This window comes from Neptunitalea lumnitzerae, from assembly GCF_027924185.1.
GTDB classification, from domain to species: domain Bacteria; phylum Bacteroidota; class Bacteroidia; order Flavobacteriales; family Flavobacteriaceae; genus Neptunitalea; species Neptunitalea lumnitzerae.
On sequence record NZ_BRVO01000005.1, the window covers coordinates 57,672 to 115,342 of the forward strand.

General features: G+C 33.1%; 56 protein-coding genes (2 of these 56 cut by a window edge). 28 read left to right on the forward strand and 28 right to left on the reverse strand.

Features of this window, described 5'->3' with window-relative positions:
• The 15 genes from Y10_RS16265 to Y10_RS16335 all read left to right on the forward strand — a co-directional run.
• Positions 1-647, forward strand: partial view of a UDP-glycosyltransferase gene (locus tag Y10_RS16265; RefSeq protein ID WP_281766482.1) — the 3' portion only. The gene continues 745 nt to the left of window position 1, outside the view; 647 of the gene's 1,392 nt are visible here — the last part of the coding sequence; the start codon falls outside the window, past its left edge; it ends in the stop codon at positions 645-647.
• Positions 648-670: 23 nt separating this feature from the next.
• Positions 671-1,930 carry an alpha-1,2-fucosyltransferase gene (locus Y10_RS16270; RefSeq protein WP_281766483.1) on the forward strand — a complete coding sequence of 420 codons (1,260 nt, stop codon included), beginning with the start codon at positions 671-673 and terminating at the stop codon, positions 1,928-1,930.
• Between the two features lies 1 nt (position 1,931).
• Positions 1,932-3,083 carry a glycosyltransferase family 4 protein gene (locus Y10_RS16275; RefSeq protein ID WP_281766484.1) on the forward strand — a complete coding sequence of 384 codons (1,152 nt, stop codon included), beginning with the start codon at positions 1,932-1,934 and terminating at the stop codon, positions 3,081-3,083.
• A complete protein-coding gene (locus Y10_RS16280; protein WP_281766485.1) occupies positions 3,080-4,618 on the forward strand; it encodes a glycosyltransferase family 2 protein in 1,539 nt (512 codons plus the stop codon). Before Y10_RS16275 ends, Y10_RS16280 begins: the two co-directional genes overlap by 4 nt.
• Complete coding sequence (locus tag Y10_RS16285) at positions 4,608-5,603, forward strand: glycosyltransferase family 2 protein (RefSeq protein WP_281766486.1); 996 nt, start codon at positions 4,608-4,610, stop codon at positions 5,601-5,603. Before Y10_RS16280 ends, Y10_RS16285 begins: the two co-directional genes overlap by 11 nt.
• A gap of 2 nt (positions 5,604-5,605) precedes the next feature.
• Positions 5,606-6,718 (forward strand): glycosyltransferase family 4 protein, encoded by a 1,113-nt coding sequence (locus tag Y10_RS16290; protein ID WP_281766487.1) that lies wholly within the window; start codon positions 5,606-5,608, stop codon positions 6,716-6,718.
• A 10-nt stretch (positions 6,719-6,728) separates the two neighbouring features.
• Positions 6,729-7,802 (forward strand): glycosyltransferase, encoded by a 1,074-nt coding sequence (locus tag Y10_RS16295; protein WP_281766488.1) that lies wholly within the window; start codon positions 6,729-6,731, stop codon positions 7,800-7,802.
• Entirely contained in the window at positions 7,789-9,180 is a 1,392-nt protein-coding gene (locus Y10_RS16300) for an O-antigen ligase family protein (protein ID WP_281766489.1), read from the forward strand. Before Y10_RS16295 ends, Y10_RS16300 begins: the two co-directional genes overlap by 14 nt.
• Complete coding sequence (locus Y10_RS16305; protein WP_281766490.1) at positions 9,122-10,144, forward strand: glycosyltransferase family 4 protein; 1,023 nt, start codon at positions 9,122-9,124, stop codon at positions 10,142-10,144. The genes Y10_RS16300 and Y10_RS16305 overlap by 59 nt, the downstream gene beginning before the upstream one ends.
• The gene (locus tag Y10_RS16310; RefSeq protein ID WP_281766491.1) at positions 10,145-11,431 is read left to right on the forward strand and encodes a phenylacetate--CoA ligase family protein; all 1,287 of its coding nucleotides are present in this window, start codon (positions 10,145-10,147) and stop codon (positions 11,429-11,431) included. It abuts the gene before it with no gap.
• A 5-nt stretch (positions 11,432-11,436) separates the two neighbouring features.
• The gene (locus Y10_RS16315; RefSeq protein ID WP_281766492.1) at positions 11,437-12,822 is read left to right on the forward strand and encodes a sugar transferase; all 1,386 of its coding nucleotides are present in this window, start codon (positions 11,437-11,439) and stop codon (positions 12,820-12,822) included.
• 99 nt (positions 12,823-12,921) lie between these two features.
• A complete protein-coding gene (locus Y10_RS16320; RefSeq protein WP_408733627.1) occupies positions 12,922-13,983 on the forward strand; it encodes a putative type IX sorting system protein PorV2 in 1,062 nt (353 codons plus the stop codon).
• 34 nt (positions 13,984-14,017) lie between these two features.
• Positions 14,018-15,604, forward strand: coding sequence for an apolipoprotein N-acyltransferase (gene lnt, locus Y10_RS16325; RefSeq protein ID WP_281766493.1), 1,587 nt, complete (start codon positions 14,018-14,020; stop codon positions 15,602-15,604).
• A 37-nt stretch (positions 15,605-15,641) separates the two neighbouring features.
• Complete coding sequence (locus Y10_RS16330; protein ID WP_281766494.1) at positions 15,642-16,373, forward strand: CDP-alcohol phosphatidyltransferase family protein; 732 nt, start codon at positions 15,642-15,644, stop codon at positions 16,371-16,373.
• Between the two features lie 3 nt (positions 16,374-16,376).
• Positions 16,377-17,345, forward strand: a complete 969-nt coding sequence (locus Y10_RS16335; protein ID WP_281766495.1) for a glycoside hydrolase family 25 protein — start codon at positions 16,377-16,379, stop codon at positions 17,343-17,345.
• Positions 17,346-17,385: 40 nt separating this feature from the next.
• Here Y10_RS16335 and lptB read toward each other — a convergent pair whose 3' ends face one another.
• The 4 genes from lptB to Y10_RS16355 are packed head-to-tail and all read right to left on the reverse strand — an operon-like array spanning position 17,386 to position 20,317.
• Positions 17,386-18,135, reverse strand: a complete 750-nt coding sequence (gene lptB, locus Y10_RS16340) for an LPS export ABC transporter ATP-binding protein (protein ID WP_281766496.1) — start codon at positions 18,133-18,135, stop codon at positions 17,386-17,388.
• Between the two features lie 36 nt (positions 18,136-18,171).
• The gene (locus Y10_RS16345) at positions 18,172-18,522 is read right to left on the reverse strand and encodes a carboxymuconolactone decarboxylase family protein (protein WP_281766497.1); all 351 of its coding nucleotides are present in this window, start codon (positions 18,520-18,522) and stop codon (positions 18,172-18,174) included.
• Positions 18,522-19,352, reverse strand: coding sequence for a twin-arginine translocase subunit TatC (tatC, locus tag Y10_RS16350; protein WP_281766498.1), 831 nt, complete (start codon positions 19,350-19,352; stop codon positions 18,522-18,524). Before tatC ends, Y10_RS16345 begins: the two co-directional genes overlap by 1 nt.
• Positions 19,352-20,317 carry a KpsF/GutQ family sugar-phosphate isomerase gene (locus Y10_RS16355; protein ID WP_281766499.1) on the reverse strand — a complete coding sequence of 322 codons (966 nt, stop codon included), beginning with the start codon at positions 20,315-20,317 and terminating at the stop codon, positions 19,352-19,354. Before Y10_RS16355 ends, tatC begins: the two co-directional genes overlap by 1 nt.
• Positions 20,318-20,403: 86 nt before the next feature.
• Between Y10_RS16355 and recQ the strand changes: the two genes are divergently transcribed.
• Entirely contained in the window at positions 20,404-22,605 is a 2,202-nt protein-coding gene (gene recQ / locus Y10_RS16360; protein WP_281766500.1) for a DNA helicase RecQ, read from the forward strand.
• Between the two features lie 139 nt (positions 22,606-22,744).
• Here recQ and Y10_RS16365 read toward each other — a convergent pair whose 3' ends face one another.
• Together Y10_RS16365 and Y10_RS16370 are read right to left on the reverse strand one after the other, a co-directional pair.
• A complete protein-coding gene (locus Y10_RS16365; RefSeq protein ID WP_281766501.1) occupies positions 22,745-23,524 on the reverse strand; it encodes a zinc ribbon domain-containing protein in 780 nt (259 codons plus the stop codon).
• Between the two features lie 3 nt (positions 23,525-23,527).
• Complete coding sequence (locus Y10_RS16370) at positions 23,528-24,622, reverse strand: Nif3-like dinuclear metal center hexameric protein (RefSeq protein WP_281766502.1); 1,095 nt, start codon at positions 24,620-24,622, stop codon at positions 23,528-23,530.
• Positions 24,623-24,705: 83 nt separating this feature from the next.
• Between Y10_RS16370 and lpxK the strand changes: the two genes are divergently transcribed.
• Entirely contained in the window at positions 24,706-25,707 is a 1,002-nt protein-coding gene (gene lpxK, locus Y10_RS16375) for a tetraacyldisaccharide 4'-kinase (RefSeq protein WP_281766503.1), read from the forward strand.
• Here lpxK and Y10_RS16380 read toward each other — a convergent pair whose 3' ends face one another.
• The 9 genes from Y10_RS16380 to Y10_RS16420 all read right to left on the reverse strand — a co-directional run bounded on the left by Y10_RS16380 (position 25,708) and on the right by Y10_RS16420 (position 35,348).
• Positions 25,708-27,930 carry a tetratricopeptide repeat-containing hybrid sensor histidine kinase/response regulator gene (locus Y10_RS16380; protein ID WP_281766504.1) on the reverse strand — a complete coding sequence of 741 codons (2,223 nt, stop codon included), beginning with the start codon at positions 27,928-27,930 and terminating at the stop codon, positions 25,708-25,710.
• Between the two features lie 36 nt (positions 27,931-27,966).
• Positions 27,967-28,962 carry a type I glyceraldehyde-3-phosphate dehydrogenase gene (gene gap / locus Y10_RS16385; protein ID WP_281766505.1) on the reverse strand — a complete coding sequence of 332 codons (996 nt, stop codon included), beginning with the start codon at positions 28,960-28,962 and terminating at the stop codon, positions 27,967-27,969.
• 68 nt (positions 28,963-29,030) lie between these two features.
• The gene (gene lipA, locus Y10_RS16390; protein ID WP_281766506.1) at positions 29,031-29,906 is read right to left on the reverse strand and encodes a lipoyl synthase; all 876 of its coding nucleotides are present in this window, start codon (positions 29,904-29,906) and stop codon (positions 29,031-29,033) included.
• 68 nt (positions 29,907-29,974) lie between these two features.
• On the reverse strand, positions 29,975-31,189 hold the full coding sequence (locus tag Y10_RS16395) for an Nramp family divalent metal transporter (protein WP_281766507.1): 1,215 nt from the start codon (positions 31,187-31,189) through the stop codon (positions 29,975-29,977).
• 3 nt (positions 31,190-31,192) lie between these two features.
• A complete protein-coding gene (locus Y10_RS16400) occupies positions 31,193-31,756 on the reverse strand; it encodes an RNA polymerase sigma factor (protein ID WP_281766508.1) in 564 nt (187 codons plus the stop codon).
• Positions 31,747-32,856, reverse strand: coding sequence for a glycosyltransferase (locus tag Y10_RS16405; protein ID WP_281766509.1), 1,110 nt, complete (start codon positions 32,854-32,856; stop codon positions 31,747-31,749). The genes Y10_RS16400 and Y10_RS16405 overlap by 10 nt, the downstream gene beginning before the upstream one ends.
• A gap of 15 nt (positions 32,857-32,871) precedes the next feature.
• Positions 32,872-33,078, reverse strand: coding sequence for a membrane or secreted protein (locus Y10_RS16410; RefSeq protein WP_281766510.1), 207 nt, complete (start codon positions 33,076-33,078; stop codon positions 32,872-32,874).
• Between the two features lie 66 nt (positions 33,079-33,144).
• Positions 33,145-34,158 (reverse strand): UDP-N-acetylmuramate dehydrogenase, encoded by a 1,014-nt coding sequence (murB, locus tag Y10_RS16415; protein ID WP_281766511.1) that lies wholly within the window; start codon positions 34,156-34,158, stop codon positions 33,145-33,147.
• Entirely contained in the window at positions 34,155-35,348 is a 1,194-nt protein-coding gene (locus Y10_RS16420; RefSeq protein ID WP_281766512.1) for a pyridoxal phosphate-dependent aminotransferase, read from the reverse strand. The genes murB and Y10_RS16420 overlap by 4 nt, the downstream gene beginning before the upstream one ends.
• Positions 35,349-35,449: 101 nt before the next feature.
• On the opposite strand from Y10_RS16420, the gene Y10_RS16425 reads away from it, so the two are divergent.
• Positions 35,450-36,790 carry an aspartyl protease family protein gene (locus tag Y10_RS16425; RefSeq protein WP_281766513.1) on the forward strand — a complete coding sequence of 447 codons (1,341 nt, stop codon included), beginning with the start codon at positions 35,450-35,452 and terminating at the stop codon, positions 36,788-36,790.
• A gap of 14 nt (positions 36,791-36,804) precedes the next feature.
• On the opposite strand, the gene Y10_RS16430 is transcribed toward Y10_RS16425, so the two are convergent.
• Positions 36,805-37,233 carry a DUF1573 domain-containing protein gene (locus Y10_RS16430; protein ID WP_281766514.1) on the reverse strand — a complete coding sequence of 143 codons (429 nt, stop codon included), beginning with the start codon at positions 37,231-37,233 and terminating at the stop codon, positions 36,805-36,807.
• A gap of 122 nt (positions 37,234-37,355) precedes the next feature.
• Here Y10_RS16430 and Y10_RS16435 point away from each other — a divergent pair, with 122 nt between their 5' ends.
• The gene (locus Y10_RS16435) at positions 37,356-39,989 is read left to right on the forward strand and encodes a valine--tRNA ligase (RefSeq protein ID WP_281766515.1); all 2,634 of its coding nucleotides are present in this window, start codon (positions 37,356-37,358) and stop codon (positions 39,987-39,989) included.
• A gap of 53 nt (positions 39,990-40,042) precedes the next feature.
• On the opposite strand, the gene Y10_RS16440 is transcribed toward Y10_RS16435, so the two are convergent.
• The 6 genes from Y10_RS16440 to rsfS all read right to left on the reverse strand — a co-directional run bounded on the left by Y10_RS16440 (position 40,043) and on the right by rsfS (position 44,866).
• Positions 40,043-40,303 (reverse strand): acyl-CoA-binding protein, encoded by a 261-nt coding sequence (locus Y10_RS16440; protein ID WP_309297844.1) that lies wholly within the window; start codon positions 40,301-40,303, stop codon positions 40,043-40,045.
• 8 nt (positions 40,304-40,311) lie between these two features.
• Positions 40,312-40,959: a phosphatidylserine decarboxylase family protein gene (locus Y10_RS16445; protein WP_281766517.1), complete on the reverse strand. Its 648-nt coding sequence runs from the start codon at positions 40,957-40,959 to the stop codon at positions 40,312-40,314.
• Positions 40,949-41,773: a phosphatidate cytidylyltransferase gene (locus Y10_RS16450; RefSeq protein WP_281766518.1), complete on the reverse strand. Its 825-nt coding sequence runs from the start codon at positions 41,771-41,773 to the stop codon at positions 40,949-40,951. The genes Y10_RS16445 and Y10_RS16450 overlap by 11 nt, the downstream gene beginning before the upstream one ends.
• 2 nt (positions 41,774-41,775) lie before the next feature.
• On the reverse strand, positions 41,776-42,387 hold the full coding sequence (locus tag Y10_RS16455) for an LUD domain-containing protein (RefSeq protein ID WP_281766519.1): 612 nt from the start codon (positions 42,385-42,387) through the stop codon (positions 41,776-41,778).
• Between the two features lie 122 nt (positions 42,388-42,509).
• The gene (gene ftsH, locus Y10_RS16460; protein ID WP_281766520.1) at positions 42,510-44,489 is read right to left on the reverse strand and encodes an ATP-dependent zinc metalloprotease FtsH; all 1,980 of its coding nucleotides are present in this window, start codon (positions 44,487-44,489) and stop codon (positions 42,510-42,512) included.
• Positions 44,490-44,494: 5 nt separating this feature from the next.
• Positions 44,495-44,866 carry a ribosome silencing factor gene (rsfS, locus tag Y10_RS16465; RefSeq protein ID WP_281766521.1) on the reverse strand — a complete coding sequence of 124 codons (372 nt, stop codon included), beginning with the start codon at positions 44,864-44,866 and terminating at the stop codon, positions 44,495-44,497.
• A gap of 89 nt (positions 44,867-44,955) precedes the next feature.
• On the opposite strand from rsfS, the gene Y10_RS16470 reads away from it, so the two are divergent.
• The gene (locus Y10_RS16470) at positions 44,956-45,687 is read left to right on the forward strand and encodes a biotin--[acetyl-CoA-carboxylase] ligase (protein ID WP_281766522.1); all 732 of its coding nucleotides are present in this window, start codon (positions 44,956-44,958) and stop codon (positions 45,685-45,687) included.
• Between the two features lie 61 nt (positions 45,688-45,748).
• Here Y10_RS16470 and Y10_RS16475 read toward each other — a convergent pair whose 3' ends face one another.
• Both Y10_RS16475 and pyrE read right to left on the reverse strand, forming a co-directional pair.
• A complete protein-coding gene (locus Y10_RS16475) occupies positions 45,749-46,141 on the reverse strand; it encodes an SRPBCC family protein (RefSeq protein WP_281766523.1) in 393 nt (130 codons plus the stop codon).
• A 13-nt stretch (positions 46,142-46,154) separates the two neighbouring features.
• Positions 46,155-46,796 (reverse strand): orotate phosphoribosyltransferase, encoded by a 642-nt coding sequence (pyrE, locus tag Y10_RS16480; protein WP_281766524.1) that lies wholly within the window; start codon positions 46,794-46,796, stop codon positions 46,155-46,157.
• Between the two features lie 7 nt (positions 46,797-46,803).
• Here pyrE and Y10_RS16485 point away from each other — a divergent pair, with 7 nt between their 5' ends.
• Positions 46,804-47,409, forward strand: coding sequence for an NUDIX hydrolase (locus Y10_RS16485; protein WP_281766525.1), 606 nt, complete (start codon positions 46,804-46,806; stop codon positions 47,407-47,409).
• On the opposite strand, the gene Y10_RS16490 is transcribed toward Y10_RS16485, so the two are convergent.
• Genes Y10_RS16490 through Y10_RS16500 form a run of 3 tightly spaced genes read right to left on the reverse strand, consistent with a single transcriptional unit; the run spans position 47,410 to position 50,659 of the window.
• Complete coding sequence (locus Y10_RS16490) at positions 47,410-49,170, reverse strand: M14 family metallopeptidase (RefSeq protein ID WP_281766526.1); 1,761 nt, start codon at positions 49,168-49,170, stop codon at positions 47,410-47,412. It lies immediately after the preceding gene.
• Between the two features lie 35 nt (positions 49,171-49,205).
• Positions 49,206-49,676 (reverse strand): pantetheine-phosphate adenylyltransferase, encoded by a 471-nt coding sequence (gene coaD, locus Y10_RS16495; protein WP_281766527.1) that lies wholly within the window; start codon positions 49,674-49,676, stop codon positions 49,206-49,208.
• 11 nt (positions 49,677-49,687) lie between these two features.
• Positions 49,688-50,659, reverse strand: a complete 972-nt coding sequence (locus Y10_RS16500) for a D-alanine--D-alanine ligase (protein WP_281766528.1) — start codon at positions 50,657-50,659, stop codon at positions 49,688-49,690.
• 115 nt (positions 50,660-50,774) lie between these two features.
• Here Y10_RS16500 and Y10_RS16505 point away from each other — a divergent pair, with 115 nt between their 5' ends.
• The 6 genes from Y10_RS16505 (at position 50,775) to Y10_RS16530 (ending at position 55,634) form a co-directional block, all read left to right on the forward strand.
• Entirely contained in the window at positions 50,775-51,398 is a 624-nt protein-coding gene (locus tag Y10_RS16505; RefSeq protein WP_281766529.1) for a PASTA domain-containing protein, read from the forward strand.
• Positions 51,391-52,425: an RluA family pseudouridine synthase gene (locus Y10_RS16510; RefSeq protein ID WP_281766530.1), complete on the forward strand. Its 1,035-nt coding sequence runs from the start codon at positions 51,391-51,393 to the stop codon at positions 52,423-52,425. Before Y10_RS16505 ends, Y10_RS16510 begins: the two co-directional genes overlap by 8 nt.
• 96 nt (positions 52,426-52,521) lie before the next feature.
• Positions 52,522-53,283 carry a peroxide stress protein YaaA gene (gene yaaA / locus Y10_RS16515; RefSeq protein ID WP_281766531.1) on the forward strand — a complete coding sequence of 254 codons (762 nt, stop codon included), beginning with the start codon at positions 52,522-52,524 and terminating at the stop codon, positions 53,281-53,283.
• Between the two features lie 43 nt (positions 53,284-53,326).
• Positions 53,327-54,046 carry a hypothetical protein gene (locus Y10_RS16520; protein WP_281766532.1) on the forward strand — a complete coding sequence of 240 codons (720 nt, stop codon included), beginning with the start codon at positions 53,327-53,329 and terminating at the stop codon, positions 54,044-54,046.
• A 9-nt stretch (positions 54,047-54,055) separates the two neighbouring features.
• Positions 54,056-54,715: a uracil-DNA glycosylase family protein gene (locus tag Y10_RS16525; RefSeq protein ID WP_281766533.1), complete on the forward strand. Its 660-nt coding sequence runs from the start codon at positions 54,056-54,058 to the stop codon at positions 54,713-54,715.
• A gap of 196 nt (positions 54,716-54,911) precedes the next feature.
• On the forward strand, positions 54,912-55,634 hold the full coding sequence (locus Y10_RS16530; protein ID WP_281766534.1) for a hypothetical protein: 723 nt from the start codon (positions 54,912-54,914) through the stop codon (positions 55,632-55,634).
• Between the two features lie 2 nt (positions 55,635-55,636).
• Here the strand turns inward: Y10_RS16530 and Y10_RS16535 are convergent, their stop codons facing one another.
• On the reverse strand, positions 55,637-57,145 hold the full coding sequence (locus Y10_RS16535; protein ID WP_281766535.1) for a hypothetical protein: 1,509 nt from the start codon (positions 57,143-57,145) through the stop codon (positions 55,637-55,639).
• 274 nt (positions 57,146-57,419) lie between these two features.
• Here Y10_RS16535 and Y10_RS16540 point away from each other — a divergent pair, with 274 nt between their 5' ends.
• Positions 57,420-57,671 carry the 5' portion of a hypothetical protein gene (locus tag Y10_RS16540; RefSeq protein ID WP_281766536.1) on the forward strand. The gene runs 219 nt beyond the window's last position, so 252 of the gene's 471 nt are visible here — the first part of the coding sequence; it begins with the start codon at positions 57,420-57,422; its stop codon lies beyond the right edge, outside the window.

The window sequence follows — 57,671 nt, forward strand, 5'->3', positions numbered from 1 at the left end:
AACATGGGTTAGATACTGAGAAAAGATATATTTGTTTTTCTGGCGATGATGAAACTACCTCTCCTTTAGATCAATATTATCTAGAAGATTTAGCTAAATCGGTACGTAGTCTAAATGACGATGGGTATAATTTAGGTATTATTTATAGAAAATGTCCTGTAGACTTTACTGATAGATATAAAAAAGTTCTTGATACATATTCTGACGTAGTAGTTAATATAGAACCTATATGGGAACAGATTGGTAAGAACTGGAATGAAATAGCACCATCAAAAGAAGATTTTGGTATGTTAGTAAATGTATGTAAGCATACAGAACTAGTAACTAATGTATGTTCTTCTACAGTATTTGATTTTGTGGCCCATGACAAGCCTTGTATTTATTATAATTATGAGCAACCACAGCTAAAAGAGGGAATAAGAGATATTGGGCAAAATTATCATTATGTACATTTTAGATCAATGCCTTCAGAAGATGCTGTAGTTTGGGCTCTAAATAAGGAAGAATTAAAAGATAAAGTAAAAGCTCTTATAGACAATAAAGTAAATCCGGTTCCAGTTACCAAAGATTGGTTTCGTATTATTGTGGGCGATACTCCCACTAAGGCATGTGAGAATATTTGGAGGTCTATCAAAAGTATTATATAATTTGATTTTTTAAGATATAGCTTATGCTAACCTTTAGTAAGATAGGAAGAAAGGGAAATTTAGGAAATCAGTTGTTTCAAATAGCTTCTACTATTGGTATAGCATCTGAGCATAAGGTATCTTATGGTTTTTCTGCATGGAAATATCAAGAATATTTTGAATATGAATTGCCCGCTATAGATATTGAGAACGAGACTTTTGAGCATAGAACAGAAAAGTTATATGAATACCATGATTGGGAGCTTAATGAGGCTACAAATTATGATTTAGAAGGATGGTTGCAAACAGAAAAGTATTTTGATGTAGCAAAAACCAAACATTATTTTACTTTTAAAAAGGGGTTTATTACTAAAATACAGAGCTTATATGCACAGGCTTTTGAAAAGGAAACTATTTTAATATCTATTAGGCGAGGTGATTTTGTAAATCATGCTGATTATTATCAAACACCTATCCAATATTTTATAAGCAGTTTACATACGTATTTTCCAGATTGGTTGCGTACCAAAAATTTAATTGTGTTAAGTGACGATTTGGATTACTGTAAATATCACTTTTCATTTTTAGAGAATGCCTTTTTTGCAGATAGTTTGAATGCAGTTGAACAATTATGTTTAGGAAGTTTATGTGATGATTTTATCATTAGTAATTCAACTTTTTCATGGTGGTCTGCTTGGTTAGGAGAAAAGGAAACTTCTAAAGTGATTACACCTATTAAGAACTTTAGAGGAGCAAAAGCTCAGGAATTAAATGATAAAGATTATTTTCCTGAGAGATGGATTAAGCATGATTTTTTAAGCGCAAAAGTAGCGTTAAACTCTATAAAGGTTAGATCAGGAATAAATACAGTTGAACTTTCTGAATATATCAATGCATTTTATGATTTGAGTAATGCTAAATCTGAGATTACAGTAGAGTTATTAAAAGCATATGTACTACCTCCATTAGTGTATTATATGCTTAATTTTAAAAAATCGGTTTCAGGAAACATATATAGTAATCATGCTATAGTGAAAATTTCGAAACCTTATAATTATGAGGAGTTCATATATAACTCGTATGATTTTGGTTTCTTTTCATCCGTTTTCAACTTTGAGAGTAACAAAGAAGTTCTTATAGGTACAATTAAAAATAAAGAATATTCAAATATTACAGTGCTTGCTTTAAAAAGTATGGTGGGGTTATTTGTTAATGTAGGAGGTTATACTTTTAGTTATAAAAGGTACCTTAAGAAGAAGGAAATACAACTTAAAAAAACAGTAAAAAAAATAATATACAGATAAAATGGCAGCGCTATCACATGTAGGTTATATTGTATCTCATTATCCGCATAAGGCTTTTGGCCATGATGGTGGCTTGGGTACTAGTGTGTATAATTTAGTAGAAAATTTAAGTGAAAAAATAAAGGTTTCTGTTTTTGTGTATGGGCAGCAGAAAGATTTTGTTATAACTGAGGGTAATCAGACTTTATATAGTATTAAAAGTCCTGCTACTAAGTTGGGATTTTATTATAACAGAAAGCATATAGAGCAATTTGTAAATGATAAAATTAAGAAAGATCATATACAACTAATAGAGGCACCAGATTGGACAGGAATTACAGCTTTGATGAATTTTCCAGTTCCATTGGTAATTCGCTTTCATGGTAGTGATGCATATTTTTGTCATATTGAAGGTAGAAAGCAAAAGTTTAAAAATAAATTATTTGAAAGTTTAGCAGTAAAAAATGCACATAGCTATATAGCACCAACAACCTTTGCGGGGGAGGTGTCTAAAGAGTTATTTAAAATAAAGGATAAAGAAGTTAGAACTATCCATTACGGACTTGAGTTGGAGAAGTTTCATAATCCAAGTCCAGATGATTTTGAGGAAGGGTTAGTCTTGTATATGGGAACTTTAATACGAAAAAAAGGAGTACTAGAGTTACCTGAAATAATGCAAAAAGTTGTAAAAGAGTATCCAAATGCCAAATTATTAATGGCTGGTAGTGATGCACCTGATATTAGAACGGGAGCAAACTCAACTTGGCAATTGATGCAAGATAAAATGAGTGAAGAAGTGAAGGGATGCGTTACTTATTTAGGTAGAGTACCTTATACAGAAATAAGTGAATTGGTTAAAAAAGCTCATGTTTGTGTTTTTCCCACATATGCTGAAACCTTGGGCATGGTAACTATAGAGTCAATGGTTATGCAAAAACCGGTTGTAAATAGTAATATAGGTTGGGCGCAGGAACTAATGGAAGATGGAAAAAGTGGTTACTTAGTGCATCCTTCTAACCATGATTTGTATGCAGAGCGTATTGTAGCCTTATTGAAAGATAAGGAGCTTTGCAAGCAAATGGGAGTAGAGGCTAAAAAGTACGTAACTGAAAAATTTGATATTAAAAAACAAGTAGACAAGAACATAGCATACTACGAAGAAATTTTATCATGATTATAGTATACCATTTACATACAGCGGTAACAACTATAGCATATAAAGATGGCGCTATTAATGGTTACTCAGGGAAATCTATAGTGCAAACGTTGAAGAGCGTGGCCTCTCAATTTCCTGAGGAGCTAGTAGTATGGTGCAGCGAAAAAGTAAAGGATGTATTAGATGTAGACAACATATCTAATTTGGTACATCATAATTCCATGTTTGTTTCCTATCAGCCTAATGGTAATTATCTAGGTAGTAAAATAGGTTATGTTGATGAATCGCCTTTTATAAATGTGAATAAGGAGGTTGTTTACCCAACCTGGCAAATGAGTAGTTTGGTAGGTGCAACTTCTGCTTCGGTTCTTAATCAAATAGATGATGCTTTTTATCAAGAACACGATTTTGATTATTTCTTAAATTCTGTAGCTAAAACCTATATGCCTTTAGGGTTATTATGCTATTCAGAACCAAAGTTGCTAAAAGAAGCGGTAAGTGTAAGTTCAACATTTGCATCTCATAAAACTTTATTCAGATTTGTAAAGACACATTATAAAAATGTTTGGATAGGCTTTCTATTGTTAAATACCTTCATGTATGAAAAACAATTTTTATTGTTTTCTTTTTTAAATGCTTTATTTGTTAGTAAACCAGGTCATAAGAATTTAAAGTTAAGTGTATCAGTAGCGTCTAGCAAAAGCATTATTACTAATAAAACTATAGACGTTATTATTCCAACTTTAGGAAGAAAAAAATACTTGTATGATGTTTTATTAGATTTAAAAAAACAGACCCATTTACCAAAAAAAGTAATTATTGTAGAGCAAAACCCACTACCTGATAGTGTTTCAGACTTAGATTATATAACAAAGGAAGAATGGCCATTTGAAATAGACCATACTTTTACACATGTTACAGGTGCCTGCAATGCTAGAAATTTGGCTTTAAGTAAGGTAACCAGTGAATGGGTATTTTTAAATGATGATGATAACAGGTTTGAAGCTAATTTATTAGAAGAGGCTTTTAATCGCATAAAGCAATACAGCACCAAGGTGTTAATGGCATCATATGTTAAGCCTCATGAAGAAAAAGTGTATCAGGTAAATTTTCAGGCTCCTTTTTTTGGTTCAGGAAATAGTTTTATGAAGTGTGAACTTTTAAAGAAAGTAAAGTTTAATAAGGCGTTGGAGTTTGGGTATGGAGAAGATACAGAATTTGGCTTACAACTTAGGAATATAGGAGAAGACGCTATCTACTTTGCAGATTTAGATATCATCCATTTGAATGCGCCTTCAGGTGGGTTTAGAACTAAGTTTGTCCATGAATGGGATGCAGACCAATTGCAACCTAAACCGTCACCTACAGTAATGTATGTTAGAAAAAAGTATAGTACTCAAGAGCAGTTAAACTCTTATAAAACAACCTTACTATTAAAGTATTATAAAGATCAGTCTATAAAAAATGTGATTACGTATTATAAGACATTTCAAAAAATGTGGGAACGTAGTATATTTTGGGCGCAACAATTAGATAAGCGAAATGAAGTTTAGTTTAATTATTTGCACATATAAAAGGAGAGAAGCTATTGCTCACTTAATGCAATCTGTAGTAATCCAAACAGTATATCCTGATGAGGTATTGATTATAGATGGTTCTCCTGATGATGATACCAACGAGTATTTTAGTACAACTTCATTTAAAAATTTAAAGTACTATAAAGTACCAGCAGATCAAAGAGGACTTACTAAGCAAAGAAATTTTGGTATAGCTAAGATAGATAAGGATATTGAAGCAGTTTGCTTTTTAGATGACGATACAGTTTTAGAACCTGATTATTTTAGTGAAGTAATTAAAGTATTCAACAACAACCCTGATGTTACTGGTGTTGGTGGTGTAGCTATTAATGAAAATAGGTGGGAAGAGAAAAAGGAAGGTGTGTTTTACGATTCTAAAAAGTATTATGAGTTTGAAGGGTATGTTTGTAAAGAGGGTACTAGAAATGTGGCAAGAAACTATTTAGGGTTGTCATCACATTTGCCTCCAGGTCAAATGCCTGAGTATTCTCATGGTAGAACTATGGGGTACCCTTTAACAGATAAATTTTATGAGGTAGATTTGCTTGTAGGTATGTCAATGGCGTATAGAGTTAATGTTTTAAAAAACATTAAGTTCTCTACCTATTTTGAAGGATACGGACTATACGAAGATGCTGATTTTAGTTTGAGAGCTTTGACCTTTGGTAAAAATGTTATTGCCACTAGTGCAAAGCTCAACCATTATCATAATGCGGCAGGCAGACCAAACAAATACAAATACGGTAAAATGGTAACCATTAATGGTTGGTATGTTTGGCGTATAAAGTACCCTAAACCGTCGGTTAAGGCAAAATTAAAGTGGTTTGCAATTACTTGGGTGCTTATCATGGTAAGAGCTACAAATATTATAACCACTTCTAAAAGAAAAGAAGCGTTTACTGAAACTATGGGTAGAGTTGCAGGGTGTATTAGTTTATTAATTAACAAACCAACACACTAAATATGAAATTTCTAATTGTAACCCATGTAGAGCATGTGTATAAAGACGGAAAGTATTATGGGTATGCTCCGTACGTAAGAGAAATGAATATTTGGTTAAAACATGTAGATGAGGTGCTTATTGTGGCACCACTTTCTAAACGTGCTATTACAGCTATAGAAATACCTTATGAACATAGCCATATAGACTTTAAAGCTGTACCTGCATTTTCTCTAACTTCGGGTAAAGAAATAATTAAAACATTATTTAATTTACCCATGTTGTTATGGACAATTTTTAGGTATATGAGAAAAACTGATCATATACATTTAAGATGTCCAGGTAATATGGGACTGCTTGGTTGTATAGTTCAAATATGCTTTCCTAAGAAAACTAAAACAGCCAAATATGCAGGTAATTGGGACCCTAATAGTAATCAGCCTGCATCATATAGATTACAAAAGAAAATTTTAAAAAGTACCTTGCTAACCAAGAACATGAATACTCTGGTATATGGTGATTGGCCAAATAGTACAAAGAATATAAAGTCTTTTTTTACAGCAACTTACTATGAGAAAGATAAACAACCTCTAAAGGCGAAACTGTATACAAACCATATAAAGTTTTTGTTTGTAGGTACACTATCTGTGGGTAAGCAACCAAAATATGTAATACAGTTAGTGCAAGGGCTCAAAAAAAAAGGATATGATGTTAGTTTAGATGTTTTTGGAGATGGAGTACTTCGTAATGAATTGGAAACATTTATAGCGGCAGAGCAAATAGCCTCTTATATTACGTTGCATGGTAATAAAACCAAGACAGAAATTGAAAATGCTTATAAAGAAAGCCATTTTATGGTATTGCCCTCTAAAAGTGAGGGGTGGCCAAAAGTTGTTGCAGAAGCAATGTTTTGGGGATGTATACCGGTAGTGACGCCAATTTCATGTGTACCTTATATGCTAGCAGAAGGGCAAAGAGGTGTGTTACTTTCTATGCAGTTAGAGCAAGATGTAGAAGCTGTGAAAAATGTGATGATTAATACCGATAAGTGCACAGCAATAAGAAAAGAAGGTAGTGAGTGGTCTAGAACATATACGTTAGATTATTTTGAAGCAGAAATTGTAAAACTACTATAGTAAAACACAGATGAGAGTAGTTCAATTAATAGATAGTTTAGATATTGGAGGTGCAGAGCGTATGGCTGTAAATATTGCTAATGGTCTTGCTGAGTGTAATCACTTTTCTGGGTTAGTAAGTACTAGGAAAGAAGGTGAACTTAAGGAAAAGATTAGCGATAAAGTATCTTATTTGTTTTTACAAAGACAGAAAACTCTTGATATTGGTGCTGTTTTAAGATTAAAAAATTATTTAAAGCAACATAAAATAGAAATAATACATGCGCATAGCAGTTCTTATTTTGTAGCTGTACTTGCCAAAGTATTTTATCCATCTGTTAAAATTGTATGGCACGATCATTATGGTAAAAGCGAATATTTAGCAGAAAGACCTGCGGGTGTTTTGAAAGCTTTCAAATTTGGTATTCATGCTGTCATATCTGTAAACGAACAGTTGGCAAAATGGGCTAGGGAGGTAGTTGGTTTTAAAAAGGCTTGCTACGTGTCTAATTTTGCTTATTTAGAAGATGATAAAGTACTGCTAACAAAGTTAAAGGGTACTGAAGGTAAAAGAATTTTATGCTTGGCAAATTACAGGCCTCAGAAAGATCATAAAAACTTATTAAGAGCTTTTGAGCAGCTACATGAGCAACACCCAGATTGGACATTACATTTGGTAGGGAAGAACTTTAACGATGCCTATGCTGATGAAATAGCACATTTGATAAAGGAGGCTACATTAGAAGATAGGGTGTTTATGTATGGTAGCAGAACAGATACTAAAAATATTTTAGAACAGGCTACCATTGGTGTTTTAGCATCTGAGTCAGAAGGCTTACCTTTGGCGTTATTAGAATACGGACTAATGAAGTTGCCCGTAGTAGTAACAAAAGTGGGAGAATGCAGTACAGTAGTGAAAAATAATGAAAATGGGTTGTTAGTACCACCTAAAAATAATGAGTTACTATGTGTAGCTATGTCAACTTTGATTGCAGAAAATGACAAGCGCATTAGTTTAGGAGCACAATTATATGAAACGGTACAAAACCATTATGGTCAAAATCAATATTTACAAAGATTGATTACAATTTATGAACAAGCTTAAAGCACGCACAGGGCAATATTATACTGAGGTTTTATGGTTGCTAATTCATATTGGTTTAGGCATGCTATTCTCGTTTGCTAAACCATTAGCAAAACTGTATGTGCCTATTATTTTGGCATTGGGTTTTATATTTATATTTAAAAGTAGAAATAAAAACCATGAGGTGTTAATGGTATGTGCTTATATGGCAGGTGCTGATGTTTTTATGAGAATGACAAGCGGATTGTTTTTCTCAGAGCTCATGAAGTATATTATTATTGTATACATGGTTTTGGGGATAGTTTATAATAATATTAGTAAGCCAGCCTTTTTGTATATTGTATATATACTCCTTCTTATACCAGGTATCTATATGTCTGGTATTAATATTTTAAATTATGAGGCAGAATTTAGAAAGGTAATAGCCTTTAATTTAAGTGGGCCAGTATGTACAGGTGTTTGTGCTATTTATTGTATTAATAAAACTGTGTCTTATCAAGAATTAAGCAGAATTTTATATTGGTTTTTATTGCCTATAGTAAGTATGACTTCCTATATGGCATTGTACAAATCAGATCTTTCTTCTTTATTTTTAAACACGACTTCTAATTTTGGAGCTTCAGGGGGGTATGGACCTAACCAAGTAAGTGTGGCATTAGGGGTTGGTATATTTATATTATTATATCGATTTTTATTATGCTCTGAGAAAATCTGGCTAAAAGCCATTAATGCAGCATTAATGGGGTATATGATATATCGTGGATTACTAACTTTTTCCAGGGGAGGCATCTTAACTGCTGCCGCTGCAATTGTACCATTTTTAGGTTTTTTATATCTTAGTTTAGGGGATAAACTGAAGAAAAGTTTGTTTAAAACTCTTGGAGTTTTATCGTTATTACTTCTAATAGTTTGGGGGTATTCTAATATTGTATCTAATGGTTTGTTAGAAAAACGATACAACAACCAAGATGCGCTAGGAAGAGAAAAGGAAGACGCTTTAGGAGGTAGAGAAGAGCTTATTGCTTATGAGCTTGAGGCATTTAATGAGAATCCATTTTTGGGTATTGGTGTAGGTAATAATAAATTCTACAGAGAAGATGAATCGGGTATTGAGGCTGCATCGCATAATGAAATAACCAGGTTATTAGCAGAACATGGCATGCTAGGTTTTTTAGCTTTTTCAATCTTATTTATAACACCTTTAGCTAGGTTTTGGTTTTATCATAGGAACCCGTTAGCATTATCATTTTTCATATTTTGGTTTTTAACCATTAACCATAATGCTACACGTATTTCAGTGCCAACATTTTTATATGCTTTATCCGTAATAACCTTATATAATGACAATAGCAAAAAAGAATCTACTGTACATAGGGAACAAGCTATCGGGGAAGGGTAAAACTGTAACCACCATAGAGGAGCTTGGAAGTAGACTAGAGCTGCAGGGATATGCGGTTACCTATGCATCATCAGTTTCTAATAAGTTACTTAGAATGTTGCACATGGTTTATGTGTTTTTAAAGGAAGCCAAAACTACTAATGTGGTTTTAATAGATACTTACAGTACTTCTAATTTTTACTATGCTGTAATTATAGGTAGGTTGTGTACGTTATACAAAGTGTCATACATTCCTATACTACATGGAGGGAATTTGGAAATTAGATTAAAAAACAATCCTAAACTTTCGAGTCATTTATTTAAAAATTCGAAAACCAACGTAGCCCCATCTAAATTTTTAGAGTCGGTTTTTCTTAACTATGGTTTTCACGTAGTTCATATACCAAATGCACTAGAAATAGAAAATTACCCATATAAAAAACGTCTGAATTTACAATGTAAATTATTATGGGTGCGTTCTTTTGCAACCTTATATAACCCTGAGATGGCAGTAAAGGTTTGTGAACAATTAAACAGTAGTGGTGTAAATGCTACTTTATGTATGGTGGGGCCAGATAAAGATGGAAGTTTAGAAACTTGCAAAAGCTATGCAGAATCACATAACATACCAGTAACCTTTACAGGTAAATTAGCAAAAGAAGAATGGATAGCAATGGCAGCTGATTACGATATTTTTATAAATACAACTACTATAGATAATACCCCGGTAAGTGTGCTAGAGGCTATGGCACTAGGATTGCCAGTGGTATCTACCAATGTAGGAGGAGTTCCGTTTATGATAGAAAACGGTGAAAATGGATTGTTGGTTACATCTGGTAATGTTGAAGAAATGGTAGCAGCAATCAATAGATTATTAGTTTCAACTACTTTAGTAGAAACAATAACTGATAATGCCAAGCAATATACAGACCAGGTAGACTGGGAAGTGGTTAAAGATAAATGGAACACTGTTTTACAAGGTTAAATGAATTTTTCAGAAAAGCTATATACACTAGGTGAGAGGTATAGAAACCCAAGTATTTCAGAACATTATAAATTTCTGAAAAATTCGGAACAATGGTCTCTGTCTGAGTTAGAAGTATATCAATTAAACCAATTAAAAAAGCTTATAAAACATGCTTATGAAACGGTACCTTATTATAAGTATTTATGGGATACCGTTAGTCTTAAGCCTTCTGATATTCAAACGTTAGAAGATTTGACTAAAGTGCCTGTTTTGTCTAAGAAAGACTTACTTACAAATACAGAGGCATTACATAGCACCCAAAGTTTTAAAAAAACATTTTTAGCAGTAACTTCAGGCACTTCTGGTAATAGCTTAAAGTTTCAAAGAGAAGAATCGGCAGACTCCTTTAATAGAGCATCTATCAAAAGAGGATATAGCTGGTACCTTGTAAAACCTTGGGAGTATAACGGGTATTTTTGGGGCTTCAACTTTAGTAAATTGGCTATATTGAAAACTAGGAGTTTAGATGCTTTACAAAATAGGTTTAGACTTTTTAGTTATGAGAAGAAAAATCTGGTAAAGTTTTCTAAAAAACTTCAAAGAGCAAGTTATATTCATGGATATTCTTCTATGATTTACCAAACGGCAAAAATGATTTTAGAAGAGAATTTACCGAAGCCTACAAACTTAAAAATGGTTAAAGGTACTTCTGAAAAAATTTATGAGAGTTACAAACCCATTGTAAAGGAAGCTTTTGGGCTACCTATAATTAGTGAATATGGAGCAACGGAATCTGGTATTATAGCTTTTGAATGTCCGCATGGAAATATGCATGTGAATATGGAAGGTGTTATTGTAGAAAAGATTGATGAGAAGATTGTTGTAACCAATTTGCAGTTATTCAAATTTCCTGTTATTCGTTATGAGTTAGGTGATTATATAGCTTTAGCAGCGGATGATTACCAGTGTAAATGTGGTATGAAACATGCTGTAATTAAAGAAGTGACGGGAAGAGTAGGGGAAGCTGTAAAAGGTTATAAAAATGAGTATCCGAGCTTGTATTTTTATTATATTTTTAAAAACTTGTCAAGCCAACATAAATTAAATTTAACGTACTATATTGAACAACGTAAGAAGGGTGAACTGCATTTTTTTCTTGAAGAGTCTATAAGCAAAGGAGAGCAAGATTTGTTGGAGAAAGAAATTCGTAAGTATTTTAAGGAAGATGTGGTTTATTTTATCGAAAACAATATTAGTTATTCAAATAGAAATGGTAAAACTAAGAGTTTTAAATCTTATATTTGACCCCTATGGCTCCAGCAAAAAGTAAAATGCATTTTGAACTATCAGAACGTATTGTCTTATTACGAATACTTGATAATTTGAGTATTTTTTTAGGACTGTTCTTAGTAGGTGAAATTTTTCAGTTTGATTATTTTCTTTTGAGTTCTCAAAACTGGTATTGGATATTTGTTTTATTACTGTATTATAACATATTTGCTACTGTTTTAGAAATGTATAATTTGCAAAAAGCCAGTAGGGTAGACCAAATTATTCAAAACGTGGTGGTGGTTGCTTCGTTAACTACTTTAATATTCTTACTGACGCCATTTTTTACTCCGGTGTTGCCAGATAATAGAATGCAGTTGGTGTATTTTTATTTGGCCGTAACCATTTCTTTATTAATATGGCGTTATTGCTATGTGTTTTTTGTATCCTCTCCACGATTTTATAAATCGGTTTTAATTGTGGGTACTGCATCTGAGATAGATTTAATAATACAAACCATAAGACACGAAGCTCCTACTTTCTTTATTGCAGGTGCTATAGTTACTAATAATAAAGAGATAAAAATTCCAGTAAAGATTATCAATCCTGATGATTTATTTGATCTGATTGAAACAGAGAAAATATCTGAAATTATTGTAGCATCAAATGTTGGCGTAGAGTTTCCTGAAAAAATTGTAGATAGTCTTATTCGCTTATTAGAGCAAGGAGTGCCTATTAAAGAATATACGCAAGTATATGAAGATTTAACAGCTAGAGTACCTGTACAATATGTAGGAAAGGATTTCTATAAGTATTTTCCTTTTAGTAGAAGCAATCAAAACAGATTATACTTGTTCTTTAGCAGAGTATTAGATATAGTATTGGCATTTATGGGACTTTTAGTTTTCTGTTTTTTTATTCCTGTAGTTCTAATAGGGAATCTTATCGGAAATAAAGGGCCTCTTTTCTACAATCAAGAGCGTATAGGTAAAAATGGAAAGTCTTTTAAAATATTTAAGTTGAGAAGTATGGTAGTTGATGCTGAAAAGCAAGGAGCTGTTTGGGCACAACAAAACGATCCTCGTATTACACCTTTTGGTCATTTCTTAAGAAAATCTCGTTTAGACGAAATGCCTCAGTTTATCAATGTATTGAAAGGAGAAATGAGTATGATTGGACCTAGGCCAGAACGCCCTATTTTTGTAAGCGATTTGTCTAAGGTAATTCCGTTTTATGAAGTTAGACATATGATAAAACCTGGAGTTACAGGTTGGGCGCAGGTAAGTACCGAGTACGGTGATTCAGAAGAAGATAGTCTTAAGAAACTACAATACGACTTATATTATATAAAACATAGGAGTGCTTTTATGGATTTTAATATCATATTTAAAACCTTAAGTACCATTTTGTTCTATAGAGGAAGATAAACTTTTATCTTGTTCTTCACTCGGTAAACAATATCTTAGTTAAATTAGAGTTTATATATCAGTTGAAAAATAAGATATTTGCAAAAAATAAATATATCATTGAAACCATTAATAGCCATTTTTTCTTTCTTTACAATTTCTGTTTGTTTTGGGCAAACTACTACTTATTCTAACGAGTTTATGAATATAGGGGTAGATGCCAGAGCGTTAGGGATGGGTAATGCAGTTGTGGCACATACCAATGATGTAAATTCTGGGTATTGGAATCCTGCGGGATTAATTCACTTAGAAGATAAGCAAATAGCTTTAATGCATGCCGCGTACTTTGCTAATATAGCACAGTATGACTATGTTGGTTTTGCAGTACCAATAGACCATTATAGTGCTATGGGTGTATCGTTAATTCGTTTTGGGGTTGATGATATTATGAATACTACACAGTTGATAGATAGCGAAGGAAATATAGATTACAATAGAATTTCATTGTTTTCTGCAGCAGATTACGGACTTATATTTTCATATACGAGAACTCCTAAAACGAATGATTATCTATCCTATGGAGGAAATGCCAAAGTAATACACCGAGTAATTGGGGATTTTGCAAGCTCTTGGGGTTTTGGCTTTGATTTAGCAGTTCAATATCAAAAAGATGATTGGTCTTTTGGTATTATGGTAAGAGATATTACTACTACTTATAACACTTGGCAAATAGATGAGGATATATTTGATGGAGTAAGTGACCAAATACCAGCACAAGATATTCCTGAGACTACCGAGATTACATTACCCAAAGCTCAACTAGGAGTAAGTAGAAAATTTGAATTTGGGTTTGATTATACCTTATTAGCTGAGGTAGACTTGAATATGCGTTTTGCCCAGACCAATGATATTATTTCTGGAAAGTCAATGAGTTTAACACCAGCTACTGGTTTTGAGTTTGGATATCGCAATATGGTTTTTCTAAGAGGAGGAGTGGGTAACTTCCAAAATGAGTTACAATTAGATGGCTCTGAAAATGTTAGTTTTCAGCCTAATATTGGGGTAGGGTTTAAATATAAAAGTATTCAAGTAGATTATGCACTAACCGATATTGGTGACCAAAGTGCGGCTATTTATTCAAATGTTTTTTCTGTAAAAGTTGATTGGAAATTATTCAGATAGGTATATCTTTAAGCTCAGAAACTAACTATACTTAATGAAGAATCCATATACATTAGCTATAATTTCAGGAGTGTTACTAGCACTCGCATGGCCTACCTACGGTGTTTCTTTAATCATATTTTTTTCTTTTGTTCCTTTGTTGTATGCAGCACATGCTATTAGAAATTCAGAGGTGTTTAAGAAAAAATTAAAAGTGTTTGCAGTAGCATATCTTACCTTTTTAATTTGGAACGCTATTACTACTTGGTGGATTTATTTTGCAACTCCTTACGGTATGTTATTTGCCGTTTTGGTGAATTCACTCTTAATGACGTTGGTTTTCTTATTGTATAATTCAGTAGCAAAAAGATTACCACAAAAATTATCGCTTATTTTTTTACCGGCTATATGGTTGACATTTGAAAAATTTCACTTGAATTGGGATTTTTCTTGGCCATGGTTAAACTTAGGAAATGTTTTTGCTACATCTACTAACTATATACAATGGTATGAGTATACGGGTAGTTTTGGTGGTAGTTTATGGGTATGGGTAGTAAATATTGCTATTTTTAAGTTGGTGCTTAAATATGCAACGTCAAAGAGTATAAAAGACATTCAGAAAAACATAGTAGTAGCCTTACTTTTAATAGCATTGCCTATAGCACTATCTTTGGTTTTAAAGATGAATTATAAAGAGGAGGGCGCTACAGCAGAGGCTGTTATTTTACAGCCTAATATAGATCCGTATTCTGAAAAATATAATACCTCTAATATTCAAATTTCAAGATTGTTATTAGAGTTAACTGCTGAAAAAATTACGGACAATACAAGCATTATTATTGCACCAGAAACTGTATTTGCTGATAATACAAAGTTGAGTAGTGTAAATAAAACTTTAATGTTTTTTAGATTAAGGGAATATTTAAAACAATATCCTAATGCTGATTTATTAGCGGGTATTTCGCTGTTTGAATTGATTAAGAATGAAAAGAATGTGGGCTACCAAACAAATAAAATAAAAGACGGCTTATGGTTTAACGATTATAATTCAGCCTTTTTTATGAATGGTTTGGTAGATAGTGTTCCACTATATCATAAATCTAAATTGGTAGTAGGGGTAGAAAATTTTCCGTATAAATGGTTTTTTGAACCATTAATGGGAGATATGATGCTTGATTTAGGAGGAACAGTAGCCACAAAAACTACACAGGAAGACAGAACACCCTTTACAGGAAACGATTATAGGGTAGCCCCTATTATTTGTTATGAGTCTGTATATGGTGAGTATGTATCAAAATTTGTTAGAAATCGGGCAGACTTTTTGGCTATTATAACTAATGATGCGTGGTGGGGTAATACCCAAGGGCATAAGCAGCATCTCAATTACGCAAGGCTTAGAGCCATAGAAACCCGTAGAAGCATTATCAGAAGTGCTAATACAGGTATATCGGCAGTAATTAACCAAAAAGGAGATATAGAGCAACAGCTGGGGTATGATGAACAAGGAGTGTTAAAAAGTACTATACATAAAAACCAATCTTTAACCTTTTATGTTAAATACGGAGATTATATTGCCAGAATTGCTATTTTCCTATCGGCATTAGGGGTGCTTTTTGCATTTACTAGAAAAAGACCTTCTTAGCACATTACTATATTTGTAAAACAGTAAGTTAGATTTTATGAAAAAACATATTCCAAACCTTATTACACTTTTAAATCTTTTAAGTGGCTGTATAGCTGTAATTTTTGCTGTTAATGATAATTTGGAGTATGCTGCTTATTTTGTGTTTTTAGGAATCTTTTTTGATTTTTTTGATGGTTTTGCAGCACGTGCTTTAAAAGTACAATCAGAATTAGGATTACAATTAGATTCGTTGGCAGATATGGTTACATCGGGTGTGGTGCCAGGTATTGCCATGTATCAAATGCTGCAGTGGAGTACAGGCGATGTTGTGCCAGACGGCAATGCATATGAGGGTATATCAGATTTGAATTTGGTGCCTGTTATAGGGTTGCTTATCACTTTAGCTTCTGCTTACAGATTGGCTAATTTTAATATAGATACTAACCAAACAAGTTCTTTTATAGGATTGCCTACGCCTGCGAATACTTTATTAATTTTATCATTTCCGTTAATTCTTCAATTTGAAAACGGTGATGGATTGCATGCTTTTATTCTTAATAAATGGTTTTTAATAGGGTTAACGTTGGTATCTTCTTATTTGCTTAATGCCAAGATTCCTTTATTTGCACTAAAGTTTAAAACATACGGATTTAGAACTAATGCAGTTCGTTATATCTTTTTGATATTGGCTGTGTGTATGGCGGTTACAATGCAGTTTATTGCAATTCCTTTTATTATAGTGTTGTATGTAGTATTATCGGTATTAGCTAACCGTTTAAAATGGTAGAATATGGCAGCAGGGGCAAATGGCAAAGACAAAGATAAAGATAAAGAGCACCCATTAAAACCTTTGGGAGTACGCAAGGCAGATAATGCTCCTAAGCGTAAGCCTACTGCAAAAAAAGCAGCTGTAAAAAAAACAACTGCTTCTAAAAATACCGGTAAACGAAAGCCAGTAAAAAAGAAAAAAGAACGTCGTTTCTCGTTCGGTAAACACATTATCTTTCCCATATTTTTAATAGCCCTTCTGTTTGCTGTTTGGCATTATAGGTACGCTTTGTATTATTTTGTTGAGAAGAAAGTTCAGAGGCGTTATGAGGTTTCTTTAACTGATGAAATGCGAATTTTTGATGTGCTGAACAGGCATAATTCACATTTGTATGGTATTGATATTTCTCACTATCAAGGTAAAATTGATTGGGAAGAAAGTTTAAAAATTCAAGATAGCTTTCCGGTTTCTTTTGTTTTTGTGCGTGCTACAGCAGGGAAGGATCTGGAGGATCGAAAATTTAAAGAAAATTGGGAGTCTTTAGAAGATTTAGGAATTATAAAAGGAGCTTACCATTACTACAGACCTAATGAAAACTCAGTACAACAGGCTATTAATTTCATCAATACGGTAAAGTTGAAAAAGGGAGATTTACCTCCTGTTTTAGATATAGAAAATGTGCCCTCTACACAATCTATTGATAGTTTAAAATTGGGCTTACGCCGTTGGCTTACACGAGTAGAAAATCATTATAAAGTAAAACCAATTTTATATAGTGGCGAAGATTTTTATAATCGGTTTTTATATGAAGATTTTGAAGATTATACCATTTGGATAGCCAATTACAATTTTTTTGTAGAGCGTATAGAACCCGATTGGCACTTTTGGCAGTTTACAGATAAGGCTACCATACCAGGATGTAGAGAACCTGTAGACGTAAATGTTTTTAATGGAGATTCTTTGAAGATAAAAAACTTACTAATCCGATAAGTTAGGGGAATAAAAAAAGGAGCAATAAGCTCCTTTAGTATTAATGTGCGTTAAAATCTATTTTCTTTTTACGTAACTCAAAATTTTGTCCTAGATATACTTTTCGTACCATTTCATCGGCAGCAAGATCTTCGGGTATTCCGGCTTTTAAAATACTACCCTCAAACATTAGGTAAGAGCGCTCTGTAATAGCTAGCGTTTCTTGTACGTTGTGGTCGGTAATTAAAATACCAATGTTCTTATTTTTAAGTTGCGCTACAATACGCTGAATGTCTTCTACTGCAACTGGGTCAACCCCTGCAAAAGGTTCATCTAACAGAATAAAACTAGGGTCGGTAGCTAAGGCACGTGCAATTTCAGTTCTACGTCTTTCACCACCTGATAACAAATCACCTCTGTTTTTTCTAATATGATTTAAACTAAACTCATCAATAAGTGCATCCATCTTTTTAAGCTGTTCACCTTTGGTAAGTTTGGTAAGTTGAAGCACACTCATAATATTGTCTTCAATACTCATTTTTCTAAATACTGAAGCTTCTTGAGCCAAATATCCAATTCCATTTTGAGCTCTTTTATACATTGGGTAATTGGTTATTTCTTTATCATCTAAGTAAATTTTTCCACCGTTAGGTTTAATCAATCCTACAATCATATAGAAAGAGGTGGTTTTACCAGCACCATTAGGCCCTAATAAACCAACAATTTCTCCTTTGTTTACTTCCAAAGAAATTCCTTTAACTACCTTACGCCCTTTATAGGCTTTCATTATATTATCTGCTCTTAATTTCATAAAGTGTATTTGGTAATTGGTGTAAAAGTAACCTTTTTATTCTGTTTCCTCCTGTAAGGCATCCCAAAATTCATAAGCTCGGCGTAAATGCGGAATCACTATGGTACCCCCAATTAAGGTGGCAATACTTAATGCTTCTGCTACTTCTTCCGAGTTTAACCCAGCCTCTTTACAAGATTTTAAATGGTATTTTACACAGTCATCGCAACGCAACACAGCAGAGGCTACTAAACCAAGTAATTCTTTGGTTTTTACATTTAAAGCACCTGCGGCAAAAGCGTTGGTATCTAGATTAAAGATTCTTTTTATAATCTTATTATTGTCATTTAGAATACGGTCGTTCATTTTAGACCTGTATGCATCAAATTCTTCTACTAAATTGCTCATTATATGTTTGTCATTTTCTTTTTATCTCTCTTCAAAACGTATGCCGAAATATAGATACTTACTTCATAAAGTATTAAAATAGGTATAGAAACTATAATTTGGCTTATAATGTCAGGTGGGGTAATAATGGCAGATACTAAAAGTACCACTACTACAGCATGTCTTCGGTAAGTTCTTAAAAAGTCTGGTGTAACTAAACCAATCTTTGTAAAGAAGTATATAATGATAGGTAATTCAAAAATAACACCACAGGCTAATACAGAAGATCTTACCAATGATATGTAAGAGTCAAGGTCAATTTTATTCTCTACAGCATTACTTACTTGGTAGGTACCAAAAAAGTTGATGGATAATGGAGAAATTAAAAAGTAACCAAAGGCTGCTCCTAAGAAAAATAAGAAGGAGGTAACAAAAATAAATCCTTTAGCATTTCTTCTTTCTTTTTCATAAAGTCCGGGGCTAATAAATTTCCATAACTCATACGCTAAATAGGGAAATCCTAAGACAATACCAGTCCAGATAGAGGTCCACATATGTGCAGTAAACTGACCTGCCATGGTTCTGTTTTGGATATCAAAACCTATTTCTGTAGTACAAAAAGCATCATCTAATCCAAATTTTTGCGATAAATCACAGAAAAATCTGTAGGTAATAAAATCAGCTTCTTGTGGGCCTAAAATAATGGTGCCAAAAATAAAGTCTTTCATTATAAAGGCTACAATAGCAATAATTAATACTGCTAAAACAGACCTGATAATATGCCAACGTAATTCTTCAAGGTGATCCAGAAACGTCATTTCATCTGGTCCTTTTTTCTGTTTTTTTGCCATTATAAAATACCTTCTTTAATTAAGTCGTGAAGATGTATTACACCAATATATTGGTTGTTTTCTTCTACTAAAAGTTGTGTAATATCGTTTTTTTCCATCATCTCAAGGGCATCAACAGCCAATTCACCTGCTTGAATTCTTTTCGGATTTTCAGACATAATATCAGACGCTTTTAATTGTCCTATATTGTCATGCTTGCTTAGCATTCTTCTAATGTCACCATCTGTTATCACACCAACAATTTTATGGTTTTTTGTCACAGCTGTAACACCAAGAAGTTTTTCAGAGATTTCTACAATGGCATCTTTTATATTAGTTTCAGGGCTTACTTGAGGTATCATATTACCGGAAGCAATGTCTCTAACTCTTAAATACAATTTTTTACCAAGTGCTCCACCAGGGTGAAATTTTGCAAAATCGTTGCTGGTAAAGCCTCTTAATTCTAATAAACAAACCGCTAAAGCATCACCCATTACTAACTGTGTGGTAGTACTTGTAGTAGGGGCAAGGTTGTTAGGGCAGGCTTCTTTTTCAACCATAGCATGTAATACGTAGTCAGATTGTGTGCCTAAAAAAGAATCTCTATTAGCTGTAATAGCAACCAATTTGTTAGTACCGCCCTTTAAAAGCGGAACCAATACTTTGATTTCAGGGGTGTTACCACTTTTAGATAAGCAGATAACAACATCGTCTTTTTGAATAATTCCTAAATCACCATGTATAGCATCTGCGGCATGCATGAAAATAGATGGTGTTCCGGTAGAGTTAAGAGTGGCTACTATTTTGTTGGCAATGATGGCACTTTTACCAACCCCTGTAACTACAACTCTGCCTTTGGCGTTGTATATAAGTTGTACAACTTCTGCAAATTCATCATCTATTAATGAGATAAGATTCTTTACAGCTTCATATTCATTTTCAATAGTTTTCTGTGCAGTAGCTATTATTGATTTTAAATGGCTCAAAATTAATCGGTTTTTTCTGTTTGTATAAACTGAATAATGTGTTATCTTTATTAGTGCAAATGTATGTAAAATAGTAAAAAGATAGCATGAGTTCAGTTGAAATTGACTTGCATAAAGCGCTTAAACATTATTTTGGATTTAATACCTTCAAAGGTCTTCAAGAAGAGGTGATTAAGAGTATAGTTGGGGGGAATAATACTTTTGTGATTATGCCTACCGGTGGTGGTAAATCTTTATGTTACCAGCTACCTGCTCTAGTGAAAGATGGAACTGCAATTGTAGTATCGCCTTTAATTGCGTTAATGAAAAACCAAGTAGATGCCCTTCGAGGAATTTCTTCGGAAGAAGGAATTGCGCATGTACTTAACTCTTCGTTAAACAAAACTGAAATTAAGAAAGTAAAAAGTGATATAAAGGAAGGTGTAACTAAGTTGTTATATGTAGCACCTGAATCACTTACCAAAGATGAGAATATTGAGTTTCTTAGATCTGTTGAAATTTCATTTGTGGCCGTAGATGAAGCGCACTGTATTTCTGAATGGGGACATGATTTTAGGCCAGAGTATAGAAATTTAAGAAATATAATAAAACGTTTAGGTGAAGATATCCCAATTATTGGGTTAACTGCTACTGCAACACCTAAGGTTCAGGAAGATATTTTGAAGAATTTAGGAATGACCGATGCAAATACTTTTAAGGCATCTTTTAACCGCCCTAATTTATTTTATGAGGTACGTCCTAAAACTAAAAATGTAGATGCGGATATTATACGGTTTGTAAAACAAAATGCTGGTAAGTCTGGTGTTATCTATTGTTTAAGTAGAAAACGTGTTGAAGAATTAGCACAAGTATTACAGGTAAATGGTATTTCTGCAGTGCCTTACCATGCAGGGCTAGATGCTAAAACCAGGGCTAAACATCAAGATATGTTTTTGATGGAGGAAGTTGATGTGGTTGTTGCAACTATTGCCTTTGGTATGGGTATTGATAAACCCGATGTTCGTTTTGTAATTCATCATGATATTCCCAAATCTATAGAAAGTTATTACCAAGAAACTGGTAGAGCTGGTAGAGATGGAGGAGAAGGTCATTGTCTTGCTTTCTACTCTTATAAGGATATAGAGAAGTTAGAAAAATTTATGTCGGGTAAACCAGTAGCCGAGCAAGAAATTGGTCATGCTTTATTGCAGGAAATGGTTGCTTATGCCGAAACTTCAATGTCTAGAAGAAAATTTATTCTCCATTATTTTGGAGAAGAATTTGATGCAGTTAATGGTGAAGGGGCTGATATGGATGATAATATTAGAAACCCTAAGAAAAAGACCGAAGCTAAAGACGAAGTTGTTACTTTAATAAAAATTGTAGGTGATACAAAACAAAAGTATAAACCAAAAGAAATTGTAAATACTTTAGTTGGAAAGGTAAACGCTTTAATAAAATCTCATAAAACAGATGATCAGCCATTTTTTGGGATTGGTAAAAATCACGACCCTAAATTTTGGATGGCTTTAATTAGACAGGCGCTTGTAGCAGGTTTATTGAAGAAAGATATTGAAACCTATGGAGTGCTTTTCTTGACAGATGCAGGAAGGGCTTTTGTAGAAAATCCGCATTCTTTTATGATGACGGAAGACCATACATATGAAGAAGCCAATGATGATACCATTGTAACTGCTGGTAAAAGTGCTGGAGGTGCGGCAGATGAGCGTTTGCTAGGAATGCTGAAAGACTTACGGAAAAAAGTAGCTAAAAAACTAGGAGTTCCTCCGTTTGTAGTTTTTCAAGATCCTTCTTTAGAAGATATGGCATTGAAATATCCTATGACTATTGAAGAACTTGGTTCTGTGCATGGTGTAGGAGAAGGGAAGGCTAAAAAATATGGTAAAGATTTTGTTCAATTTATAACCCAATACGTAGATGATAATGATATTACCAGACCAGATGATTTGGTGGTAAAAAGTACGGGTGCAAATTCTTCTTTAAAGTTATTTATTATTCAAAGTGTTGATAGGAAATTATCCCTTGAGGATATAGCTTCTGCAAAGGGCTTAGATATGAACGACTTTATTAAAGAGATGGAACAGATTGTTTACAGTGGTACTAAACTTAATATAACCTATTGGATTGATGAAATTTTAGATGAAGACCAACAAGAAGAATTACACGACTATTTCTTGGAAGCTGAATCTGATAAAATATCAGTAGCAATGGATGAGTTTGATGGTGATTATGAAGATGAAGAAATAAGATTGTACCGTATTAAATTTATAAGTGATGTTGCTAATTAATTTAGTGCAGAAATAATAAGTTTTGATTGAACTAAAAAAGCCTCATTATTTAATAATGAGGCTTTTTTAGTATTTATATAATTACTAATAAATGTCTTAGACTTATCTAGTAATTAAAAGACTTGTTCAGTTATTTTACTTATAATGCAGAAAATAATTGATTCATTTTTTCTCTTTCTTCATCTGCTAAAGCAGGGTCAACTAAAATACGTCCACTATGCTCATCAGTAATAATCTTTTTACGAGAAGAGATTTCCATCTGAATTTGTGGAGGGATAGTGAAGAAAGATCCACCAGAAGCACCTCTTTCAATAGATACTACTGCTAATCCGTTTTTAACACTACCTCTAATACGCTTATAAGCGCTCACCAATCTTGGTTCAATTGAATTTTCGTATTCTGCAGACTTTTCAATTAAAGCTTGCTCTTCTTTTTCAGTTTCACCTAAGATAGCATCTAACTCATCTTTTTTGTGTTGTAAGTGAGTTTCTCTTTCAGAAAGACGCTCTTTAGTTGTAGAAATAACTTCTTTCTTTTGTTCAACCTGAGCTTTAAACTCACGGATGTGTTTTTCAGCAAGTTGAATTTCTAATTCTTGAAATTCAATTTCTTTAGAAATAGAGTTGTACTCTCTGTTATTTCTAACATTTTTTTGCTGCTCGTTATACTTTTTAATTAAAGTTTTAGCTTCTTCAATTAAATTTTTTCTGTTACTTATTTGCTCGTTTAGAGTTTCTAACTCATTGTTAAGCTTAACCATACGAGTTTTTAAACCTTCTACTTCATCTTCAAGATCTTCTACTTCTAAAGGTAATTCTCCACGTACGTTTCGTATCTCATCAATTCTGGAGTCAATTAATTGTAAGTCATAAAGTGCTCTCAGCTTCTCTTCTACGGTAACTTCTGTTTTTTTTGTCATGTCTTATAAATACTTGATGGGATTCGTATTTGTTGTTGATAAAATGATTGCAAAATTAGGAAAAATTTTTGTAAGATACTCAACTAATAAATTTTTTGTAAACTGCTCACTTTCATAATGGCCTATATCGGCTATGATCATCTTGTTTTCAGCTTTGTAAAATTCATGATATTTTACGTCTCCTGTAATGTAAATGTCTGCTCCTGCACTAATTGCATTTGTAATAGCAAATGCACCGCTACCACCTAAAACTGCAACTTTTTGTATGGGTTTATTTAAAAGGGCTGAATGTCTTATGCAAGAAACGTTCATTTTTTCTTTTAAATAGGTTAAAAAGTCTTCTTCTGTCATAGCCTTGCTAAGTTCTCCAATCATACCCATACCAATGTGTTGGTTGTTGTTTTCTAAGGTGGTTACCTCGTAGGCTACCTCTTCGTAAGGATGTGTATTAAATAGTGCTTTGAGTATTTGTTGCTCTAAATGTTTAGGGTAGGTAACCCCTATTTGTACTTCCTTTTCAAAATGTAATGTTCCTTTTTCACCAATTTGCGGATTGGAGTCTTCATTACCTTTAAAGGTTCCAGTGCCCTCTATTGCAAAGCTGCAATTATCATAATTACCTAAACTGCCCGCACCTGCATTGAAAAGAGCATTTCTTAGTTGCTCTGCATCTCTTGTAGGTACAAAGGTTATTAGTTTTTTGATAGTACCTTTTTGCGGAATTAAAACAGAACGATTTTGTAATTCCAAAACATCACAAATTCTGCCATTAACACCATTAAAAACATTATCTAATGCTGTATGCATTGCATAAATGGCTATGTTGTTTTGTATTGCTTTAATTACAACACGTTCTACATAGTTTTTTCCAGTGATTTTTTTTAGTCCTGAAAAAATAATAGGGTGAAAGCTAACAATTAGATTGCAGTTTTTCTCTATAGCTTCGTCTACAACAGCTTCTAAAGTGTCTAGTGTAACCAGTACTCCCGTTACTTCGGTAGATGCTTCGCCTACCAAAAGGCCAACATTATCAAAACCTTCTGCGTAGTTTAACGGAGCTAGCTGTTCAATATGGTTTATTACGTTTTGTACAGTCATAAATAAGAATTCAAAAGGTACAAAAATAAATCTTTTTCAGTACGCATAAAATAAGTTAATTTCGCTTTTATAATTAATGATTTATGAAGGTATTACGATTTTTACTTTTTCCCATAACTGTTCTATATGGTATGGTTGTATGGTGTAGAAATTTATTATTTGACTATGGTGTATTAAAAAGTAAATCGTACGATTTTCCTATTATTGTGATAGGTAATCTAAGTGTTGGTGGTACTGGTAAAACACCTATGACAGCGTACGTTCTGGATGTTTTAGGAGTTACCTATAAGACTGGGGTGTTAAGTAGAGGATATAAAAGAAAGTCTGAGGGATTTGTTTTGGCTGATAATGCTGTAACAGCCGATGAAATAGGGGATGAGCCGTACCAATTATATTCAGATTTTCCTGAAGCAATTGTTGCTGTAGATGCTGATAGACAACATGGTATTGCTACCTTAAAAGAGAAAAATACATTACCAGAGGTGCTTATTTTAGATGATGCTTACCAGCATAGAAAAGTAAAAGCTGGTTTTTATGCTTTGTTAACTACGTATGACAGGTTGTATATTAACGACTTTATGTTACCAACGGGGAATTTACGAGATACTAAAAATCAAGCAAAGCGGGCCAGTTGTATAATTGTTACCAAGTGTCCTCATTATATTACGGAAGAAGAGAAAGCAAAAGTAAAGCAAAAACTTGGCGCTAATCAACCTGTATATTTCACCACTATTAGTTATAGTGATACTGTTGTAAATGAGCATTCAGAAATACCTTTAAAGAATTTTAAAGATAAAGCATTTACACTGGTTACTGGTATAGCAAAACCAGCGTATTTGGTGAATCATTTAAAATCTGAAGGGTTACAGTTTAATCATTTAGATTTTCCAGACCATCATAATTTTACCGATAAAGAAATTGCGTTATTGGCAGAACAAGAATGCATTATTACCACCCAAAAAGACTATGTTAGGATAAAGGATAAAATTTCTAAAGTTTATTACTTACCTATTAAAACAAAGTTTTTAGGAGCAGAGGAAGCCTTTGTTAATCAATTACACGAATTTATAAGCTCTTATAAATAATTAAGACTCTTGATTAAATCTAATATTTTCTAGAATGTTCTTAGCTATTTTCTTGTAGAATTCATCTGGCTTAAATGGTTTGGTTACAATGTCATTACAACCAACTTCATAAAAGTCTTCTGTATTTTCATCTAAAGAAATTGCAGTTAAGGCAATGATAGGTATTTTAGTGTCAAACTTTCTAATTTCTTGGGTAGCTTTTAAACCACTAATTCCAGGCATATGAATATCCATTAATATGGCATCATAAGTGTTTTCTTTAGCTTTTTCTATAGCAATGTAACCATCATCTGCAATATCACAAGTAATATTTTTCTGGGTTAACATTTTTCTAGTAATAACCTGGTTTATTTTGTTGTCTTCTACTAGTAATAAGTGAAGATCTTTAATAATATCGTCTGTGTTAAGTTCATCAACAATTTCTTCAGGTACAATCTCAAGGTCTTTAGCTTTCTCAAAATTAATATCAAAGTAGAATGAGCTACCTTCGCCTATTTTACTTTGTAAAGAAATCTGACTATTTAGAAGTTCTAAAAGACTTTTTACAATGTTAAGTCCTAAACCTGTACCGCCATATTTTCTGTTAATTTGAATAGATCCTTGCGAGAAACTTTCAAAAATATTTTTCTGTACCTCGTCTGAAATTCCGATACCATTATCGTTTATTTCAAAATGAATATTGATGTGCGTTTCAGTTTCGTGTAGAATTCTAGCAACTAAATTTACTTCTCCATTTTCTGTAAACTTAATAGCATTACCAACAAGGTTAATGAATATTTGAGACAATTTAAGTGGGTCTCCTATCAATTGAGGAGGTATTCCATTGTCTACTTTTAGTTGCATTACATTATTACTCTCTTTAGAGGTTTGCTGAAGGGAGTTAATAACGTCAGACATTATTTCTTCTAAATTGAAGGGTACATTTTGTATGGTTAATTTTTTCGCTTCAATTTTATTTATCTGAAGAATATCATTTATAAAAGTTAATAGATATTCACCTGAGAATTTTAAAGATTTTAAGTGCTCCTTTTGGTTTTCGGTAGGGTTTTCTTGTAGCAACAAATGGGTTAAACCGGTAACTGCATACAAGGGTGTTCTTAACTCATGACTTACCGTAGATAGAAATTGCGTTTTAGCTTTCATAGCTTTTTCTGCATTCTCTTTGGCTCTAAGTAATTCGTTATTCTTCTTTACTAATAGTTCGTTAGTTTTAAGCTTAATCTTATTATTTCTGTATAGAGAAACCGTAAGAAGCGATATAATAATTAGCAGTGCAGAAGAAAATATAGAGGTGTAGTTAGATTTGCTTAACTTCTCGTTATTTTCTATATTTTGTTGGTTAATAGATTCAATTAACTTGTTCTGAAATTCAATTTCAGATTGGTCTGCATATACATCTTGGTTGTCTAGAACAGAGTTGTCAAACTCTTTATTAAGTTCTTGTTCATATTTGTTTGCATATAGTAGCGCTTGTTCGAAATCTCCTTTGCTTTTGTAGATGTCGCTATATAGCTTATATGTTTTTGTAAGGATCTTCTTAAAATTAAAAATTTCGCCATATTCTCTAGCCTTGTCAGCGTTTAATTCTGCCTTTTGTAGTTGGTTTGTAGCCAGATATGCCTGCCCTAAAAACAAATACCCCAGATTAGTTAAATAATCTTGTTCGTATTTGTTTTTTACGGGTAATGATTTTTCAAAAAGTGGAATAGCACTATGATATTCACCCGAAAGATGCAGCAGTAATCCTTGAGTAAAAACAATGTTAGATTTAAATTCCTTTAAGTTGTTTTTAGATAATATAGAAGCACTTTTTTTTAGTAATTTTTCAATTGCATCCTTATTCTCTATATTTTGATTGATGAGTATTTGAGCCTTAATAATATTGCTCATAGCAATAAGATAATCATTATTACTTTGCGTAAACTCAGAGTGTGCTACATCAATAAATTTAAGAGCTTTATCATATCTTTTCAAATTTTCATTGGTTTCTGCTAAAACCAAATGAGCAATTCCTGAATATTCTATATTCTCTTCAGTTTCAGAAATTTCAAGTAGAATATTAGCTTTCTCTAAAGCAAGTTCATAGTTCCCTTGGTTTTTGTAGATAAAAATATCAGAAATAAGTAAGGGTATACTATCATTTTGGCTCTGAGTAGCATAACTCTCAAAGGAAAATGTTAGGGAAATGAGAAAGAAAAAATATTTTAAAAAACTAAACTTCATTAATTACTAAAAAAATAGTATCCAAATATAGCAATATTATGACATATAATTAATTAAGTCAATAATTCTGTTAGAATATCCAACTTCATTATCGTACCAACCAATGATTTTTACCATTTTATCAATAACAGATGTCATTTGTGCGTCAAATAAACAAGAATGTGAATTGTTTACTACATCAATAGAAACGATTGGGTCTTCCGTATATTGTAAAATACCTTCTAGGTAAGTTTCAGAAGCATTTTTAAAAGCGTTGTTAATGGTATCTATAGAAATTTCTTTAGTTACATTAAAGGTTATATCTGTCATAGAACCATCTGGTACGGGTACCCTAATACCGCATCCTCCCATTACATCTGATAGGTTAGGGAAAATTTTTGTGAGTGCTTTTGCTGCTCCGGTAGTAGTGGGTACTATAGATTGCCCTGCTGCTCTAGCTCTTCTTAAATCTCTATGTGGTTGGTCATGTAAACTTTGGTCTGTGGTGTATGAGTGAATTGTAGTTATATATGCTTGCTCAATACCACATAAATCATTAATCACCTTAATCATTGGTGCAGCATTGTTTGTGGTGCATGAAGCATTGGAAACAATGTCTTCACTTCCATCAAGTATATGTTGGTTAACCCCTAAAACAATCATTTTAATACTATCATCCTCCGGCGGAACGGATAGAATTACTTTTTTAGCACCATTGTTTATATGGTGTTTTAATAAGTTTCTGGTTTTATGTTTTCCTGTAGCTTCTACTACAATATCTACATGGTAAGGAGACCAATCTAATTGTGTAATGTCTTTTTCGTTTAATAATGGAATCTTCACTCCATCATTAATAATGTGCTTTTCGTCATAGGTTACCGTATGCGGTAGTACGCCATGAATACTGTCGTATTTTAATAAATGACTTAACGTTCTTGAGTCTGCTAAATCATTAATAGCAACAACCTCTATGTTAGGGTTGTTTTGTAAAAGTCTGCAAAGGGTTCTTCCTATTCGTCCAAAGCCATTAATGGCAATTCTAGTTTTTTTCATTACCTGTAAAGACAAAAAATCCTGCTGAATCTAAATAAAGCAGGATTTATTTATACGTTATAAATATACTATTCAATATGTTTATGTGCCTTATATGAAGATCTTACCAAAGCTCCACTTTCTACATGGCGGAAACCAAGTTCTTTACCTATATCTTCATATTTCTTAAACTGATCCGGAGTAATAAACTGTTTTACCGGTAAGTGTTTCTTAGAAGGTTGTAGGTACTGACCAATGGTAACAATATCAACATTGTTTTCTTTAAGGTCATGTAACGTTTCAATCACTTCTTCTTCTTTTTCCCCAAGCCCAAGCATAATACCAGATTTAGTTCTGTTAATACCTTGATCTTTTAAATATTTTAAAACTTGTAAGCTTCTGTCGTATTTCGCCTGAATTCTAACTTCACGCGTAAGTCTTCTCACAGTTTCCATATTATGAGAAACTACTTCAGGACTTACTTCTACAATACGGTCTATATGTCTTTCTATACCTTGAAAATCTGGAATTAGCGTTTCCATGGTAGTAGTTGGGTTCATTCTTCTAACAGCTTTTACGGTTTCTGCCCAAATGATAGACCCCATGTCTTTAAGGTCATCTCTGTCTACAGAGGTAATAACTGCGTGCTTAATATTCATTAATTTAATAGAGCGAGCTACTTTTTCAGGCTCTTCCCAGTCAATAGTTTCGGGTCTACCAGTTTTAACACCACAAAATCCGCAGCTTCTAGTACATATATTTCCTAGTATCATAAAGGTAGCAGTACCCTCTGCCCAACATTCTCCCATATTAGGGCAGCTTCCCGAAGTACAGATGGTATGTAAATCATATTTATTTACAAGACCTCTTAACTCGGTATATTTTTTACCTGTAGGTAACTTAACACGTAACCATTTAGGTTTGTTTTTAGCAGGCGCTGTATTGCTTATCGTCTCTGTACTCATACATTCAACTTTTGAGAAGCAAAGATACAAACTATAAAATTATTACAATAACGGATTATGATGGGTTTTTAAAAGAACTGAATTACGTACCAAATGCCAAAACCAATTAAGAAAATAATACCACTATAACTTAAAATTCTTAACAATATTCCTGGTTGCCAGCTTTTTGGGGTATGCTTAGAAGTTATTAAAGCATAGTTTATAATGGCATAAAAGGGTGCTGTAACAAAAGAGAGTACTGTGGCTATTTGAACAAGAACTTTCATTTCGGACAGGAAGAAAAGAAAAATTGCCATGGTGCCTAATACCAATATAATCATCCAAATTGCATACGAATGTTTTATCTTTTTACCGCTAAGCAGTTCAAAAGAGCTTGCCATTACACGTGGGGAGGCATCGGTAGTAGTTAGGGTAGTACTAAACATGGTGGTAAAAGCAGCAATTGCAATTAAGTAATAGGTGCTATCTCCTAAATGTGTGGTGTACATATTAATTAACTGCGAAGCAAAAACGGCTGCCTTTGAGCTAAATGTTTCTTCTGCATTGTACATAATTAAAGCTCCTAAACCAATAAAAAGTAGTCCGATAATGGTGGCTGCAATATAGCCAATATTAAAGTCTATCATTGAGGTTTTGGATGGCGTGCTAGAAGCGGTTTTTTGTTTTTCTAGTGTCCACATAGATTGCCATATAGAAACATCAATAGGAGCGGGCATCCATCCCATAAATGCAATAAGAAAAGCTATCCCCGCAGTACCACTAGGTATTACTTGCTCAAAGCTAAATTGGTGCTCGGTTTTAAAAATAGCCATGACAAGTGCAATAACTGTAGAAATGGTTAATGTGGTCACAATAACCTTCATTAAAGTATCTAACAGTTTATACTTACCTATAATTAAAACCAATACACATATTAGCGTAACTATAAAACTCCACGTAATTACATCAATAGAAATGTTGAATAAATTTGCAGCCAGACCTGCTGTTACTATGGTAACAGCAGTTTGTATGGTAAACATAGTAGCTATGTTTAATATAAAATATACCCAAAGCACCCAAGGGCTTAATTTATAATACCCTTTTAAAATACTCTCTCCTGTAGCAAGTGAATATTGTGGTGCAAATCTAAAAAACGGATACTTAAATAAATTTACCAAAATAAGTGCCCATACAAGTCCAAAGCCAAATTCGGCTCCTGCTTTGGTAGATTGTACTAAGTGAGAAACTCCAATTGCTGCGCCGGCAAAAAGAATTCCCGGTCCGAGTTTTTTGAGAATTCCCATGGTTTATTTTTTCTTAATAATCTCTGCTAGTAACTTTTTAGCTCTTAGAAGTTTTACCTTTACGTTGTTAATAGGTTCTTCTATAGTTTCTGAAATTTCTTCATACGTCATTTCTTGAAAATAACGCAATTGAATCATTTCTTGATAGTGAGGTTTTAACTTTTTAATATACTTAAGCAATTTGGCAAGATTCTGTTCTTGTATAAGTATATCTTCAGCAGTAGGGGCGTCGTCTGGCACGTTAAAAATAGCATCATCACTTGCCTGAATAGCCTTGTGGGCTATGCTGCTTTTTCGTTTTCTAATTAAGTCAATATGTAAATTTTTAGAAATGGTCATTAACCAAGTTTTAAATTCATATTGCTCATTAAACGTATCTATTTTATCAAAAGCTTTAGAGAAAGTTTGAATGGTAATATCTTCAGCATCATTTTCATTCTTGGTACGGGTAAGCTGAAACCCATATACATCATTCCAGTAGGTGTCTAAAAGAAACCTAAAAGCATTCTGATCTCCCTTTTTAGCAAGCTGAATACTTAGTTGAATTCGTTCTGATTTTATTTCCAATCTACTGGTTTTGAAATGATGTTAGCAATAAAAATAAAAAACTGGAAGAAAAGTAATAATAACTCATAAATAGGTAAAAGCCATATTAGTCTAGTTTCTTGTAGTTTTTTGGCTGAAAAACCAATGACAAGGTACTGAATTAAAAATCTGAAACCTACAATAGCACCTAAATATATGAATTGATATTGAAACGTTAAAAGTGTGATGGCTAGTATCCAAAATAAAAGTTGTGATACGTAAAAAAGACCTAGGGTAAATTTATGTTTTTTCTTGTAATACTTAGCAGTAGATATGTGTCTTCTTTTTTGAGCTATCCAACTAATGAAAGTTGTTTTTGGGGTAGAGCTAGTAAAAGACTCAGGACTAAAACAAATGGCAGTATTTTTTTTTGTAGCAGCTTCATTTACAAATAAATCATCGTCACCACTTCTTACGTGCATATGATTGGCAAAACCATTGTGCTTTACAAATTCATTTTTATGATAGGCTAAGTTTCTGCCAACTCCCATATAGGGCATGCCTATTTTTGCTAAAGAAAAATATTGCATAGCGGTTAATAGGGTTTCGTACCTTACTAGAGCGTTTAAAAGTGAATTTTTAACTCTGTTGTAGGCTCCGTATCCTAAAACAATAGTTTTATCTGCTGTAAAATTATTTACAATTTCTTGTAGCCATAGGTTAGAGGCAGGTTTGCAATCGGCATCACTAAATACCAAATAATCATAACTGGTAACTTTAATGCCTAGTACTAATGCATATTTCTTCTTTCCCCAAAAGGTTTCGTTATGGGCTACATTTACTATTTTAATATTGCCATGCTTTTCTGCAAATTCCTCCATTACCTCTAGTGTGTCATCACTAGAAATATCATTGATTAATACCAATTCAAATTTTTTAAAATTTTGATTGATAAAATGTGGGAGGTTTTCTCGTAAATTATCGGCTTCATTTTTAGCGCAGATAATTACAGATACAGGAACTTCTTTACGACTAGCGGTGTCTTTTGAAGATAGAAAAGCAAAATTACTGAAAATGCCCAGGTAGTAAATGGCTTGTATTGCTACAATAACACAAAGGGCATAAAATAAAGCTGTAACCATTCGTTGGGTTTACAGTTAGTTTTGGAATTTTTCCTGATTTCTACATTCTTGTTCTTCCGGCATTTTACCGCAAAAACTACATGCTTCACCATCTTTGTTAAGGTAAGGACTTTGACTAGCACAAGTACCGGCAAATTTACCGTCTTTTTTAGCCCAAATCTTAATTGCGATTCCTGCAAAAGCTAAGGCTAGTAATATTGCGGTTATGATAAATACTTGCATAATAAATGTCTTTTAATTTATAAGGCAAAGATAACTAATTAAGAGAAAAACCTAAAATAAATGCTATTAAACTATGTTAACTTCGGCTTCTATAGGAATATTGAATTTTTCAGTTACTGTTTTTATAATGTTTTTAGCTAACTCTAAAATTTCAGAACCTGTTGCATTTCCGTAGTTTACAAGCACTAAAGCTTGGTTTTTATGTACACCGGCATCGCCAAAACGTTTGCCTTTAAAACCACTTTGTTCAATAAGCCATCCCGCTGGTATTTTATATTCGTTTTCAGATACTTTATAAAAAGGAGCGTTAGGATATTCTTTTTGAAATGCAGTAAACCTATTTTTATCTACTACGGGGTTTTTAAAAAAACTACCACTATTTCCTATTTCTTTAGGGTTGGGTAGTTTGCTTTCTCTAATTGTAATTACAGCATCAGAGATGTCTTTAATAGTTGGTGAGGTTACACCATTGGTAGCTAATTGTTGTTGTATAGCTCCATAAGCTGTATGAAGAATATGGTTGGTGTTTGTTAGTTTAAAAGTAACATTGGTTATGATAAACTTGCCCTTTTCTTGCTTTTTAAAAACAGACTCTCTATAACCAAACTCACAATCTTCTTTAGTAAAAACACGTTTTTTACCAGTGCTAATTTCTAATGCTTCACAAGAGTAAAATACATCTTTTAGTTCTACTCCGTAGGCGCCAATGTTTTGTACAGGAGAAGTTCCTACGTTACCAGGGATGAGTGATAGGTTTTCAACCCCGCCTAGGTTGTGGTTAATGCACCATATTACAAATTCATGCCAATTTTCGCCAGCATTTACTTTTATTAGTGCATACTCGTTGTTGCTTTCTAATGTAGTAATCCCTTTAATATTAACATGAATTACCAGTTTATCTACATCTTGAGTAAGTAGCATATTGCTGCCGCCTCCTAAAATAAATTTAGGGGTTTCTTTGTGGTAGGTTAAAACCTCTTTTAATTCGTTTTCAGAATTGATGCTAACAAACTGTTTTGCGCTAGCATCAATTCCGAATGTGTTATAAGGTTTTAAAGATATATTTTCTAGTAGCTTCATGCGTTAGGATATACCTTTAGTGCTTCTTTTAATATGTTAGCAGCTTTTACAAGTAGTTCTTTCTTTAAAACATACGCAAAACGTACTTCGTCTTGGCCTATATTAGGAGAAGAGTAGAATCCGGCTGCAGGTGCCACCATAATAGTTTCACCATCTAAGTCAAAACTTTCCAGTAACCATTGTGCAAAATCATCAGCATTTTTTACTGGTAACTTTACAATGCAATAAAAGGCTCCTTTGGGTTTAGCAACGCTAACCCCTTCAATTTGCTCTAATGCTTCAACTAAAGTGTTTCTGCGCTCAACATATTCTGTAATTACATCATCAAAATAGCTTTGCGGAGTATCTAATGCAGCTTCACAAGCAATTTGTGCTAAGGTAGGAGGTGATAATCTTGCTTGTGCAAATTTTAAAGCCGTAGTAATAACAGCTTTATTTTTAGAAACTAAACAACCTATACGTGCGCCGCACATACTATATCTTTTAGATACAGAATCTATAATAATAGCATTGTCATCAATACCTTCTTCTTGTAAAATAGAGTAGTGTTCTGCACCATCATAAGTAAATTCTCTATATACTTCGTCAGCAATAATAAAAAGGTCGTGTTTTTTTACTAGGGCTGCTAATTTTTTAATTTCCTCTTTAGAGTATAGGTAACCAGTAGGGTTTCCTGGGTTACAAATTAGGATAGCTTTAGTTTTAGGAGAAATCAATTTTTCAAATTCCTCAATAGGAGGTAAGGCAAAGTTATCTTCAAATTTAGAAACAACAGGAACTACTTTAATATTTGCAGAGGTAGCAAAACCATTGTAGTTAGCATAAAATGGCTCTGGAATTATAATTTCATCCTCAGGATCTGCTATGGTACCAAGTGCAAAAAGTAATGCTTCAGAACCACCAGTGGTAACAATAATATCTTCTGCTTTTACATCAATGTTACATTTTTTGTAGTACGCAGCTATTTTTTCTCTGTAGGTTTCAGAACCTTCACTTCTGCTGTATTCTAATACTTCTATAGTACTGTTTTTTACAGCGTCAATTGCAATTTCAGGAGTTTTAATGTCTGGTTGTCCTATGTTTAAGTGGTACACTTTGGTACCTCTTTTTTTAGCATCCTCAGCATAAGGTACTAATTTTCTAATAGGTGATTCGGGCATATGTATACCCTTAATAGATATAGCAGGCATTTATTTGAATTTAAAAATACTGATGTTGCAAAGTTATTTTTTCATTGTAAATGCTAAAATGGATTTCGATTTTTTTTTGTAAATTCAATAAAAAAGGTAAAATGTATTGGGTGAAGCTTGTTACAATGGGGGTGTTGTTGAGTATTTCCGCACAGATATATGCACAGCCTTTTTCTTTTCAGAGCGATAAATCTTACGAAGAATTTCATTTTAAGTCTAAAGGCAATCTTATTTTTTTACCGGTAGTGGTAAATGGTGTAGAAATGAATTTTATTCTAGATTCTGGAGTTAATAAAACGGTGATACTTAGTTTAAGTAAGGTAGACTCTTTACCGTTAAATCATGTTGAAGAAATGTTTTTAACAGGGTTGGGGAGTAAAGAGCCTTTTAAGGTGGTGTACTCAGAAAATAATACCATTAAAATAGGGAATCTGGTAGATACTCATCACGAGGTGTTTATACTTATAGATGAAGCTTCTGATTTTAGTAGGTTTTTGGGAGTAGAGGTACACGGAATTATTGGGTATGATATTTTGAAAGATTTTATAGTGGAGATTGATTATGATAAGGAGTTGATTCGGTTTTATCCGGAAGAAAAGTATAAGAAAAGAAAGAAGCGGAAGGAAGTAGAGTTGCCTATTGAGTTTTTTAAGCGGAAACCATATGTGACTGCCGAGGTTGGTTTGGCTGATAAAGAGTTGAAGCAGGTTACACTTTTGTTAGATACAGGCAGTAGCGATGCGGTTTGGTTGTTTAAGAGTGATACTATACAAGTAACCGAACCTAATTTTTCAGATTATTTAGGAGTGGGACTTTCGGGAGATATTGTTGGTAAACGTACAAAAATCCCCACTTTTGGTTTGGGCGGTATGTTTGAGCTCAACGAAGTTAAGTGCGCGTTTCCGGATACGGAATACATGATTAATTTAAAACGAGATGACTATAGTAACGGTAGTATAGGGGCAGAATTATTAAGTAGATTTTTGGTTACCATTAATTATAAAGAAAAGTGGGTTAGGTTGCGTAAGGGGCATCATTATAAAAAACCATTTTATTATAATATGAGTGGTATTATTGTGCGGCATAACGGAGTGCGCTTTGTAGAAGAGCATATAAGTAATGGTAGTAGAAGGTATGACCAAAATGCTTCTCAGGGTGTTACCAATACTGTTAATTATACTTCTTTTTTTCAAGAGCAAGTGCAGTATCATTTAACGGAGGCTATAGAAATAGCAGAGTTAAGGGAGGGGTCTCCGGCAGCAATAGCAGGTTTGCGAAAAGGGGATGTGTTACTGCGTATTAATAATAAAGTAATAACCAACCAGTCTATGGAAGAAATTCAGGAGTTGTTGAATACTAAGCCTGGTAAAAAAATTAAGTTGCTAGTGAATAGAGGAGGAGAAGAAATGAAATTTGTATTTATACTAAAAAAGCTGTTGTAAAACAGCTTTTCTTATTATTTCTTATCCATTACAGATGTTTTCTTCATTAAAACACTTTCTTCTTTTTTATCGTCAACGGTACCTTTAATTCGTAAAGCTATTGTTGGAGCGTTTTTAGCATTAGAGTGTACGGTAATGGTTTTAGATATTGGCCCTACACGGGTGGTGTTATATTTTACTTCTATAACTCCGGTTTTACCTGGAGCAATGGGTTCTTCTGGTTTTTTAGGTATGGTACATCCGCAGCTAGAGTATACGTTGGTAATTACTAGAGGTGCTTCTCCGGTATTGGTAAACTCAAAAGTTCTAATACCATTACTACCTTTAGCAATAGTGCCATAATCAATTTCTTGTGTAGTAAACTCAATATTAGCTACTTTTTCTTGGGCGTAGGTTATACCAGAAAATAGGCATACTAAGAATAATAGGTAAAAGTTTTTCATGGTGATAAGATTAGTGATGTAAATGTAGCTAGTTTCTTCTAATCATCAAAATATATTAATTGCTTTTAAAATCATATAGATATAGCTACTTTTGCAAACTATATTGAAAAAAGTAAACCAACATGGAAATTCCTTCTAAGTACGAAGCAACGACTATTGAGAATAAATGGTATGACTACTGGATGCAACATAATTACTTCCATTCAGAGCCAGATGAGCGTACGCCATATACTATAGTAATACCGCCACCAAACGTTACAGGTGTATTGCACATGGGGCATATGCTTAACAATACCATTCAAGATGTGCTTATTCGTAGAGCACGTTTAAAGGGTATGAATGCTTGCTGGGTGCCGGGTACAGACCACGCATCTATTGCTACCGAAGCAAAAGTAGTAGCTAAATTAAAAGAAGAAGGAATTCAGAAAGCTGACCTTACGCGTGAAGAGTTTATGAAACATGCTTGGGAATGGACCGATAAGCATGGAGGTATTATTTTAGAGCAGTTGAAAAAATTAGGGTGCTCTTGTGATTGGGATAGAACTAAGTTTACCCTTGATGACGATATGTACGCTTCGGTTGTAAAAGTATTTGTTGACTTATATAACAAAGGACTTATTTACCGTGGGTACCGTATGGTAAACTGGGATCCGGAGGCTAAAACTACCTTGTCTGATGAAGAGGTTATTTATGAAGAGCGTCAAGGGCATTTGTATTATTTAGCATATCCTATTGAAGGAAGTGATGAAAAAGTAACCATTGCTACTACCAGACCCGAAACTATTTTAGGTGATACCGCTATTTGTATTAACCCTAATGATGAGCGTTATACTCATTTAAAAGGTAAAAAGGCTATTGTGCCATTAGTTAATAGAGTAATTCCTATTATTGAAGATGAGTATGTAGATATTGAGTTTGGTACTGGTTGTTTAAAGGTAACTCCTGCACACGACGAGAATGATAAGAACTTAGGAGAAAAACATAACTTAGAGGTTATTGATATTTTTAATGCTAACGCTACCCTTAATTCTTTTGGTTTACATTATGAAGGGAAAGATCGTTTTGTGGTTAGAAAAGAGATAGCAAAAGAGTTAGAAGAAAAAGGGTTTTTAGTAAAAACAGAAACGCACTTAAATAAAGTTGGTACTTCAGAAAGAACCAAGGCTGTTATTGAACCAAGACTATCAGACCAGTGGTTCTTGAAAATGGAAGATTTGGTAAAACCTGCATTAGAAGCTGTGTTAGGTTCTGAAGAGGTGAAGTTATTCCCTAAGAAGTTTGAGAATACTTACCGCCATTGGATGGAGAATATTAGAGACTGGAATATTTCTCGTCAGTTATGGTGGGGACAGCAAATACCTGCTTTTTACTATGGAGATGGTAAAGAAGATTTTGTAGTAGCTGAAACATTAGAGAAAGCACTTGAACTTGCAAAAGAGAAAACAGGAAATGCTACCTTAGTAGCAGCAGATTTAAAGCAAGATGAAGATGCTTTAGATACATGGTTTTCTTCTTGGTTATGGCCAATTAGTGTTTTCAATGGTATATTAGAGCCAGAAAATAAAGAAATTGAATACTACTACCCAACAAATGATTTAGTTACCGGACCAGATATTTTATTTTTCTGGGTGGCACGTATGATTATTGCAGGGTATGAGTTTAGAGATAAAAAGCCTTTTACAAATGTATATTTGACAGGTTTGGTACGTGATAAGCAACGTAGAAAAATGTCAAAATCTTTAGGGAATTCACCAGATGCATTAAAGTTAATTGAAGATTATAGTGCAGATGGAGTACGTGTAGGGTTATTATTAAGTTCTGCTGCTGGTAACGATTTATTGTTTGATGAGGCACTTTGCCAACAAGGAAAAGGCTTTGCTAACAAAATTTGGAATGCCTTTAGATTGGTAAAAGGTTGGGAGGTAGATGCTACCATTGAGCAACCAGAAGCTTCTAAAATAGCTGTTAAGTGGTATGCTAACAAACTGCAGAAAACACTTGTGGAGATTGAAGATCATTTTAGTAAGTACCGTATATCAGATGCTTTAATGGCGTCTTATAAATTGGTATGGGATGATTTCTGTTCATGGTTGTTAGAAATGGTAAAACCTGCTTACCAAAAACCAATAGATGCTACTACTTTTAAAGAAGTGATTGCATTGTTTGAAGATAATCTTAGAATTTTACATCCGTTTATGCCATTCTTAACAGAAGAAATTTGGCAATACATTGAGACAAGAGATAAGGATGAGGCATTAATAGTTGCAAAATGGCCAGAAATAACTTCTTATGATGAAGAGATGTTAAATGCTTTTGATTTTGCTGCTGAGGTTGTTTCTGGTATTAGAACCATTAGAAAAGAAAAGAATATACCTAATAAAGATAGTTTAGAGTTGTCCATTTTAAATGGAGAACAAGTGGCTAAAGATTTTGATTGTGTAATTCAGAAGCTTGGAAATATAACTGAGTTAAGTTATGTAGATGAGCAAGTGGAAGGTGCTTTATCTTTCCGTGTAAAATCTAATGAATATTTTATACCTGTGGCTGGTGCTATTGATGTAGAAGCAGAAATAGAAAAGCTAAAAGGAGAATTAAAGTATGCTGAAGGATTCTTAAATTCTGTGCGTAAGAAACTCTCTAATGAGCGTTTTGTAAATAATGCACCTGATAATGTAGTGGCAATAGAAAGAAAGAAAGAAGCAGATGCTTTGGCAAAGATAGAAACTATAAAAGCAAGTTTGGCTAACTTAAGCTAGATTAAAACTATAGAAATTAAAAAAGGCTTTTCGTTAGAAAAGCCTTTTTTGTTTTATAATGAGTTAAAATATTTATTTACACAGTTTACATAATTTTGTTTTGCCTCGTTAGTGTCCATCTCTTGCACTTGAAATAGCGCATTTGCCTTAAAGGCATTAATTAATGGTGTTTTACTACCAGGACCATTGTTGTCTCTTGTAGCTATTTTAAAGTATGCATAAAGCCTTAGTAATACATCTGCCGGAAATGGCTCTTGATGACTATTTACTCGCTCTACAGCAGCCTTAAAATCAGCTTCTAAATCTTTGTTCATAGTCATATTTAATCTGCAATAATATCTACCCCTCCTTTAACTTTTTGATTAAGGGTAACTTTGATGTTGGTATCTAATGGTAAAAATAAATCTACTCTAGATCCAAATTTTATAAAACCAGCATCGGTACCTTGGGTAACTTCATCATCTACTTTAGCATAATTAACAATACGTTTTGCTAAAGCTCCAGCAATTTGTCTGTAAAGTACAGGGCCGTATACTTTATTTTCAACTACAATGGTAGTTCTTTCATTTTCTTCAGATGCTTTTGGGTGCCATGCTACTAGGTATTTGCCAGGGTGGTATTTGCTAAATAATACCTTACCACTAATAGGGTATCTAGTAACGTGTACGTTTACTGGCGACATGAAAATAGAAACTTGCATTCTTTTTTCGTTGAAGTATTCTTTTTCAAAAACTTCTTCTATAACTACAACCTTACCATCTACAGGAGCTAGTACATGCTCATTGGCAAGTGTACCAGATCTTTTAGGATTACGGAAGAATTGTAGAATAAGAATTAAAAATATAATAGCGCCTACTTCTATGGTTTTCTGAAACCAAAAGTTTTCAATAAATAAATGTGCTATTAAAACCAATACAATGGTTGTAACAAAAGCACTTAAAATAATTTTATGTCCTTCTTTATGAAACATACTTTAAAAATTGAATACATGCATATGCAAACGGAGCTGCAAAAACTAAACTATCTAAACGGTCTAACATACCACCATGTCCTGGTAATATGGCGCCACTATCTTTTACGCCGGCCACTCTTTTGAATTTAGATTCAATAAGATCTCCTAACGTGCCAAAAATAACAATTACAAAGGATAAAACTATCCAATTGGTCATATTCATTTCATTTGTTAACTTAAAAAGTATAATTGAGGCAATTATGCTAAATACCATACCTCCTAAAAAGCCTTCAACAGTTTTTTTAGGTGATATTCTGGCAAAAAGTTTGGTTTTTCCTATTAAGCTACCCGTAAGGTAAGCAAAGGAGTCGTTTACCCAAATTAAAATGAAAATGCCTATGATTAAAATTTTTGAGAACCCTTCGGCTTGATAAGGTATCATGGTTAAAAATATACAACCAGTACCTATGTAAAATATACTAATTAGAAACTTTTGAAGTTTGGTGAAAACAATTTCTCTAACCGAGAACAGGTGTCTTATCAGTAATAGGTTGGTAGCTAAGTTTAGCCCCATTAAAATGTATATAGAGTTTAACTTAAAGGTTTCTGAAACGGTATCGTTAAGAAAATAGATGTATACCCACCAAAAGAGTAAAAAAACAATAAATATAGAGTACCCCTTCAGGTGAATCATTTTTTTAAACTCGTGTAAGCATGCAATTCCAAATATCATAAACAAGAAATCAAATGCATCTGAGTTTAACCAAACGGCAGCTAATATCAATAATACATAAATGATTCCTGTTATGGACCTCTTTAATAGTTCCTTCATTATTATAAATCTTCAAGAAGCAGCAAATATAACTTTTTTGAACTACTTCCGTAAGTCATAAAATTATCGTCAATTGGCGTTTCAAAATTTTTGATAGTGGTAATATTTGAAGGAATCCTGTTAGGGTGCTTCATTTTAATACCTTGCAAACCATCGCTTATGGTTTTAACAAACTGACTAGTAGTGGCAAAAACTATTAAATAGTCGGGGAATTCTTTGATGTTTTTTTCTGTAATTTGTTCAGATGAGAATAAAATAGCACCTGTATCTGCAACTAAAAACTCACAGGTAGCTAAAAAACAATCGGCATTAACTGCTTCTGCAGATAGCTTTACCGTAGATTTAGCAAACTTTTCTTTTAATGCTTTGTCTAAACAAAGTAGGGTAGAGTGTTCCCATTTATTTTCATAAACAATGTTTTCAAAATTCTCAAATGCCTCATCCATCGATTCACAATACAGAAACTTTCCACCATTATTTTTAAAGTTAATAGCGAATTTCTCGTCAACCGGTTTATTTTCTAATTCATTTATTGCTTCATTAGAAGCAGCGTCATCTTCCTTTGGGGTTGGATTTGTTTTAGAAAATTGAAAAATTTTTCTCAGTAAGCTCATGCAAATAAAAATCTACTCTTTTTCAAAAATTAATATAAAGATAAAAAATCTTAATTGTATGGCACTACAATTAAGATTTTTTAATAAACGGATGTTAATATTTTTTATAATCTAAATATCAACTAAGCCTCTAGATTTTTTTCAACACCAATGTTTTCTTTTTCAAAAGGTCGTTTTCCAAAAATGATTTCTAAATCATCTTTAAAAATAACTTCTTTCTCTAACAATTGGTTTGCTAATTGTGTAAGCTTATCTTTATTTTCTTCTAAAATTTTGATAGCTCTTAAATATTGGCCTTCAATAATTTCAGATATCTCTTTATCTATAACCTGAGCAGTCTCTTCACTGTAAGGTTTAGAGAAGTTATAGTCACTTTGTCCAGACGAATCGTAATAGGTGATGTTGCCTAGTTTATCGTTAAGACCGTAGATAGTTACCATTGCCTTTGCTTGTTTTGTAACCTTTTCAAGGTCACTTAACGCTCCGGTAGATATTTTATCAAACATTACTTTTTCAGCAGCTCTACCGCCCATAGTAGCACACATTTCGTCTAACATTTGCTCTGTTCTAACAATTTGGCGCTCTTCTGGTAAGTACCATGCAGCTCCTAAAGATTGTCCTCTAGGTACAATGGTTACTTTTACCAACGGAGCAGCGTGCTCTAATAACCAGCTAACAGTAGCGTGGCCAGCTTCATGAAAAGCAATAGTTTTCTTTTCTTCAGAAGTAATAATTTTATTTTTCTTTTCAAGACCACCAATAATTCTATCAACGGCATCTAAGAAATCTTGTTTGTCTACAGCTTTTTTACCTTTTCTTGCAGCAATTAATGCAGCCTCGTTACAAACGTTAGCAATATCTGCCCCAGAGAATCCTGGAGTTTGTTTTGCTAAGAAGTCTAGGTCTAAAGCTTCTTTAGTTTTTATTGGGCGTAAATGCACTTCAAAAATCTCTCTTCTTTCGTTTAAGTCCGGAAGATCTACATAAATCTGTCTGTCAAAACGACCCGCACGCATTAACGCTTTATCTAAAATATCTGCACGGTTGGTAGCGGCTAATACAATAACATTAGTATTAGTACCAAAACCATCCATTTCAGTTAACAATTGGTTCAATGTGTTTTCTCTTTCATCATTAGAACCTGTAAAGTTGTTTTTACCACGTGCTCTACCAATTGCATCAATCTCATCGATAAATATAATAGCGGGAGATTTTTCTTTAGCTTGTTTAAATAAGTCACGTACTCTTGAAGCACCCACCCCAACAAACATCTCTACAAAGTCTGAACCTGATAAAGAGAAGAATGGAACTTTAGCTTCGCCGGCAACCGCTTTGGCTAATAAAGTTTTACCGGTACCTGGAGGTCCTACTAATAAAGCACCTTTTGGTATTTTACCTCCTAAAGAAGTATATCTTTCAGGGTTTTTAAGAAATTCTACAATTTCTTGTACTTCTTCTTTAGCACCTTCTAAACCAGCTACATCTTTAAAAGTAGCACGGATGTCTTTTTTCTCATCAAAAAGTTTAGCTTTTGATTTTCCTATGTTGAAGATTTGGCCTCCGCCGCCACCGCCGCTTCCGCCAGACATACGACGCATAAGGAAAATCCAAATACCAATGAATAGTAATATAGGAAGTACATTAATTAGAATAGCACTAACCCAACCGCTTTCATCCTTATCAAAACTTAATTCGGTAGTTTGATTAGTTTCAGTGATTGTATTACGTATTTGAGTTTCAAAGTTTTGTTGATCTCCAAAAGTTACTTGATATTGAGGAATCTCTTCATTAGCAGTTTGAGGAATTAAACTGTCTTCACCTTTAACATCTTGGTGAACCTCTTTTTCAAGCGCTTCCTTTTTAATATAAACCTTTGCGGTATGAGATTCATTTAAAATCTCAATTTTTTTAACGTCACCGTTAGCAACAAATTCTTTTAATTGCGAATTTGAAATTTCTTTAGGTTGGTACCACATTCCGCCACCACCACTGAAAAATTGAGTTCCTAGTATAAGGAGTAATATAACTACGTAAATCCAGTACATACTGAATTTAGGCTTCTTGTTATTATTTGGATTGATATTTTTCTTACTGCTTGCCATAAATTTTAATAATTAGTTGCTATTGAGGTTACTTTGGCGTCGCCCCATAAGCCTTCAATGTCATAATATTCCCTAATGTGTTTTTGAAAAACGTGTACTACAATATTAACGTAGTCAACCAACACCCATTCAGCATTTTCTGTGCCTTCAACGTGCCATGGTTTTTCACTTATTTCTTTACTTACAACTTTTTGTACTGAGTTTACTAATGCATTTACATGTGTATTAGAAGTACCATCACATATAATAAAGTAGTCACAAACTGTATTCTCAAGTTCTCTTAAATCCAGGATATCAATATTCTGTCCTTTTGCATCTTCAATGCCTTTTAAGATAAGTGTTACTAATTGATCTGTTTTTCCTGAGTCTTTTATCATTAAAAATTTTAATTTTTCACAAAGTTATCACTTTTTTGCTTTCTTATTGGTGTAAATTAACATTACCTTTAATAAATCAAACAAAGCAAATGAATTTAATCAAACTTAATGCCACAGAATCTACAAATTCTTATTTAAGAGGACTTTTACGAGAGACCGATTTACATGATAATACGGTAGTGGTTACTAAAGACCAAACTAGGGGTAGAGGACAAATGGGTACTAAGTGGATCTCTGAACCCGATAAAAATCTGACTTTTAGCGTATATAAGAAGATTCAGTGCCTTGAAATAGATGAGCAATTTTACATTAGTATGGCCATATCTATTGCTATATACAAAGCACTATCAAAATTAAATGTACCAGACCTGAATATTAAATGGCCTAATGACATACTGTCATCTAACTGCAAAATTTGCGGTATTCTTATAGAGGGAGTAATAAAACAAGACAATTTGGTGTCAGTAATAGCAGGCGTAGGCTTAAATGTAAATCAATTAGAATTTTCTGGTTTACAAAGTGTTTCGTCTTTAAAAAGACTTACTGGTGTACATTATGATTTAGATGAATTGCTAATGGCTATTGTAGATGAATTTAGAGAGGTAGTGAAATTGGTAGAGCACCAAAAGTTAGAAGAAATTAAAAGTACTTACGAGAGTTTGTTGTTTAGAAAAGATAAACCCTCTACGTTTAAAGATAATGGCGGTAATTTGTTTATGGGCTTTATTAGACGAGTAAATAAATCTGGACGATTAGTAATTGAATTAGAAAATAAAGTAGAAAAGGAGTTTGAACTGAAAGAAGTGAAGCTACTTTACTAATAAAAATAAAAAAACCGGAATCACTTCCGGTTTTTTTATTTTTTATGAGATAATTAATTTCTTATAATTTACTTAGGTTTTCTGCTAAAGTGCCTATAAAATTGGTGATAGGGCCTTTAATCATCATTCCCATCATAGGGTTAAATTGACCTTCAAAAATTAATTGTGCACCCGTAGTATTAGCGTCTACTTCATTTAAGTTGGATGTTAACGTAAATGGTAGCTTATCACTTGCTGCACCTAATATAATTTTATTATTAGGTTCTGTGCTTTTAAGTTCTAAAACAATCTCAGGCATTCCTGATAAAGCAAATAGAAAACGCTTGTCGTTTATTAATTCAAACTTGTTTAAGTTAGAAGGCATTAATTTTTCAAAGTTCTTTACATCGGTAAGGAAATTGAAAACTTCTTCCTGACTTTTAGCAACGGTAACCTTTGGGCTTTCTATTGTCATAATAATTTTTTGTTTATTGGTTCCACTTATCCGGAGCTTCTCTCCATAAAGAAAGTGTTTCTACTTCATCTTCACTAATGTAACCAGTTTGTTTGGCTTGTTGTAAAAGATGCTGGTAACTGCTTAGGGTATAAACCTCAAGGTTAGCCTCTTTAAAATTGTCATCGGCAATATGAAAACCATACGAAAATATGGCTACCATACCTTTTACTACAGCACCTGCTTCTTTTAAAGCTTTTACTGCGTTTAAGCTACTGCCACCTGTGCTAATTAAATCTTCTACTACCACTACATTTTGACCCTTATCTAAAAAACCTTCAATTTGGTTTTGTCTACCGTGTTTTTTAGGTTCTGGCCTTACGTATACAAATGGTACACCTAAATACTCTGCAACAAGCATACCAATACCAATGGCACCTGTAGCAACACCGGCAATTACATTTGGCTTGCCGTAAATATGTTCAATTTGTTTTCCTATGTTTTCTCTAACATAATTCCTAATAGTTGGATATGAGAGAATTACTCGGTTATCGCAATAAATAGGCGACTTCCATCCTGAACTCCATGTAAAAGGATTTTTCGGATTCAACTTTATTGCATTAATTTGCAATAGGAGTTCGGCTGTTTTTTTAGCTGTGTCTTTATCTAAAACCATAACGCAAATGTATGAAGTTTTTGTAAATGAACATCCAATAATTTTAATTAGTGAATTAAAAAAAGAGGATTCATTTAAGTATTTTTTACTTGAAAATGTTGATTTACCTAAGGTAATCAAAGAACTTAACAATGGCAAGATTGATGCTGCTTATTTGTATCACCCTAATAAGGAAAAGTTACTTAAAAAGTTTAAGAGTAAACTAAATGTGGTTTTAGCTGCTGGTGGAGTAGTTAAGAATAAGAAAGGAGAAATATTATTTATTTTTAGAAACGGAAAATGGGATTTAGCCAAAGGGAAGTTAGATAAAAATGAAAGTATTCCTGAGGCCGCTATACGTGAGGTTGAAGAGGAAACAGGTGTTAAGAATTTAAAGTTAGAGAGTTTTTTTAAAACTACCTATCATATATTTAAGCGTAACGGGCAATACAAGCTTAAAGAGACGCATTGGTTTTATATGAAAACTTCGTATTCTGGTAAATTAATACCACAAGAGGAAGAGGGTATAACACAAGTGTGTTGGAAGGGTGCCGAAGAAATAAAACAAGCACTTACGAATTCCTATGCTAATATTGAAAAATTATTTAAAGAGATAGAAGTTCCGGCAGAGTAATTATTCTGCCGGAGGTGTTTCTAATCTGTATATAGGATATTTTAAATATGCCTTTTCTGCGTATTTAGAGTGTCTGTAAATCCAGTCTAACTGAGCTCTCCAATTATTATTAAAGTCAGTGTCCGTTTCTTTTTTAGTTAAGAATTCTTCTTTTAACTCTTTGTTTTGTGCTAAAATTTCCAAGGCTAAATCTTCAAAAACATAAGGCGAGTATCCTTCTTTAGCCTGTAAAATCATGTCAAAGAAATTCCAGTTAAAAAATGAATCTGTAGCCTCTGGTTCCAATGTTTCTAGAAGATAGCGCTTACCTTTTTGATTCACTTTTACAATGTAGTCTCCTTTTTTAATTACAATAGAATCTTTAGCGGATGATGTGTTAGTGCCATAATGTAAATAATGCCCTTCGTAAGCACTGCTAACAGTATTGAAGTCTTCTATGTGATATGTGGTTGCGTAAGCGGTAGAGTCTTCCTCCATTTTACGCATAGCAATTTTATTAATCTTTAATTTCTCTACAATTGGGTACCATCCTTTAGGAATAACATAAGCATAGGGTACTTTTACCTTTTTAGCGGGTTTAAAATAATTATAGTACTTAAGGTCTTTTGTAAAAGGTTGGTCTCTGTTGTATTTTAAGCGGTCTAAGCCTGTTATTTCACTGGTAATAGTATCGGCTTCGTACCCTTTAAAGGCAAATGAAGTATACTTGGTAGAGTCTAATTCCCATGTAACAGGGTAGTAAGTAGCATCATTTATAGACTCATATGCCATAGTACGTAAGTCCTCTATACGCTTTGATTGATCGTCTGTGATATTAATAACAGATTTCATTAACTCATAAGTAGCTTCTACTCTTGGTTTATATGGTTTTAGCATATGAGTTTCAATCATTAGACCTACAGTGTTCCATAAGGTTGTATATCCAGTAGAATACCGTGGGTAATCCATAAACTGAGAGAATCCGCTTTCTGGTACTCTGTTAAATACGTTTACGTACGGAGTAATATCTAAATTCTTTTTGCTTAAGGAGTCTATTAAATTAGGCATAAACTCGGTTTGTACATAATTACCAAGGCTACCTTGTAGTTTATTGTGTTGTGTGAAAAGGTGTGTTAGTGTGTATTGGTAATCGGCACCATTACTTACGTGATTGTCAATAAAAACATCGGGCTGTACTTGATGAAAAATAGCAGCAAAAGACTCCATGTTTTTAGTGTCCATTTTAATAAAATCCCTATTCAAATCAAAGTTTCTGGCATTACCTCTAAAACCATATTCTTCAGGTCCGTCTTGATTTACACGTGAAGTGCTGTTTCGGTTTAAGGCACCCCCAATATTGTAAATAGGTATTGCTACAATAACGGTGTTTTTAGGAGCTGTAATTTGTCCTTGTACCAAATTACGCATAAGCAGCATTGTAGCGTCTACACCATCGCTCTCACCTGGGTGAATTCCATTGTTAATTAATAAAATTCGTTTATTATTTTCTTTTAAGTTGATAAAATTAAAATCTCCCTCTGGGTTATATACTACAATGTGTAAGGGTTCTCCGCTATCGGTAGGCCCCATGGTTTGGAAATTAATGGTAGTATATTCGTTTGCTAATTTTTTATAATAAGCAATCACTTCTTCATAAGTAGCGGTTTCTTTTCCTTCAGAACTTTCAAAAACGGTAATGAAGCTATCTTTTTTCTGAACAGAAGTATCACTACAACTGACAAAAAATAAAATAGTAATTAAAAGAAAAACAACGTTGCGCATAGTAATTTTTTTGTGTGAATTTTGTTTGGGTAAAATTAAAACTTAACACTATCAGGTACTAGAACGGTATAGTCTCCCTTATTTCTAATTACGTCTCTAACAATAGAAGAAGATATAAATGAAGTTCTAGATTCCGTTAGCAAAAATACGGTCTCTATATTAGATAGAATTCTGTTGGTATGGGCAATTGCTTTTTCAAACTCAAAGTCTGCCGGATTTCTAAGTCCTCTTAAAATAAAATCAGAATCTACCTCTTTGCAAAAATCAACGGTTAGTCCTTCATAGGTAACCACTTTAACCTTTGGTTCATCTAAAAAGGCCTCTTCAATAAATTTTTTACGGTCTTCTATACTAAACATATAGTTTTTATCGGCATTAACACCAATAGCTACAATAATTTCATCAAACAGGGTACATCCTCTTTGAATAATATCATAGTGTCCAAGTGTTACCGGGTCAAAAGATCCTGGAAAAATAGCTCGCTTAAAAGGTTTGTTATTGTCCACAGTGTATAGTTTTATAGAGCCATTTCAATGGCATTTTCAAATAATTCAGGTAAAGTAATTCCAGCCTTAGCTGCTTGTTGGGGTAAAATACTAGCTTCTGTTAATCCAGGTACTGTGTTTACCTCTAATAAATAAGGGGTGTCGTTAATAAAAATAAATTCACTACGGCTAAAACCGCTCATTTTTAATACTTCGTATATTTTTTTGGCAGCTGCTCTTACATTGGTTTCCTGTGTTTTAGAAATTCTGGCAGGTGTAATTTCTTGAGATTTTCCTAAATATTTAGCTTCATAGTCAAAGAAATCATTTTCGCTTACTATTTCAGTAATTGGTAATACAGTAATAGTTCCTTTATAATTAATAACACCAACGGAAACTTCGGTACCAGATAGGAATGATTCTATAATAATTTCATCATCTTCTTTAAAAGCTGTTTCAATAGCACTGGCTATTTGGTCTTGGGTGTGTACTTTGGTAACCCCAAAACTGCTACCTGCTTTATTTGCTTTAACAAAACAAGGTAAGCCAACGGTGTCTACAATATCTGCGGTAATAATTTCATCACCTTTATTTAGGTAATATGATTTAGCTGTTAAAACACCATAAGGTTTTAAAATAGCCAATAAATCTCTTTTGTTAAATGTAGTAGCCGCTTGGTAAAAACCACAACTTGTTTGTGGGATCCCCATTATTTTTAAGTAAGCTTGCATATACCCATCTTCACCTGGGCTACCGTGTATGGCGTTAAAAACAACATCAAAAGTTATTTTTTCGTTGTTCACTACCACTGAAAAATCATGTTTGTTTATAGGGTATTCTGTGTTGGTATCATCTACATAAACCCATCTGTCTTTAAAAATATGAATACGAAATGCATTATATTTTTCTTTCGATAAATGTTGATATACAACATTTCCACTTTTCAAGGAAATCTGATATTCACTTGAAAATCCACCCATTATTATGGCAATGTTTTTCTTCATACGGCGTTAGCGTCTACAGTATTATATGTATTCTAGTAATTCAAAAGTATCTATAAAATTTGAAAGGGTAAAAAGAAAACTCTTTTATATATATTTGCTAAATAAAATAACGTTTATGAGTTTCTTTAAGTTTCTTTTTAGTAAGACTTTTTTAATACAAATAGGACTAGCCATAGTGGTATTGGTTTTAATTGTATTTGGTGTTTTAAAATGGTTAGATATTACTACCAATCATGATGAGTTTGTTACAGTGCCAGATTTATCTAAAATGTCGTTACGTATGGCAAAAGAAACAGCAGAAGGAGAGCTTTTAAGAGTAGAGGTTACCGACTCTGCGGAGTACGACCCAGATATACCTAGGTTTGCTATTATTAAGCAAGAGCCAAAAGCGGGTAGCAAGGTTAAAGAGAACAGAAAAATATATGTAAGAATCAATCCGTCTGGGTACCGTAAAATTACGGTACCACAGTTAAACCAATTAACTAAACGAAATGCACAGGCTATTTTAGAGGCAATAGGTTTAAAAGTAGGCGAGATAGAATATGTAGATGATATAGGAAAAGATATGGTACTAGGAGCCTTGTATAAAGGAGATACTATATATGCAGGAGATAAATTACCTAAAACAACCACTATAGATCTTATATGTGGTAACGGAGTTAACCCTGATATGCCTAATTTTCAAACAGAAACGGTTATTGATTCTACTTTAATACAAACACCAGAGGGAGATGAATAGTGAAGAAACGAATGATATAGATGTGAATGAGGATGAACTATATGAACATTATAGTTTTAATGCAGACAAAGGGCAGCAACCTTATCGAATAGATAAGTTTTTAATGAATAGAATTGAAAATGCAACCCGAAACAAAATACAACAAGCTGCAAAAAATGGTAATATTCATGTAAATGGTACGCCTGTTAAGCAAAATTATAAGGTAAAAGCCTTTGACCAAATAAAGGTGTTGTTTGAACATCCGCCACATGAATACTTGTTGACACCAGAGGATATTCCGTTAGATATAGTGTATGAAGACGATTCTTTACTAGTAGTAAATAAACCTGCTGGTATGGTTGTGCATCCTGGGCATGGTAATTATTCTGGTACGTTGATTAATGCGCTGATTTATCATTTTGAAAACTTACCGCTAAATAGTAATGAACGCCCTGGGTTGGTTCACCGTATTGATAAAGATACTAGTGGTTTGTTGGTAGTTGCAAAAACAGAACATGCCTTAAATCATCTGTCTAAACAATTTTTTAATAAAACTTCAGAAAGAGAATATGTAGCTTTAGTATGGGGTGGTTTTGAAGAAGAGGAAGGAACTATAGAAGGTCATATAGGCAGACACTTAAAGAATAGGTTACAGATGGATGTTTTTCCTGATGGGGCTTATGGCAAAGAAGCAGTTACACATTATAAAGTGTTAGAACGTTTTGGGTATATTACCATGGTTAGTTGTACATTGGAAACAGGTAGAACTCACCAAATTAGAGCGCACATGAAACATATAGGGCATACCTTATTTAATGATGAGCGTTACGGTGGTGATAAAATTTTAAAAGGAACTACATTTACTAAATATAAACAGTTTGTAGAAAACTGTTTTAAGATTTTACCAAGGCAAGCGTTACATGCAAAAACCTTAGGTTTTGAGCATCCTACAACAGGTGAGTTTTTACGTTTTACTTCTGAGATACCAGAAGATATGACAGAGTGCATTGAAAAATGGCGTACGTATGCCAAGCATGTAAACGAATAGGTACTATTAGTAAAATCAATACACGTATAATCACAATCTAAACCAATGCATTGATTATGCTTTGTTTGAAGATTATCTTTGTATAAAACAAAAAAAATGAAAGTAGTTATATCGCCGGCAAAATCATTAGACTATGATAGTAAGTTGCCTACAGAACAGTATACGCAGCCATGTTTTTTAAAAGAGGCAGAACGCATTAATAAACTATTAAAGAAAGAGTCTCCTAAAAAACTATCTGATTTAATGAGTATTTCTGATAAGTTGGCAGATTTAAACTGGCAACGTAATCAAGATTTTAGTATTCCTTTTAATACAGATAATGCCAGACCAGCTATGTATGCCTTTAATGGTGATGTATACACTGGTTTAGATGCTTATACTATTCCTGAGGCGCAAATAGAAAAATTACAAGATACACTTAGAATACTTTCTGGCTTATATGGGGTGCTAAAACCATTAGACCTTATACAGCCGTACCGTTTAGAAATGGGTACTAAGTTTCCTGTTGGAAAAAGTAAAGATTTGTATGATTTCTGGAAGCAAAAAGTAACTACCAAATTAAACGAAGAATTGGCGGATGACGAGTTGTTTTTAAATTTGGCGAGTAATGAATATTTTGGTGCTGTAGACAATAAAGCATTAAAAGTTCCGGTAATTACTCCGGTATTTAAAGATTGGAAAAATGACAAGCTGAAGATTATTAGCTTTTATGCTAAAAAGGCAAGAGGTTCTATGGTACGCTACATTATAGATAATAACGTAAGTACACTTGAAGAATTGAAAGGGTTTAACTATGATGGTTACGCCTATAGCGAAGAATATTCTACTAAGAAAAACGAGTTGGTATTTGTACGCTAAATACTATTGTTTTCCCATAATATTTATATAATTTGCAGGAGTTATGTATTACCTAGTTATACTTCTGCAAATTTATTGCTTTTACCATGTATATAGTAATAGGAACAGCTATTACTGGATTTTCCTTATTTTATTTTTACCAGGTATTGGTTCTGCTATTTATTTACTAACTCAGGTTTTTGGTAAAACCGATGTTGGAGCAGCCCAAGAACAAGCTTTTAATGTTTTATACCCTAGTAAAAGAATCAATGATTTAGAAAAAAAGTTGGCATTCTCAGATACTTTTGAGAATAGAGTTGCTTTGGCAGATGCCTATTTTCAAAATAAACGATACGAAGAGGCAAGAGATATGTATCTGTCTGCCTTAAAGGGAAACTATGAAAATGATTATTACGGAATCTCTAATCTTATTAGAGTATATTTTGAGTTAGAAAACTACGATAAGGTAATAACATATAGTGAGCGTTTTTTGCTTAAGATGGAATTTAAGCAATCTGATTTGCAATTTTTATATGCCATAGCTTTAGAGAAAACAGGACAAACAGAAAAAGCCGAAGAAGCGTTAAGAAAGGTAGATATACCTTATAAAAACTATAAGGAGCGTTTGTATTTGGCGGAGTTTTTATTGGCTAAAAATTATAAGGATGAAGCCAAAGAACTTTTGGAAGATCTGCTTTCTGAAGCTAACCATATGCAACGAAAAAATTATAGAAAATACATGTTGATTTTTCAGAAAGTGAAAGCATTACATTCTCAATTATAACACGAGCGTATGTTTTTGCACCAGCACCCATATAAGCCCTTTATACAACCAAATACTACAAAATTGATAGTTGGTACGTTACCACCACCTAGATTTACCATTGGAGAATTTAAACCAGGCGATGTAAACTTTTGCTATGGTAGTATAGACGGACAATTATGGAAAATACTAGAGGCTATTTTTAATTTGAATTTGGTTTTTGAAACTACCGATTTTGCGATTCAACAACGTAAGGATTTTTTAATAGCTCATAAGATTGGTATTTGCGATATGGTAGAGCGTGCTTATAGAGATAAAATAGATGCTTCTGATATAGGTATGCAACAAGTAGTATTAAGAGATTTAATAGGCTACTTAAAGAAATATCCAAAGGTAGATACTCTTCTATTTACAGGAGGTAATTCTAAAAATGGTCCGGAATACTTTTTTAGAAAGCATATAAAAGATCATAAAATATCCCTTCAATTGGTGGATGCAACCACTCCAAAAATTCACGAATTTGTATTAGATGGTAGAATTATAACTACAGTTTCTTTAACAGCTCCTTCGGGCTCGGCTAATAGGGCAGTAGGTAGCAATCCGTTATATAAAAAACTAAAAAGAGAAAATCCTGATTTTAATACAATTGATTTTAGAGTATTACAATATACCCCGTACTTTACTAAATAAGCCAAGATTTAATAGCTGTTATAGTGCTTTGTTTTAGCCGTATAAAAGCGGTATTTCTGATTTTAACATGTAAGAAATTGTTAAAAATATAGTAACAAAATAGATATAAAGTATACTTGTATAAAAATCAGACCTAAGAGTTGATTTAAAATCATTTATAGAAATTATCGTGTTTAGAGTTTTACTGGTTATATTTTTGGCTGTTTTTTCAGTGTGCTTACACGCGCAAGAGGATGATGAATTTACGCGTGTTGTGGGTACGGTGTACGGAGACTCTATTCCGTTAAGAGATGCCTATATTAAAAATATAACTTCTGGAAATTACACCATAAGCACCCCAAGTGGAAATTTTACACTAGAAGTAAAAGTGGGTGATACACTTAGAGTGGTTTATATGGGGATGAAAGATAAAGTACAGGCTGTTTTATCATCGCATATAGAAAAGCAATTTATTGGTATTTATATGGTTACAGAACCTGAAGAGTTAACCGATGTGGTGGTAGAACAACAAACCATAGATGAGGTAACCTTGGGTATTGTTTCTGAAAAAACTCCTAGAAAAACAAAAGGAGAGCGTTTGCTTAAAGCTGCCGGAGATTTTAAGCCTATTCATTTAGTTGGGATTGTAGCTGGGGGTATGCCACTAGATCCCATATTAAACGCCATAAGTGGTCGTACAAAAAAGTTGAAAAAACGGGTTGAATTAGAACGTGATGGTTCTGATTTAGATGAGTTGTATGAGAAGTACTATGTGTTTTCTACACTCACCTTAAAAGTACCTGAAGATGAGGTAATGCAATTTATGTATTACGTGATAGATGCAGATAAAGGAGAGATGATATTAAAAGCAGAGGAGTCTTTAGCGGAGTTTTACCTCACTGAAGCATATCAAAGTTATAAAGCTAATAAGCAGGAGTAAGGTTATTGAGCTTGTACTTGATACACTAATTCTAACGTAGTGTTGTAAACATCAGTTTTGTACATTTTACTTTTTAGCCAGGCATAAAAGCACATTACAAATATGTCTTCCCTTTTATGAGATAGCCATTCAAAAGAATCTTCTACTTTGTTCTTATAGTCTATGGTTTGTATTTTTTCTGGGTTGGTATAGTATAAGGTAATTAGTTTTACATAGGTTATCACACGCTGTTGCCCTATGGCTTTTAGATAGTTGAAATAATTCTTTTTAAAACGTTTTAATCTAGCTTCTACCAGTTCTACATATCCTAAATCTATAAACAAGAGTAGTTCCATTAGGTTTTTTTTAATCACCCATTCGCGTCCTGCTTTTTTTTCGTACCAAGCATCTGTATGGGTTAGCTTGGTAAATAGTTGTTGTGCTTTTTTAAATTCTTTTTGCTGTAAGTGCATCATAATTAATGCAAGTGTAATGTCTAATTCATCAACACTAGCAAAGGAGGATTTTTCAACAAAGGGAATTAGTCTGTTTATAGCACCTTTAGCATTATTTGTAAAGTTTTCATTAAGGGCTAATAGCATTTGGTGTTTAAGCATGAAGATGCTTTGGTATTTGCCTTTTTGCTCTTTCATAACGGTTTCCATATACTGTAAATATGCTAAAGAACCATCAAACTTTTTATTTCTAAAATATACGTTGGCAATATGGTATAAGATGGCAATATGATAATAGAGCATTGATTCTCTTTTATGTTTGCCTTTTACTTGTTTATATAATGATAAAAGAAAATCTTCTTCGTACAAATAGTTGTTGGTTACAAAAGCCTTCATGCTGGTTATTTCAATAATCTGATACAACGATTTAAAAGATAGTAAAGCTTCATTTATACGGAACTGCTGCATAACTTCAGTAAAGGCAGGTAAAAAATCTATTACTTTTCCTTCGTGTTCTATAGCTTTTACAATTTGCTTTATTTCTGCATAGGCTATGTTAAGCTGGTCTTCTAACAACAAAGCTTCATGTGTTTGTGTTACTTTTTGTTTAAGTGTTTGCAGGTTGGTTTTGGTGTCATATTCTATATACTGAATATGGGTGTGCAAAATTTCATTAAGAATACTGTATAGCGCATATTCAGAAGCTATCTGTTCTGCTTTTGCTAAGAGCGAAAATCCTAATTGATAATGCTTTTTTAAAAAGAAAGACCTAGCCGTTACAATTAGTTTTATCAATTGCATTTCTGTAGAGTTTTCAGTTTTTATAGCATTCGATGCTACAAAATTAATAACTGATTGGTACAACCTTTTTTTTAGTGCATGAAACGTATTTTTAGGTGTTGCGGTATTATATAGTGTATCTATAATTGTCTGCTGGGTAAGAGTAGGGTCTAATAATAATGTAAACAGTTCAATGTTCTTAGCATCGCCTCTTCTGTTTTTATTTTTTAAAAAAGCAACACATTGTTTTTGTTCTTCTTTAGAAAAAGTAAGAATAATATTCTGTAATGTATCCATTTTAATCGTCATTATTATTTTAGTAAATATACATTATATAGGTGTTAAATGTTATTTATACATGTTTTTAATCGTCATTATTTTAATTTTTTGAGGTTTGTGTTTTTATAAGAAGGGGAGATATTTGAACCAAGAAATAAAAACATATACCATGAAAACATTTTTAAAAACAACAGCAAGTCTACAGGTGCAAAGGTTAGGAACGCACAGTAGCATCATGTCTCATAATTGGTCTTTCAATGAGATGGTAAGAACAACGTAATACTTTTAGGTTATGAAATTAAAGTTGTTGAACACTGCTTTTATCGTAACGTTGAGTATTTCAATAGTTATTTTCATATACCTTGTTTTTATTGGGTATGATGAAATAAGATCTTTCAAAGATGTTATAAAGATTATAGGGGCTATCCTTTTTCCTATCCCTATCTTATTTTTTACTAGGTTTTTTGTGATTTCAAATTTTATACCTGAACACACGGAGGCTTATAAAATGGCAAATAAGAAACCAGCATCTATACGTTTGGTC

Coding starts and splice junctions, on each gene's coding strand:
- Y10_RS16510 (WP_281766530.1), top strand. CDS start 51,391: ATGAATAGTGAAGAAACGAATGATATAGATGTGAATGAGGATGAACTA.
- Y10_RS16315 (WP_281766492.1), top strand. CDS start 11,437: ATGGCTCCAGCAAAAAGTAAAATGCATTTTGAACTATCAGAACGTATT.
- recQ (WP_281766500.1), top strand. CDS start 20,404: ATGAGTTCAGTTGAAATTGACTTGCATAAAGCGCTTAAACATTATTTT.
- Y10_RS16520 (WP_281766532.1), top strand. CDS start 53,327: ATGTATTACCTAGTTATACTTCTGCAAATTTATTGCTTTTACCATGTA.
- Y10_RS16380 (WP_281766504.1), bottom strand. CDS start 27,930: ATGAAGTTTAGTTTTTTAAAATATTTTTTCTTTCTCATTTCCCTAACA.
- Y10_RS16335 (WP_281766495.1), top strand. CDS start 16,377: ATGGCAGCAGGGGCAAATGGCAAAGACAAAGATAAAGATAAAGAGCAC.
- Y10_RS16500 (WP_281766528.1), bottom strand. CDS start 50,659: ATGAAGAAAAACATTGCCATAATAATGGGTGGATTTTCAAGTGAATAT.
- Y10_RS16270 (WP_281766483.1), top strand. CDS start 671: ATGCTAACCTTTAGTAAGATAGGAAGAAAGGGAAATTTAGGAAATCAG.
- Y10_RS16295 (WP_281766488.1), top strand. CDS start 6,729: ATGAGAGTAGTTCAATTAATAGATAGTTTAGATATTGGAGGTGCAGAG.
- Y10_RS16430 (WP_281766514.1), bottom strand. CDS start 37,233: ATGAAAAACTTTTACCTATTATTCTTAGTATGCCTATTTTCTGGTATA.
- Y10_RS16535 (WP_281766535.1), bottom strand. CDS start 57,145: ATGGATACATTACAGAATATTATTCTTACTTTTTCTAAAGAAGAACAA.
- Y10_RS16305 (WP_281766490.1), top strand. CDS start 9,122: ATGACAATAGCAAAAAAGAATCTACTGTACATAGGGAACAAGCTATCG.
- Y10_RS16370 (WP_281766502.1), bottom strand. CDS start 24,622: ATGACTGTACAAAACGTAATAAACCATATTGAACAGCTAGCTCCGTTA.
- Y10_RS16450 (WP_281766518.1), bottom strand. CDS start 41,773: ATGAAGGAACTATTAAAGAGGTCCATAACAGGAATCATTTATGTATTA.
- pyrE (WP_281766524.1), bottom strand. CDS start 46,796: ATGGTTTTAGATAAAGACACAGCTAAAAAAACAGCCGAACTCCTATTG.
- Y10_RS16395 (WP_281766507.1), bottom strand. CDS start 31,189: ATGGGAATTCTCAAAAAACTCGGACCGGGAATTCTTTTTGCCGGCGCA.
- Y10_RS16405 (WP_281766509.1), bottom strand. CDS start 32,856: ATGGTTACAGCTTTATTTTATGCCCTTTGTGTTATTGTAGCAATACAA.
- Y10_RS16330 (WP_281766494.1), top strand. CDS start 15,642: ATGAAAAAACATATTCCAAACCTTATTACACTTTTAAATCTTTTAAGT.
- Y10_RS16280 (WP_281766485.1), top strand. CDS start 3,080: ATGATTATAGTATACCATTTACATACAGCGGTAACAACTATAGCATAT.
- Y10_RS16470 (WP_281766522.1), top strand. CDS start 44,956: ATGAATTTAATCAAACTTAATGCCACAGAATCTACAAATTCTTATTTA.
- rsfS (WP_281766521.1), bottom strand. CDS start 44,866: ATGATAAAAGACTCAGGAAAAACAGATCAATTAGTAACACTTATCTTA.
- Y10_RS16310 (WP_281766491.1), top strand. CDS start 10,145: ATGAATTTTTCAGAAAAGCTATATACACTAGGTGAGAGGTATAGAAAC.
- Y10_RS16475 (WP_281766523.1), bottom strand. CDS start 46,141: ATGACAATAGAAAGCCCAAAGGTTACCGTTGCTAAAAGTCAGGAAGAA.
- lpxK (WP_281766503.1), top strand. CDS start 24,706: ATGAAGGTATTACGATTTTTACTTTTTCCCATAACTGTTCTATATGGT.
- lipA (WP_281766506.1), bottom strand. CDS start 29,906: ATGAGTACAGAGACGATAAGCAATACAGCGCCTGCTAAAAACAAACCT.
- lnt (WP_281766493.1), top strand. CDS start 14,018: ATGAAGAATCCATATACATTAGCTATAATTTCAGGAGTGTTACTAGCA.
- lptB (WP_281766496.1), bottom strand. CDS start 18,135: ATGAAATTAAGAGCAGATAATATAATGAAAGCCTATAAAGGGCGTAAG.
- Y10_RS16365 (WP_281766501.1), bottom strand. CDS start 23,524: ATGACAAAAAAAACAGAAGTTACCGTAGAAGAGAAGCTGAGAGCACTT.
- ftsH (WP_281766520.1), bottom strand. CDS start 44,489: ATGGCAAGCAGTAAGAAAAATATCAATCCAAATAATAACAAGAAGCCT.
- Y10_RS16345 (WP_281766497.1), bottom strand. CDS start 18,522: ATGAGCAATTTAGTAGAAGAATTTGATGCATACAGGTCTAAAATGAAC.
- Y10_RS16455 (WP_281766519.1), bottom strand. CDS start 42,387: ATGAGCTTACTGAGAAAAATTTTTCAATTTTCTAAAACAAATCCAACC.
- Y10_RS16525 (WP_281766533.1), top strand. CDS start 54,056: ATGTTTTTGCACCAGCACCCATATAAGCCCTTTATACAACCAAATACT.
- Y10_RS16490 (WP_281766526.1), bottom strand. CDS start 49,170: ATGCGCAACGTTGTTTTTCTTTTAATTACTATTTTATTTTTTGTCAGT.
- Y10_RS16275 (WP_281766484.1), top strand. CDS start 1,932: ATGGCAGCGCTATCACATGTAGGTTATATTGTATCTCATTATCCGCAT.
- Y10_RS16300 (WP_281766489.1), top strand. CDS start 7,789: ATGAACAAGCTTAAAGCACGCACAGGGCAATATTATACTGAGGTTTTA.
- tatC (WP_281766498.1), bottom strand. CDS start 19,352: ATGGCAAAAAAACAGAAAAAAGGACCAGATGAAATGACGTTTCTGGAT.
- Y10_RS16410 (WP_281766510.1), bottom strand. CDS start 33,078: ATGCAAGTATTTATCATAACCGCAATATTACTAGCCTTAGCTTTTGCA.
- murB (WP_281766511.1), bottom strand. CDS start 34,158: ATGAAGCTACTAGAAAATATATCTTTAAAACCTTATAACACATTCGGA.
- Y10_RS16290 (WP_281766487.1), top strand. CDS start 5,606: ATGAAATTTCTAATTGTAACCCATGTAGAGCATGTGTATAAAGACGGA.
- Y10_RS16435 (WP_281766515.1), top strand. CDS start 37,356: ATGGAAATTCCTTCTAAGTACGAAGCAACGACTATTGAGAATAAATGG.
- Y10_RS16420 (WP_281766512.1), bottom strand. CDS start 35,348: ATGCCTGCTATATCTATTAAGGGTATACATATGCCCGAATCACCTATT.
- gap (WP_281766505.1), bottom strand. CDS start 28,962: ATGAAAAAAACTAGAATTGCCATTAATGGCTTTGGACGAATAGGAAGA.
- Y10_RS16425 (WP_281766513.1), top strand. CDS start 35,450: ATGTATTGGGTGAAGCTTGTTACAATGGGGGTGTTGTTGAGTATTTCC.
- yaaA (WP_281766531.1), top strand. CDS start 52,522: ATGAAAGTAGTTATATCGCCGGCAAAATCATTAGACTATGATAGTAAG.
- Y10_RS16440 (WP_309297844.1), bottom strand. CDS start 40,303: ATGAACAAAGATTTAGAAGCTGATTTTAAGGCTGCTGTAGAGCGAGTA.
- Y10_RS16285 (WP_281766486.1), top strand. CDS start 4,608: ATGAAGTTTAGTTTAATTATTTGCACATATAAAAGGAGAGAAGCTATT.
- Y10_RS16505 (WP_281766529.1), top strand. CDS start 50,775: ATGAGTTTCTTTAAGTTTCTTTTTAGTAAGACTTTTTTAATACAAATA.
- Y10_RS16445 (WP_281766517.1), bottom strand. CDS start 40,959: ATGTTTCATAAAGAAGGACATAAAATTATTTTAAGTGCTTTTGTTACA.
- Y10_RS16485 (WP_281766525.1), top strand. CDS start 46,804: ATGTATGAAGTTTTTGTAAATGAACATCCAATAATTTTAATTAGTGAA.